Below are 53,533 nucleotides of genomic sequence, written 5' to 3'. Positions count from 1 at the left end.
GAGGAACGTCGACCTGTCCGTCGGCTCCACGCTCGGCATCACCGCCTTCGCCGCGGGCGTCTACCTCCACGGCGGCGGCAACCCGGTCGTCGCGATCGCGCTGGCGGTGCTGCTCGGCATCGGCGTCGGACTGCTCAACGGGCTGCTGGTGAGCCTCGGCCAGGTGCCGGCCCTGGTCGTCACCCTCGGCACGATGTACATCGTCCGCGGCGTCGACTCCATCTGGGTCGGCTCCCGCCAGATCACCGCGGCCGACCTGCCCGGCGGGTTCGTCGACTTCGGCTCCGGCGGCCTCTCCGCCGTGCCGTACCTGGCGCTGATCGCCCTCGCCGTGCTGGTCGCCACCGCCTACTACCTCAAGCACTTCGGCAGCGGACGCGAGCTGTACGCGCTCGGCTCCAACCCGGAGGCCGCCCGCTTGGCGGGCATCCCCGTCCGCAAGCGGATCCTCGTCGCCTACACCTTCTGCGGCGCCCTCGCCGGCCTCGCCGGAGCCATGTACCTGGCCCGCTTCGGCAACGTCGACTCCGGCACCGGCAACGGCTACGAACTCACCGTCGTCAGCGCGGTCGTCGTCGGCGGCGTGGTCTTCACCGGCGGCTCCGGCAGCGTCTACGGCGCCGCGCTCGGCGCGCTGCTGCTGACCTCCATCAACAGCGTGCTGCCCGCCCTCGGCGTCAGCTCCGTCTGGGTGCTCGCGATCAACGGCATCCTGCTCCTCCTCGCCATCGCCGTGGACCGCGTGGTCGCGCTGCGGGTGGCGTCGGCCCTGAAGAAGAGGAACGCCCGCCATGCCTGAGTCCGGATCCCTGGTGAGCCGCGCGATCCGCTGGGACACGGTCGTCGGCGCCCTCCTGATCGTGCTGCTGCTGTTCTCCTTCTCCTTCGTGGACGGCTTCGGCAACGCGCTGAACCTGTCCTTCCTCCTCGGCAACACCCTGCCGATCGCGCTGATCGCCCTGCCGATGACCCTGCTGGTGGTCGCCGGCGAGATCGACCTGTCGGTCGCCTCCACGGCCGGCCTGTCCGGCGCGGTGATGGGCGCCCTGTGGAACCAGGGCATGACCATCGAGACGATCATCCCGATCTGCCTGCTGCTCGGTGTCGTCTGCGGGCTGGTCAACGGCCTGCTCGTCACCCGGCTCGGCCTGCCGTCCCTCGCCGTCACCATCGGCACCCTCGCCGCCTACCGGGGCATCGCGCAGATCGTGCTCGGCTCCGACGCGGTGACCGACTTCCCCACGCAGTACCTGGACTTCGCGGCCGGACGGGTCGGGGACAGCTTCCTCCCGCAGGCCTTCCTGCCCTTCCTGGTGCTGCTCGCCATCGCCGTGGTCGCCCTGCACGCCACCCCGTTCGGACGGTCGCTCTTCGCGATCGGCGCCAGCGAGGAGGCCGCCCGCTTCGCCGGCATCCGCGTCAAGCGGCAGAAGCTGCTCCTGTTCACCCTGACCGGCCTGATGGCCTCCCTCACCGGCGTCTTCTGGGCCCTGCACTACGCCAGCGCCCGCTACGACAACGCCACCGGACTCGAACTCTCCGTCATCGCCGCGGTGCTGCTCGGCGGCATCGACTTCGACGGCGGCAAGGGCACGCTCGGCGGCGCCGTCGCGGGAGTGTTCCTGCTCGGCGCGCTGCAGAACGTGATGAGCCTCCAGGACGTCTCAGCCCAGTCGCAGATCGTCGTCACCGGCGTCCTGCTCGTCGTCTCCGTGCTCGGCCCCCGGGTCGCACGCCAGATCTCCGTCGCACGGGCGGGCCGCAGAGCCGCCGCCTCGACTCCGACGGCCTGAAACCCCGCTCACCTCCGTAAAGGACCCGCCATGCGCAAGTCATCCCTCCGCCGTGCCTGTGCGGCCCTCGCCGCCGTCACCTCCCTCGGCCTCGCCGCCACCGCCTGCGGCGGCACCACCAAGGAGGACGTGAAGAACGAGAGCACGGGCGCCGCCGCCTCCGGCGCCAAGGCCGACCCCGGCGCGGCCACCAAGAAGGGCCTCACCGTCGGCTTCCTGCCCAAGCAGGTCAACAACCCGTACTTCACCTCCGCCGACAAGGGCGGCGAGGCCGCGCTGAAGGAACTGGGCTCCAGCTACAAGGAGGTCGGCCCGTCCAGCGCCACCGACACCTCGGGCCAGGTGTCGTACGTCAACACCCTCACCCAGCAGCGGGTCGACGCCATGGCCGTGTCCGCGCAGGACCCGGGCGCCCTGTGCACCGCGCTCAAGCAGGCCATCAGCAACGACATCAAGGTCGTCACCTACGACTCCGACACCAACCCCGAGTGCCGCAACGCCTTCGTCTCGCAGGCCTCCGCCGAGGACCTGGGCCGCACCGAGGTGCAGCTGCTCGCCAAGCAGATCGGCTACAAGGGCGAGATCGCGATCCTGTCGGCCGCACAGACCGCGACCAACCAGAACACCTGGATCGAGTTCATGAAGGACGAACTCAAGGATCCGAAGTACAAGGACATGAAGCTGGTGAAGGTCGCGTACGGCAACGACGACGCCCAGCAGTCCTTCCAGCAGACCCAGGGCCTGCTCCAGGAGTACCCGAACCTGAAGGGGATCATCTCCCCGACCACCGTCGGCATCAAGGCGGCCGCGCAGTACCTGTCGGGCTCCAAGTACAAGGGCAAGGTCAAGCTGTCCGGCCTCGGCACCCCCAACGACATGCGCAAGTACATCAAGAACGGCACCGTCGACGCGTTCGAGCTGTGGGACCCGTCGAAGCTCGGCGCACTGGCCGCGCAGACGGCCGTGGCGCTGGTCTCCGGCCAGATCACCGGCAAGGAGGGCGAGACCTTCAAGGCCGGCGGCACCACCTACACCATCGGCAAGGACGGCGTCATCAGCCTCGGTAAGCCGACCGTGTTCGACGCCAAGAACATCGACCAGTTCAACTTCTGATCACCCGAGTCCCCTTACCTGGAGGGCCGTTGATGCAGCGCGTGTGCTTCCTGCTGAAGGTCAGGGCGGACCGCCTCGACGAGTACCGCGAGCGGCATGCCGCCGTCTGGCCGGAGATGCTCGACGCCCTGGAGGCGACCGGCTGGCACAACTACTCGCTCTTCCTGCGCGAGGACGGCCTGCTCGTCGGCTACCTGGAGACCGAGGACTTCGCCGCCGCCCAGGCCGGCATGGAGGCCACCGATGTCAACGCCCGGTGGCAGGCGGAGATGGCGCCGTTCTTCGAGTCGCTGGACGGCGCCCGGCCCGACGAGGCCATGAAACCGCTCACCGAAGTGTTCCACCTCGCCTGATCACCCGGAGCCGATCATGAGACGACGCACCGTGCCGGCCGGTGTCCTCACCGCCTCCGGGCCGGCCGCGGGAACGGCGCGGGCGGCCGGCCCGGGCTCCTCGGGCACCGGCAAGGGAGCCACCCGGCTCGACGCCCGGGCCGTCCGTTTCGTCTCCTACGACGGCCTGGTCACGAACAACTCCTGCCGGAGGAACACTCTGCTGACCCACCAGGGGCACCGGTACGGCGTCCGGCACACGGCGACCCGGAACGCGGTCGTCGCCCGCCGCGCCCTCGGTGCGCCCACCCGGTCGACGCTCACCCTGCCGCACCGGCTCAAGGCCGACGACTCCCACAACGTCATCTCCACGGGCGTCCCGAAGGCGGACGGCCGCCTGCATCTGCACACGGATTCCCACAACGACGGCTTCTTCCACGTCGAGTCGGGCGCCGGAACCCTTGCCCACCCCGACACCGCCTGGACCCCCGCCGTCCTACGGACCACCCTCGACGGACCCGCGCTCGCCTCGCGGTTCACGACCCCCTCGGCGCCGCGCGTCGGGGACTTCGCACTCCCTGCCTGACCGGTCTGTCCCGGGTGGCGGTGCCGGTAATGTGAAGGCCCGCCCGCCGCCCCTCGTCCCCCTGGAGGTCTGAAGCCCGATGGCCCAGTCGGTGGGTATCAAGGACGTCGCCCGCGCCGCCGGAGTGTCGGTGGGCACGGTGTCCAACGTCATCAACCGCCCGGACACCGTCGCGAGCGAGACCCGCGCGCGGGTGCTGTCCGCGATCGACCGGCTCGGCTACGTCCGCAGCGAGTCCGCACGTCAACTGCGCGCCGGCCGCAGCCGGATCATGGGCCTGCTCGTCCTGGACATGGGCAACCCGTTCTTCGTGGACGTGGCGCGCGGCGCCGAACGGGCGGCCCGGGACGCGGGGCTCGGCGTGATGGTCTGCAACAGCGCGCAGAACGCGGCCGAGGAGGCCGAGTACCTGTCCCTCTTCGCCGAACAGCGGGTGCGCGGTGTGCTGCTCACCCCCGCCGACGCCACCGGGCACAACATCGCGGCCTTCCGCCGGCACGGCATCCCGTTCGTGCTGGTCGACCGGGTCGCCGAGGGTGCCACCGAGTGCTCGGTGTCCGTGGACGACGTGGCGGGCGGTGCCCTCGCGGTCCGCCATCTGGTGGACGCCGGGCACCGCTCCCTGGCCTACGTCAGCGGCCCGCCCGGACTCAACCAGGTCCGTGACCGCCGTACCGGCGCGCTCAACGCACTCGCCGAAGCGGGGCTCGGCCCCGACGCGCTGCGCGAGTTGCCCACCGAGCGTCTCGACGTGGCCGCGGGCCGCGACGCGGGCGCCCGCCTGCTCGGCCTCGCCGACCGCCCCACCGCCGTGTTCTGCGCCAACGACCTGCTCGCCCTCGGCGTCCTGCAGGCCATGTACGCGGCCGGTGTCACGGTCCCGGACGACCTCGCGATCGTCGGCTACGACGACATCGAGTTCGCCGCCGCGGCCGCCGTACCCCTCACCTCGGTACGGCAGCCCGCCGTCACCATGGGCGCCCTCGCCGCCGAGCTGCTGCTGGAGGAGACCGAGCAGGACGACGGCAGGCGGACGCACGAGCACCGCCGGGTGGTGCTCCAGCCGGAGCTGGTGGTGCGCCGCTCCAGCCTCGCCGCCCGCTGACCGGGAGTTCAGTAACAATCGATGATCCCGGAGGCCGGCCCGCACCCGGTCATGTGCTGAACTGGGACGCGTCCATACCGTCCGTCCCGGGAGCCCCGTTGAGTCTCAGCTACCGCCAGCCCGGCGTCGTCCTCACCGACCGCCGCTTCACCGTGCCCCTCGACCACGCCGACCCGGGCGGCGAGACCATCGAGCTGTATGCCCGCGAGGCGGTCGCGAGCGACAAGGCCGGGCAGGACCTGCCCTGGCTGCTGTACCTGCAGGGCGGGCCCGGCTTCGGGGCGAATCGTTTCGTCGGACGTCAGGCCTGGCTCGACCGGGCCCTGAAGGACTACCGCGTCCTGCTGCTCGACCAGCGCGGCACCGGCAGCTCCACGCCCGCCACCCGGCAGACGCTCCCGCTGCGCGGCGGCCCCGCCGAGCAGGCCGACTACCTCACCCGCTTCCGCGCCGACTCCATCGTCCGCGACTGCGAGACCATCCGCCCCCAGGTCACCGGCGGCGCCCCGTGGACCGTGCTCGGCCAGAGCTTCGGCGGTTTCTGCACGGTGTCGTACCTCTCCGTCGCCCCCGAGGGCCTGGACACCGCCGTGATCACCGGCGGGCTGCCCTCCCTGCACGCCCACGCCGACGACGTCTACCGCGCCGCCTACCCGCGCGTCGAACGCAAGGTCACCGCGCACTACGCCCGCTATCCGCAGGACGTCGAACGGGCCCGCCGCATCGCCGACCACCTCCTCACCCACGACGTGGTCCTGCCGAACGGCTACCGCTTCACCGTGGAGGCCTTCCAGTCCCTGGGCCTCATGCTCGGCGCGGGCGACGGCAGTCACCGCCTGCACCACCTGCTGGAGGACGCCTTCGTGCGCACCCCCGGCGGCTTCGACCTCTCCGACGCCTTCCAGGAGCAGGCGCAGGCCCTGCTGTCGTACGCCGGCCACCCCCTCTACGCGCTCGTCCACGAGGCGATCTACGGCCAGGACGCCCGCCCCACCGCCTGGGCCGCCGAGCGCGTCCGCGCCGAGTTCCCGCAGTTCGACGCGGCGAAGGCGCTCGCGGGCGACGCCCCGGTCCTGTTCACCGGCGAGACGATCCACCCCTGGATGTTCGACAGCGACCCGGCCCTGCGCCCGCTGCGCGAGACGGCCGAACTGCTCGCCGCCCGCACCGACTGGCGCCCGCTGTACGACCCCGCCCGCCTCGCCGCCAACGAGGTCCCGGTCGCCGCCGCCGTCTACCACGACGACATGTACGTCGACACCGCCCACTCCCTGCAGACCGCCCGCGCGATCCGCGGTCTGCGCACCTGGGTCACCGACGAGTTCGAGCACGACGGCCTGCGCGCCGGCGCGCCCCGGGTACTGGACCGGCTGCTGGCGCTGGCCCGCGACGAGGTCTGACGTGACGCGCCACGCCCGACCCCGCGGACCACGCCTCAGGTGCCGGGTGCGCCGCAACGAGTCACGGACGGGGCAGGACGGCATAGGGTGCCGCCCATGACGGAGGCGAAGATCACCGAACTCGAGCCCCTGCCCGGCGACTGGCAGCGCGCCCTGGCCGTGGTGGCGCACCCCGACGACCTGGAGTACGGCTGCTCGGCGGCCGTCGCGGCCTGGACCGACGCCGGCCGCGAGGTCACCTATGTGCTGGCCACCCGCGGCGAGGCCGGCATCGACACCCTCGACCCCGCCACCTGCGGCCCGCTGCGCGAGCGCGAGCAGCGGGCCAGTGCGGCCGCCGTCGGCGTCAGCGCGGTGGAGTTCCTCGACCACCGCGACGGCGTGATCGAGTACGGCCCCGCGCTGCGCCGGGACATCGCCGCCGCGATCCGCCGCCACCGACCCGAACTCGTCGTCACCCTCAACCACCGCGACACCTGGGGCGGTGTCGCCTGGAACACCCCCGACCACGTCGCCGTCGGCCGGGCCACCCTGGACGCCGCCGCCGACGCCGGCAACCGCTGGATCTTCCCCGAACTCACCGAGCAGGGCCTGGAACCCTGGAACGGCGTCCGCTGGGTGGCCGTCGCCGCCTCCGCGCACCCCACCCACGCCGTCGACGCCACACCCGGCCTGGAGCGGGCGGTGCGCTCGCTGCTCGAACACCGCACGTACATCGAGGCGTTGACCGACGACGACCCGGACGCGTACGTCCGCGACTTCCTGACCGCGCAGACCACCACCGCCGCCGAACGCTTCGCCGGCCGGCCGGCGGTGACCTTCGAACTGTTCAGCCGCTAGGTCCTGTCGTCAGACTCCCGTCGTCCGCCCGGACGGCGGGCCGCGCGTCAGCAGCTCCTCTGCTCCCGCGAACTGCGCTTCCCGCTCGGCGGGATCGCCGTCGTCCTGCGGGACCCGCAGGACGACGCTCCGCACCGGCTGCGGGACCGATAGCGGCGGTTGCGCGAGGAGATCGCGCGGCTCGAACGGTTCGCGGAGGTGGCGAGCAGGCCATCGGACGACCTCGCCGACGTTGCCGTGCCGGTCGCCGCGGATCAGCCGTTGCGGGCCGCCCGCCTCGCCTCGCTCGGCGCCGCTCCCGCTGCGTGCCCTCATCGCCCAACGGCTCGCCACCGCACTCGACGTCGTGACGAGGCAGCAGTCGTACTCCCGGGCCGCGCGGCACCTGGGGCGGCGAGGACGGCTGGGGCCTGCTGCTCAAGGCGGTCGAAGGGGTGGCCCAGGGCAGCGGCGGACCGGGCGGTTTCCCAGGTCAGTAGGCTGGGCCCCATGCCGGACCAGATAGCTGACCCCTCCGACCTGCGCGGCGACTGCGCCCAGTGCTTCGGGCTGTGCTGTGTCGCCCTGCCCTTCGCCCGCTCCACCGACTTCGCGCTGGACAAGCCCGCGGGCAAGCCCTGCCCGAACCTGCGGGGCGACCACCGCTGCGGCATCCACGCCGACCTGCGGGAGAAGGGCTTCACCGGCTGCACGGTCTACGACTGCTTCGGCGCCGGTCAGAAGGTCTCGCAGGTCACCTTCGGCGGGCAGGACTGGCGTACGGGAACGAAGGAGCACGCGCGGCAGATGCTGGACGTGTTCCCGGTCGTACGCCAGCTGCACGAGCTGCTGTGGTACCTGAACGAAGCGCTCGGCCTGTCCGCCGCCCGGCCCGTCCACGCCGATCTGCGGCGTGCCCTGGAGCGGACCGAGCGGCTCACCCGGCAGACCCCCCAGGAGCTGGCCGCGCTGGACGTGGCCGCACACCGGCAGGAGGTCAATGTGCTCCTGCTGCGCACCAGCGAGCTGGCCCGGGCCGGCGTCGCCGGGAAGGGCGGCAAGGGCGGCAAGGGCGGCGGCAAGGACCGCCGGGGCGCGGATCTCATCGGGGCCCGCCTCAAGGGCGCCGACCTGCGCGGGGCGAGCCTGCGCGGTGCCTACTTGATCGGCGCCGATCTCACCGGGGCCGACCTGCGCGGCGCGGACCTGATCGGCGCCGATCTGCGGGGCGCCGACCTGACCGACGCGGACCTCACCGGTGCCTTCTTCCTCACCCAGCCGCAGCTCACCGCGGCCCGGGGCAGTGCCGGCACCAAGCTGCCCGAGTCAGTCACCCGACCGGTGCACTGGACAGCCGGCAGCTGATCCGGGGGCGCCGTCCGGGACCGTGACCGGTACGGCAGCTCCTCGGGCGGGGCGGCGACCGGCGGGCCGCGCGGCGCCGTCCTGCACCTGTCCGTCCGCCTCGTGCGCCGGGCAGCGACCGGCCGCGTCCGCGACGTCTTCCGGCACACGTCCCTGCGCCGGCCCCGCGACCGCTTCCGGCGCCGGTCCGGCCACCGGATGCGACCCGGTGGCCGGTGCCGGCCGCCGTTCCAGCCGCATGCGCAGTGCCTCAGGCATCAGCGTCAGCCGCTCGGTGACGGTCAGCCGGTAGGCGGGGTCGGTCCGCAGCTCGTAGCGGCGCAGCAGCAGGCCGAGGACCAGGGTCGCCTCGTGCAGCGCGAACTGGCGGCCGATGCAGGCCCGCACTCCGGTGCCGAACGGCTTGAAGGTGTGCGGCGGCCGGGCCCGGACCGCCCCCGCGTCGAACCGGTCCGGGTCGAACCGCTCGGCGTCCTCGCCCCACACCGCCGGGTCGCGGTGCAGCATCGGCGTCAGCACCAGCGCCCACGCGCCCCGGCGCATCGGATGGTCCCCGGCGAGCACGGTGTCGTGCCGGGCCTCCCGGGCGAAGGCCGGCGCGGTCGGCCACAGCCTCAGCGACTCGTCGAGCACCCGGCGGACGTACCGCAGCTTGGCGATCCGGTCGTAGCCGGGCCGTGGCGTGTCGCCCCAGACCCGGTCCACCTCGGCGCGGGCCCGGGCGGCGACCTCCGGGTGCCGGGCGAGGTGGTACAGGGCGAAGGAGAGCGCGCCAGAGGTGGTCTCGTGGCCTGCCACCAGGAACGTGATCACCTGCTTGCGGACGTTCTCCGCGGACAGCTTCTCGCCGGTCGCCGGGTGGACCGTCTCCAGCATGCGGTCCAGCAGGTCCCCGTCGCCGCCGCCGGACCGGCGCCGGGCCGCGACCAGGTCGTCGACCGTGCGGTCCAGGTACGCCATGTCGGCCGCGTTGCGCCGGGCGGCGGCGCGCAGCAGCAGCGGGGCCAGCGGCCCGGGCACGCTGTTCAGCCGCTGCGCGTAGGTGAGCGTGCCGACCATCGCCGTGACGAACGGGTGCGGCCGGTCCCGCTCGAAGGAGCCGAAGTCGTGCCCGAAACCGGTCCGCGCGATCGTCTCCAGGGTCAGCTTGGTCATGTCCCCGGGCACGTCCACCGCGCGTCCGGCCGCGGCCTGCCGGTCCCAGTGGTCGGTCAGCCGGCCGGCGACCGCCAGCATCATCCCGTGGTAGCCCTCCATGGCCTCCCGGCTGAACCCGGGCGCCAGCACGTCGTGCGCCAGCTGCCAGTTCGGCTCGTGGTTGTAGGCGGTGAACAGGCCGTCCCCGGCGACCGGCCGCAGATTGGCCACCCCCAGCCCGACGTGCTTGGCGAACCGGGACTCGTCCGCGAGGTCCGCGACGAGCGGCGCCCCCCACACGAACACGAACTCCTTGCCGAAGACCCGGCGCCGGAAGACCGGGCCCAGCTCGCGCGCGAAGCGCATGGAGTCCTGCAGCGGCCTGCGCCGGTCGACGCCGAGCACATCCCCGAGCAGCGGCAGTCGGCGCGGCGGGTGCGGGATGCGGTGCAGCTCGGGCCAGCCCTGCTCGGCGCTCCGGAAACCCTTCGGCAGTCCGGTCTCCGTCGTCTCCGCCATGACGCGATCTCCCTTGATCCAGCGGACCGTTGAACCTGCGACGCGCGCGTGTTGTACGTGAGTTCAATAACCGTTCTCAGTGTGGGACGCCTGTTGAACCGGCGTCAAGTAATGTGACGCCATGCCCGCGAACCAGGGGGAGCGCGCCCGGCGCAGACTCAGCACCGAGGAGCGGCGTGCACAGCTGCTGTCGGTCGGCGCGAAGCTGTTCTCGGAGAGCCCCTACGACGAGGTGTGGATCGAGCAGGTCGCCGAGATCGCCGGGGTCTCCCGCGGGCTGCTGTACCACTACTTCCCGACCAAGCGGGACTTCTTCGCCGCGGTCGTGGAGCGCGAGAGCGAGCGGATGCTCCGCATGACGGCGGCCGTGCCCGGGATCCGGGTCCGTGAGCAGCTCACCGCCGGCCTCGACACCTACCTCGGCTATGTCGAGGCCCACGCCCACGGCTTCCGCGCCTTCCACCGGGCCGACGCGGCCGGTGACCAGGCCGTACGCCGTGTCTACAGGAGGGCGCTGGCCTCCCAGGAGCGGCAGATCCTGGCCGCGCTCGCGGCCGACCCGGAGTTCGGACCCGCCTTCGGGGACGCCCCGCAGATCCGCCTGGCCGTGCGCGGCTGGCTCGCCTTCACCACGGCCGTGTGCCTGGAGTGGCTGCGCGGGGGCGAGTTGACCCGCGATCAGGTGCGGGACCTGTGCGCCCGCGCGCTGCTGGGTGTCATCGCCTGACCTTCGGCTCGCCGCGACCCTGCCTTCGGGTGGTGGGGGCCTGGTTGGCGCGCACACCGATCTCCGATAAGTTAGGCAAGGTTTACCTAAGGAGGTCTCGGGATGGGTGACACGCAGGACTGGACGGCCGCACCCGCCGCGGCGGAACGGGCACGGTCGGTGCTGGCCGCAGCGTGGTCGTGCGCGGTGACCGCGGACGGCGTACGCGAGGAGTACGTCGGCGCGCACACCGTCACCGACGACGGAGCGGTGCGGCTGACGGTGCCCGACGACAGCGCCCTGCTCACGGCGGCCGTCCGCGCGCCCCGCCAGGAGCCCTCGGCCGTGCTGGAGTTCGCCGACGTGGCTCCCGTCCCGGTGCGCGGCCGCATCCGTGCGCGGCTGTGTCTCGCCGGCTGGTTCGCCGCGACCGACGGCTCCCTGCTCTTCCGGCCCACCCGCGTCGTGCTGCGGCAGTCCGCCGGGGCCGTCGTCGTCGACCTCGACGAGTTCACCGCCGCCCGGCCGGACCCCCTCACCGGCGCCGAGTCCCAGTTGCTCACCCACCTCGCCGACGCCCACCCGGACGCCGTGGAGCGGCTCACCCGGCTGGTCCGGCCGGAGAGCCTGCACGCCGCGACCCGGGTGGCACCCCTCGCCGTCGACCGGCACGGGCTGACCCTGCGCATCGAACGCGCCCGCGCCCACGGCGACGTACGGCTGCCTTTCCACGCGCCCGCCGACGACGTCGCCCAGCTCGCCGAGCGCATGCACGTCCTGCTGACGCAGGCCGGCGCCGCCGCCTGCCCCCGTGCGCTACAGCGGCAGCGCGCAGACGGCGACGGGTGAGGCGAACGGCTCGCCGGCCGCGCGGAGTTCTCCGCTGTCCGTGTCCACGTGAAAGACGCTGACCGTCCCGGAGCGCTGGTTCGCCGCGAACAGCAGCCGGCCGTCGGGCGAGAACGCGATCTGCCGGGGGAAGTCCCCGCCCACCGGCACCGTGCCCAGCAGCCGCAACCGGGCCCCGCCGGCCTCGACGGCGTACCTGGCCAGGCTGTTGTGACCCCGGTTGGCCAGGAAGGCGTACGCGCCGTTCGCCGTCACCAGGATCTGTGCCGGATAGTTGGTGCCGCCGCCCGAACCCGTCTCCTGCGGCTCCCCGATCGTCAGACGGCCGGTCCTGGGCTCGTAGCCGCAGACGGCGACCGTGTCGTCGACCTCGTTGGCCAGATAGGCGTACCGGCCGCCCGGATGGAAGGTCAGATGGCGCGGTCCCGCGCCGGGCCGGGTGTGCGCCTGCGCCACCTCTGTGAGCGTGCCCCGGGACCGGTCGAGCCGGTAGGTGTAGACCGTGTCGGTGCCGAGGTCGACGGCGAGGACGTGACCGCCGTCCGGGCTGGTGAGGAACTGGTGGGCGTGCGGGCCCTGTTGACCCGGACCGGGTGCCGGGGAGGTGTGCGTGACCAGATCCGTGCGCTCACCCAGGGCGCCCGAGGCGTCGATCGGGTGCACGGCGACGCTGCCCGATCCGTAGTCGGCGCTGAGCAGCCAGCGCCCGGTGGGATGCACCGACAGGTGGCAGGGGCCCGCGCCGCCCGTGCTCCGGGTGCCGAGGACCCGCCGGTCCGCGAGGCGTACGGCCGTCACGCCGCCGTCCGGCCGCTCGTCCACCGCGTACAGCGTCCGGCCGTCCGGGTGCACGGCGAGGTAGGACGGGTCGGGGACCCCGATGAGCGTGCCCGAACCGGTGATCCGGCCCGTCGCCGGGTCGTACGCGGCCAGGCCGATGCCGGTGCCGCCGCCGTCGACGGAGGTGTAGGTGCCCACGTACAGCGGGCGGGGCCCGGACGGCTTCCGCGGCGGTACGGCGGCCCTCGGCTCGCGCTCCGCGGGCGGCATGTCCCCCGACGGGGCCGCCGGGTTCGGCACCACCACGACGGCCGCCGTGCCGGCCGCCGCTCCGAGGAGCCGGCGCCTGGTCCAGCCTGCTCCCGGCTCCCCGCTCCTCCCCGTGAGCAGGGCTGAGCTGGAGCGCGCCGCCCGTGCCTCCGTGTCCATGCCGCACCTCAGGTCGTCGGTTGCCCCGGTCGTGACAGCCACCTTGGCCTGTGCCCGCCGCCGAGGGCAAGCCGGACAACGCCCTGTGCCGCGTGCAACCAGTCGGGATGCGGCCGTGCGACCAGGCGGGTGCGGCCCGATGGGCCTACCAGTCTCCGTCCTCGACCGGTTCGCCCGGCGCGTCCTTCAGCGGGGTCACCTGGCCGGCGGACGGCGCCTGCCACGGGTCCGGATCGTCCCCGAGCCAGTCACCGACCGGCTTGACCGTCCGCAGGGCGTCGGTGGGGGCGAGGTCCTCGGCGTCCGCGTCGTAGTAGTCGTACCAGGGGAGTCCCGCCCGCGTGTACGCCGCCCGGTCCACCGGGGACGGCGGAGGCGCCTCGCCGGTGATGCGGCGCCACTCCGGGGGCGTGACCAGGTGCACGAACACCCGCCCGGCGGGCTCCTCGGACCAGTCCGTGAGCGGCCGGTCGTCCTGGTAGACCTCCTGCCGCATCGAGCCACCGACGCCCAGGCCCATGGCCGCGGCCTGCCGCCGGGGTGCCGCACCCGGCGCCCGCGGTGCCGCGCCGGGAGCCGAGGGCGGCGGCATCGCCGTGCCGGGGGCGGCCATCATCTGCGGGGCCGCGCCGTACCCGCCGTACCCGCTGGTCGCGTGGGTCCGGGCCTGCCGCTCCCGCTCCAGCCGCTCCTGCTCCTGGCGCCGCCACTCGGCCAGCGCGTCCGCCCGGAGCGGGAACGCCTGCAGCTGGACGCCGCCCCACACCTCCTCGCCGGTGACCTGCCCCTCCACGGTCGCGCCCAGGCCGAGCGGTACGGCGACGAACTGGCGGACGGTGCCCTTGCCGGAGTTGATGCCGTCCAGCCAGGGCTGGCGGGGCAGCACCACGTAGTTCTGCGGGCGCCGGGAGAGCCGGCCGCTCCACGGCTCGCCGGACACCGCGCACACCTTGCCCACCCCGACCTGGAGCGCGGCCGGCTCCGTCGTACCGGTGAAACTCAGCCACATCGCCTCGCGGAGATACACCGGCAGCATCACGCCACCGCGCGCCCGCCACTCCTCGGGGACCGTGTCGGCGTGGTCGGCGACCCGCCGGACGGGGAACTCGCCCAGCCCCGGCGGCAGCGGATGCGTGCCCGTCTCCGGCAGCCGCAGCGTGCGGACGAACCGCACCGCCGCACCGCCCGGCAGCCGCAGGGTGTTCCCGTCGATCCGTACCGCCGCGCCGGCCATGCGACCGCCCCCTCACGTCCCGTGCCGACCCGTTCCGGCACCTTCCTCACCGAGAACGCTCGCCGAACCCCGTACGGTTCCGCCACAGCTCCTCCTGGACGCCGAGGCGCTCACGCAACCGGGTCATCCGCGGCAGCTTCGTCCGCTGCTCCCGGGAGACCCGGTCCAGCTCCTCCAGCAGGCGGCGGGTGCGGTGCTCGGTGTTCAGCTCGTCGATGATCCGGTTCGCCTCGGTCAGCACCGCGCCCATCAGCTGCCAGTTCGCCCAGTCCTTGCTGATCTCCTCCTGGAGCTGCTCGGCCAGCCGGTCACGGGTGCCGGCCGCCGTGTGCAGCTCGGCCGTGAGCCGGGCCTCGGCCGACTCGGCGTTCTCGCTCAGATGGGTGGTCACGAGGACGGCGAAGCTGACCACCGCGTCGGCGATCTCCGAAAGCAGCTGCTCCACGGTCTCCCCGACCCGGTGCGGGAACAGCTCCTGGGAGCCGCGGGCCTTCGCCAGGTCCGTGAACGAACGGGCCAGCACCCGCAGGACCACCGTGCAGATCTCCAGGGTGTCCAGGCCCGTGCGCAGCACCACCCGGTGCAGCAGGCCCTCCTTCACCCGCGGATTGAGCCGCAGGCTGTCCTCGGCCTGGCGCAGCGCCGCGTCCACCCGGACGATGTCGTGGTCCAGCCGGCGTGCCTCGTGCAGCCGCTCGGCCGCCTGCTGCCAGGGGATCCGGCCCGCGGCCTCCTCGCCCATCCGCAGCATCAACTGCCGTACCCGCCGTGCCAGGTCCTCGATCGACCGGCCCGCCTCGTCCACCCACACCGGTGGCGGGAGCAGCAGGTTGCAGGCCGTCCCGACGACCGCTCCGATCAGCGTCTCCACGATCCGCGCCCACGCGGTGAACCCGACGGTGGTCACGCCGAGCACCAGCATGGCGCTGATCGCCACCTCGGCCACGTACTCGTCGACCCGCACCAGATGCCCCACGGCGAGCGCGGCCACGATCAGCAGTGCGAGGCTCCACCAGGTCAGTCCCACCAGCACGCTGAAGGCGATGGCGACCAGTACGCCGGCCACCACCGCGTTCACCCGGCGGATGCCGTTGGTGAGCGTGGCGAAGAAGGTCACCTGGACGACCAGCAGAGCGGTCAGAGGTGCGGTCAGGGGGGCCGGTTCCGGACTGAGGCGCAGGGCGATGACGTAGGCGACCGTCGCCGCCGCTGCCGACCGCAGCGTCTGGACGACCACCGGCTCCCGATGTCGCTCCACCAGGCGCAGCAGTCCTGAGCTCCACTTCTGTACGTCGTGCATCCCTTGGCCTGTTCCCGCTCATGGGGTGCATCGAACGTGGCCGATCGAGGCCTGTTTCTGTCCGTAAAGGATCGCGGGCGGTGTGCGAAGGGGGCGCCTTCATGGCCGGAAACGGTTCCCGGGCACCGAGGGGCCGTGCGTCACCGCCTCGCAGCGGCCCGGTTGCGTGACCGGTGGCCGGCGACCTGGGCGAGGTCGCCGCACCGCTCCGCCGGCACCAACGGCGGCGCCGCGCCCGGGAGTCGCCGAGGAACACCGGGGAGCAGTCCGGCTTCCCGCCTTCCTCGACCCGCTCCGGGAGCGAACCGCCGGCCGGCAGGCCGCCCGACCTGCGCGGACTCGCCGATCGGGCGGCCGGGGGCGGTTGCCGGGCGGCGGTCGGGCCGTGCTGCCCCTGGAGCGGGCGCGTGCCGCGCACGTGCGGCTGGAGAGACGGGACAACTGGGCAAGCGTGCCGGCCGTCGCCGGGTGGGACTCAGGCGTACAGCTTGTCGACGAACGCGGACAGGTTGCCCGTCGTACGGGCGATCTGCTCCTCCAGGGTCAGACTCTCCTCGAACCGGGCGCCGGACTCTGGCACCTTCTTGCCCCGGACGTAGAGCGAGCAGGCCAGATCGGTGCACATGTACAGACCGACGGAGTTGCCCTCGCGGCCCGCCGCCCCCGTCTTGCGCGCGGTCATCAGGGACACCCCGCCGCCCGGATGTGTGGTCAGGCACACCGAGCACATGCTGCGGTGCAGGAAACCCCGCTGGGAGGCCGGGAAACGCAGGGCGATGCCGACGAGCCCGCCGGCCCGCTCGGTGACCAGATAGCTGCGGTCGGGCGCTCCGGGGTCTCGCCAGCCCAGGAAGTCCAGGTCGTCCCACGGGCGTTCACCGAGGTCACGCGGGACCGCCAGCCGTTTGGCCTCCCCCTTGGAGCAATTGACGAAGGAGGTGCGGATGTCCTGCTCGGTGAGCGATCTCATGAGGGGAGCCCTTCCGGATGCGATGCCGTGAACCTAAGGGTTCTAGGTTCACGGCTAGCGTAGGTAGCAAACCGGAGAGCGGGCCAATGGATTTCCGGCACACCGGGAGAGCCGTACCTCTCGGCGGGGGGTGCGACGACGAGAACGGGGCCGCCTCCGTGCAGCACCGCATCGCCGTCGAGGCCGACGACGGTCGGGGAGCCGCCGACCGCCGGGGGGCCCGGGTGTACGTCTGCGGCGACGGCGACCGCATGGCACCCGCAGTCCGCGAGGCGTTCCGTACCCTGTACCGGGAACGCACCCCCGGCGCCGACGAGGCGGCGGCCCAGCGGTGGCTCGACACGCGGGCGGCGGACGGGCGTTGTGCGGAGGACGGGTGCGCGGCCGGCTGAGCCGCGGGGGAGGGGGCTCGGTGGGGGACTCGGAGGAGCGGGCCCGGCGGGTCCTGGCCGAGGCGGGCATACCGCCCGCCCGGCCGGCCACGCTGCGTCCCCTCGGCGGCGGTACGTACAACACCGTAGAGGAACTGCGGCTGACCGACGGCGGCCGCTACGTGCTGAAGACCGCGCCGACCGGACCCGGCCTGCGCTACGAGTCCCGGCTGCTGCGCTCCGAGGCGGAGTTCTGCCGCGCCGCCGCCGAGGCCCGTGTCCCCGCGCCCCGCACCGTGCACACGGACACCGGCCCGGCGGTGCGGCACACGCTGCAGACCCTGTGCCCGGGAACGCCCTGGGACGACACCCTGACCCAGGCGGAACAGGCGTCCCTACGGCGCGAGTCGGGTACGCAGGTGGCCCGGCTGCACCGGCTCGCCGGACCCGGCTTCGGCTACCCGTCGGGCGCGCTCGGCCCGCTCGCCCCCGACTGGCGTACGGCGTTCACCGCGATGGTCGACGCGGTCCTGGCCGACGCCCGCGAATACGCCGCCGAGCTGCCCCACCCCGTCGACGAGGTGGCCCGTACGCTGCGGTCCGGCTACGACGCGCTGGACGAGGTCACCGTGCCGCGCCCCGTCCACTTCGACCTGTGGCGGGGCAACATCCTCGTCGACCGCACCCCGGCCGGGCCCCGCATCGGCGGTCTCGTCGACGGCGAGCGCATGTTCTGGGGCGACCCGATCGCCGACTTCGTCTCCCTCGCCCTGCTGGACGACATCGAGAAGGACCCGGACTTCCTCGCCGGATACCGGAACGGCGGGTGCCACATCGTCTTCGGCCGCCCGCAGCGCCTCCGGCTGGCCCTGTACCGCGCCTATCTGTACGTGATCATGCTGGTCGAGACGGTTCCGCGGGACGTCGGGGCGGCCCAGGCCCGCTGGGTCCGGGAGGCGGTCGCGCCGGAACTCGTCGCCGCGCTGGACGAAATCAGGCGCCGCCCTCTTAGCTCATAGCATGAACTAAGGGTTGGAGAATGTCGCGCCCCGGCTGTCCGAAGGGGTATGTTGCAGGTCGGGCTGGGTTCGTGAAGGGAGCCACATGGCGGGGCGCAGCGGGCGCACGGTACGCGACCTGAGACGGGGCAACCGTACGGCGGTGCTGCAGCGGCTCTACTTCGACGGCCCGCTCAGCCGTTTCGAGCTGGGCCCGGCGACCGGGCTCAGCTCCGGTTCGGTCAGCAACGTGGTCGCGGACCTGGTCGCCGACGGCCTGGTGGAGGAGGCCGGCAGCGTCGACTCCGACGGCGGCCGGCCCCGCACCCTGCTGCGCGTCGCCCCGCACAGCGGCCAGATGATCGGCGTCGACGTCGGCGAGACCCGGGTCCGGGTGGAGCTGTTCGACCTGGCCCTCACCGAACTCGCCCGCGTCGAACGCCCGTTGACCCCGCAGGGCTACGACGTGGACGTCATCGCCGGTCACATCCGCGACGGCATCGCCGAGGTCCTCACCGCCGAGCAGGCCGTGCCCGAGCGGCTGCTCGGCGTCGGTGTCGGCGTCCCCGGCATCGTCGAACACACCCCGGACCGGGGCGCCGTCGTGCACGGGCAGACCATCGGCTGGGACGCCGTCCCGCTGGAGCGGCTGCTCCGTTCGACCTCCCAGCTCCCCGACGAGGTGCCGTACTTCATCGACAACGGCGCCAAGACGCTGGGGCAGGCCGAGATGTGGTTCGGCGCGGGTCGCGGCGCCCGCAACGCCGTCGTGGTGCTCTTCGGCTCCGGCGTCGGTGCCTGCCTCGTCACCCCCGAGGTGGAACACGGGCGAGCCGTCGAGTGGGGTCATCTGACGGTCCGGGTCCGCGGACGCCGCTGCCGCTGCGGGGCGCCCGGCTGCCTGGAGGCCTACGCGGGCGCCGAGTCGCTGCTCGCCCGCTGGCGCGAGGAGGGCGGACGGCCGCCCGAGGGCACCGACGAGGAGACCGCGCTCACCGCGATGCTCGCCGCCGCCTACCCGCCCGAGGGCACCGCGGCCGACCCGGTCGCGCTGGGCGTCCTGGAGGAGACCGCCGAATACCTCGGCGCCGGACTGTCCGACCTGATCAACCTCTTCCAGCCCGAGCGGATCCTCATCGGCGGCTGGGCGGGGCTCCAGCTCGGCTCCCGCTTCCTGCCCGCCGTCCGCCGGCACGCGACGACGTACGCCCTGCGCCACCCGGCCGACAAGGTCACCATCGAACTCGGCCGGCTGGGCCCCGACGCCGTCACCGTCGGCGCCGCGATCCTGCCGCTGGCCGACTTCTTCGCCAGCGGCGGCCGGCGCCCCGAACCGGTCGGCGAGGACCGCCTGCCGGCCTGGCGCGCCGCACTCGAGGAGCGCGCCCCCCGCTGACCGCGCGTCGGCGCCGGGACAGCGCGGTGACTTGGGGAACACAACGGAAGCCGGGCAGGCCAGGGAGCCGGCCCAGCGTCGGGGCGTGGGCTGTGCGGGGGTTCCGCCCCTCGACCGGGGTTCGCGACGAGCGGTGGCAGCAATGGCGGCGGCTTCCGGGGACGTAGGGGGCAAGGGCAAGCCCGGACGGCAGCCCATCGTCGAGGCGGGCCGCCGCAGGGGGTTCCTTCTCAAGCGGCGGGCCGCCTCGCGTGGTTCGTCTCGGGTGGTGCTTCAGGCCGTGGGCTCGTCCGGGGTCGGATGTTCCGGGTGCACCGTGCCGGAACGCGGCGCGCCCCGGGGCCCGCTGCCGGCCTCGTCGGTGTCCGGCGCGACGTCCTCGTCCGGCTCGTCGTCGATCGGACGGCCGGGGCCGACGTCCCACGGATCCTCGTCGGGCCGGGCCTGCTGATCGGGCATGTCCCTCGGCACCGGCCGCTCGTCCGCGCCGGTGTCCTGACCCGGCTCCCGCTGCCGCTCTCCGGCCATGGCGTTCTCCCTCGCCTCCTCGGTTCCCGGTGTTTCGCTCAACCGACCTTCCGCCCCCGCATCGGCTCGGTCTCCATGCCGCCGCCCTTCTGCAGGCCGTCCAGGAACTCCCGCAGCACCTCGGTCGCCGTCCGCGTCGGCTGCCAGCCCAGCTCCGCGTGCGCCCGGGCGCAGTCCATCAGCGGCAGCCGCAGCACCGCGTCGAACAGGTGCGGCGACGCGGGGAGCAGATGCAGCCCCCAGGCGGCGGCGATGGCGGACCGGGCCGCCGCGCGCGGCAGCCGCACCGGCCGGGTGCCGAGCAGCTCGGCGAGCACACCGGCGTCGAGCGGCGGATCCGCGGCCAGGTTGTAGGCGCCCCGGGCGGTGTCCGTGTGCACCGCGAGCCGGTAGGCCTCGGCGGCGTCGTCCGTGTGCAGCGCCTGAACCCGGAGGCCCGGGACGTCCGGCAGGAACGGCAGCAGCTCGGGCCGGGCCAGCGGCCCGGGCAGGAAGCGCCCGCCGAAGATCCGTCGCTGCTCGCTCGCCGACTCCCACTTGAACAGGAAGGCCGGGCGCATACGGACCACCCGCACCTCGGGATGGTCGCGCTCGAACACGTCCAGCGCGCGCTCCAGATACGCCTTCTCCCGGCAGTACGCGGCGTCCGGCCAGCCGTGCGTCGGCCATGACTCGTCCACCGCGTGGTCCTTCGGCCCCGGCGAGTAGGCGCCCACGGAGGAGGCGTGCACCAGTACCGGCACCCGGGCCGCGGCGACCGCCTCGAACACCCGGATGCCGCCGAGCACGTTGGTGCGCCAGGTGGTGGCCGGATCATGGGTCGGCTGGAAGGCCCAGGCCAGGTGGATCACGGCGTCGGCGCCCTCGAACCGCTCCGCGAGGTTCGCCTGGTCCGAGGCCAGGTCGACCGCGGACCACTCGGTCTTCGGCGGTGACCACGCGGGCGTCCGCCGGGCCAGCCCCCGCACGGATTTGGTCCGGGGATCCTCCGAGAGCAGGCGCACCACGCTCGTCCCGACATTGCCGGTGGCGCCGGTCACGACCACCCTGCTGCCCTCTGAGCTGCTCACCTTCGGCTCCTTCCGTCCTCGCGGCGGAGGCTGCGACGACCGCCCGGGTACCCGGGCGCCGCTCCCGCACACGCGGCATGACGCGCGAGGTAACCGACCGTGCGGGCCGGTGCGCGGAGACATCGAGGGCGTCGAACACGGCGGACGTCCCGTCCCGCCTCACCGAGCCGGAGTTCCTCGCCGCCGGACGGGCCCGGAGCGCCGTGCCGGCCGGGGTCGCCGGGGGCCGGTGAGCGGGGCCTCATGTGGAGAGGCCCCGGCCGTGACGGGGGAATCACGACCGGGGCGGTCAAGGGCGGGCACGGATGGCGGTCGCCTCTCGGCGAAAGGCTCCACAGGGCTTCAGCCGAACGATCGTCCCTGTGGGCAAAGGGTGAGGCCCGGGGACACTGTCCCATCCGTACCCACGGCTTGTTCAACGGGCAACCACCCCCTGGTGTTCCGCCCCGGTACGTGACCTGCCTCACCCTCGGCGAGGCTCAGCCCAGCGGGCTCCCGTCGAGCCGGGCGAGCAGATCGGCGGGGTCGGCGTACACCACCTCCGCCCCCGCCTCCTCCAGGTCGGCACGGGGGATCCCACCGCACAGCAGGCCCACACAGCGCACCCCGGCCTTGCTGCCTGCCTGCATGTCCCACACGGTGTCCCCGACGAACACCGCCCGCGACGCCGGGACCCCGGCCAGCTCCAGGGCGTGTTCCACCGGCTCCGGGGCCGGCTTGCCCTCCTCGACGTCGTCGGCGCTCGCCGTGTCCGCGATGGCGTCGTCCGCGTCGATCGCCCGGCGCAGCGCGCCCAGTTCGGCACCGCTCGCCGAGGTGGCGAGGACGACCGTCCAGCCGTCCCGGTGCAGCCGCCGCAGCAGCTCCCCGGCCTTCGGCAGGGCCGGGAGCCGGTCGAAGTACTGGCCGTACAGGGCCGTGTGCGCCGCGCTCAGCTCGGCGTCCTGCCCCTTGTCCCGGTCGTCGCCCAGCAGGTGCGCGACGAGATCGCCGGAGCCGAGGCCGACGGCCCGGTGGACGGCGTGCATGGGCACCTGGTGGCCCGCCTGCCGGAAGGCCTCCCACCAGGTCACGACATGCAGGTGATTGGTGTCGACGAGGGTTCCGTCGACGTCGAAGACGGCGGCACGGTCCATCCGGGGATCCTTTCTCTCACTCGCCGGACCGGGTACCACGCCCGGCATCCGCCACGCGTGCCGGCGTACGGCCTCCGCGCGTCCACGCGAGCAGCTCGGCCGCGGACCACGTCGTCACCACCCGCTCGGCCGGCACCCCGCACTCCTCCGCGCGGGCACAGCCGAGGATCTGCCAGTCCAGCTGGCCGGGCGCGTGCGCGTCGGTGTCGATCGAGAACAGCACCCCCGCCGTCACGGCCGTGCGGAGCAGCCGCCGGGGCGGGTCCAGCCGTTCCGGCCGGCTGTTGATCTCCACGGCCGTCCCGGACTCGGCGCACGCGGCGAACACCTCGTCCGCGTCGAACTCCGACTCCGGCCGGCCCCGGCCGGTCACCAGGCGGCCGGTGCAGTGCCCGAGGACGTCGGCGTGCGGATCGCGGACCGCGGCCACCATCCGGCGGGTCATGGACCGGGCGTCCATCCGCAGCTTGGAGTGCACGGACACCACGACCACGTCCAGCTGCTCCAGCAGCTCCGGCTCCTGGTCCAGCGAGCCGTCCTCGAGGATGTCGCACTCGATGCCGGTGAGCAGCCGGAACGGGGCCCACCGCGTGTTCAGCTCGGCCACCACCGCCAGCTGGTCGCGCAGCCGCTGCGGCGACAGACCGCGGGCCACGGTCAGCCGCGGGGAGTGATCGGTGAGGACGGTCCACTCATGGCCGAGGTCGGCCGCGGCCCGCCCCATCTCCTCGATCGGGCTGCCCCCGTCGGACCAGTCCGAGTGGGTGTGGCAGTCCCCGCGGATCAGCGCCCGCAGCCCGGCACCGGCACCCGAGACGGGTGCCGCCCCGGCCTCCTCCTCCAGCTTCCGCAGATAACCGGGCACCTCCCCGGCCAGCGCCTCCCGCACCACCTGGGCGGTCCTCGGCCCGACGCCCTGCAGCGACTCCAGCGTGTCGGTCGCCGCGCGCTCGGCGATCTCGCCCTCGGGCAGCGCGGCCAGCGTCCGGGAGGCGGTACGGAAGGCACGTACGCGATAGGTGGGCGCCAACGCCCGCTCCAGCAGGAAGGCGATCCGGTCAAGGGCGGCGACGGGGTCCATGCACACCAGGGTCCACCAGGCGCCCCGCCAAGGCGCGGGGAACCGCCCGCACACCCCCCACGGCCCGCGGTCGACGTCCGCCCTCCACCGCCCCCGTTTGTCCACCGCACGCCCGGGTACTGCGATGTCTCGTCCACGTGTCCCCCCACGAGGAGGTTTGCCATGTCCACTCCAGCCGCGCAGCGAACGGCGTTGATCACCGGCGGAGACAGTGGCATCGGCCGCGCCACCGCCGTACGTCTGGCCGAGGCGGGCCTGGACATCGGCATCACCTGGCACACCGACGAGAAGGGCGCCGAGCAGACGGCGCGGGAGGTCCGCGACAAGGGCCGCCGCGCCGCCGTCGCCCAGCTCGACCTCACCCGGCTGCCCGAGGCCGCCGACACCGTCGACGAGCTGTGCGACGCACTCGGCCGCATCGACGTCCTGGTCAACAACGCCGGTACGGGCACCATGACGCCCTACCTCGACCTGACCCTGGCGGACGTACGCCGGGTCCTCGACGTCGACCTCGTCGGCCCGTTCCTGTGCGGGCAGCGGGCGGCGCGGCGCATGATCCGGCAGGGCGACGGGGGCCGGATCGTCAACGTCACCTCCGTCCACGAGCACCAGCCCCGGGTCGGCGCGGCCCCGTACTGCGCGGCCAAGGGCGGGCTCGGCCTGCTCACCCAGGTGATGGCGCTGGAGCTGGCCGAGTACGGCATCACGGTGAACGCTGTGGCGCCGGGCGAGATCGCCACGCCGATGACCGGTCAGGAGGACACCGACGTGCACACGGAGTCCCGGCCCGGCGTCCCGCTCGGACGGCCCGGCGACGCCCGCGAGGTGGCCGCCGTGATCGCCTTCCTGGCGAGCCCGGACGCCTCCTACGTCACCGGCGCCTCCTGGAGCGTCGACGGCGGCATGCTCCGCATGGGCCCGCAGGCCGGATCGCACCTGACCAGCGACGACTGGCGCCGTCCCTGACCCATGAGGCTGCGTACCAGCTCCTGCGACGGCCCCGGCTACCGGCGGATCCGCTGCGGCCGGGGCTTCCGCTACGTCGACGACGCCGGCGAGCCCCTCACCGACCCCGGACAGCTCTCCCGCATCCGCTCCCTGACCATCCCGCCCGCCTGGCGCGACGTGTGGATCTGCCCTTGGCCCAACGGCCACCTCCAGGCGGTCGGCACGGACGACGCCGGACGCCGGCAGTACCTGTACCACGAGCAGTTCCGGGCGGAGCAGGACAAGGCCAAGCACGAGCACGTCCGGCAGGTCGCACGGGCCCTGCCCGAGCTGCGCGCCAAGGTGGCGGGCGATCTGGCGGGGCGCGGGCTGAACCGGGCCCGGGTCACCGCCTGCGCGGTCCGCCTGCTCGACCTCGGCTTCTTCCGTATCGGCAGCGACCGGCACACCCGCAACAGCGAGACCTACGGCCTGACGACCATGCTCCGCGAACACGTCACCTGCGGCCGCGACGGGATCACGTTCAGCTTCCCGGCCAAGGGCGGCGTCGAGATGGTCCGCGCCCTCGTCGACGACCAGGTGCGGACCGTCGCCCGCTCCTTGCTGCGCCGCCCGCGCGGCGGCGACCGCTTCCTCGCCTTCTACGAGCACCGCTCCTGGCACGACCTGCGCAGCGACGACCTCAACGAGGCGCTGCGCCGGCTGTCCGGCACCGATGTCACCGCCAAGGACTTCCGTACCTGGCACGCCACCGTCCTCGCCGCCGTGGCGGTCGCCGTGGCGGCCGGCACCGCCCGCGCCTCGAAGGCGGCCCGGCGCCGGCAGATCACCCGTGCCGTCCGCGAGGTCAGCCATTACCTGGGCAACACCCCGGCGGTGTGCCGGGCGTCCTACATCGATCCCGCGGTCTTCGAGCTGTTCGAACGGGGTGTGACGATCGCCCCCGCGCTCACCCGGCTGGGCGAGCACGGGGACTTCGGGCGTCCGGCCACGCAAGGGGCGGTCGAGGCCGCCGTCCTCGATCTGCTGGACGGCTCCCGTGGATGACCCGCCCACCCGCGTTGCGTTCTACGCTGAATTGCATGACCGAACAAGCAGCACCCCACATCTGCCATCCGCGGGTCCTGGTGCACGGCGTGTGCCCGGGCCGGCCCGGCGAGCCGCCCTTCCGGATCATGGAGATCGACGGTCAGGTGGTCGGTCGGGCCAGGACCGTGACCGACGTGCTGGAGGCGGCCGCTTCCCGCGGCATCCCGATCCACGACCTGGACGACCCGGACGTGGTCCGCTTCGTGGGCGGCGACAAGTACACCTGGAAGGTCCACTGAGCCGACGGCTCAGCCGACCGTCCACTTCTGGTTGGCGCCGCCGGTGCAGGTCCAGATCTGCAGCCGCGTCCCGTTGGCCGAGTTGTTCCCGGTGACATCGAGGCACTTGTTCGCCTGCGGGTTGACGATGTCGTGCGCCCCGGTGACGGTCCACTTCTGGTTGGGGCCGCCGGTGCAGTCCCACAGCTGGACGGTCGAGCCGTCCGCCGTGCCGTTGCTCGTGACGTCCAGGCACTTGCCGAGCGCCCGGAGCGTGCCGTCCGACCCGACCGTCCACGCCTGCGCGGCGGTGCCGTTGCAGTCGTAGAGCTGGACCGGGGTGCCGTTCGCCGGGTTCGCGCCGGCCACGTCCACGCACTTGCCGGCGAGACCGCGGATCGGGACCCCGGCCGCGCTGCCGCTCGTCGTCACGGACACCGAGTCGACCACCAGCTGCTGCGGGAACTGGGTGGAGCCGTCCGGGTCGCCCGGCCAGTAGCCGCCGACCGCGAGGTTCAGGATGAGGAAGAACGGCTTGTTGAACACCCACGTCTTCCCGCCCAGGTCGGCGGGCGTGCGCCGCTGGTAGACGTTCCCGTCCACCGACCAGGTGATCGAGTCGGGCGCCCAGTCGACGGCGAAGGTGTGGAAGGCGTCGGCGAAGGCCTGACCGTTCGGCAGGGAGTAGCCCGCGCCTATGCCGCCCGAGCCGGAGTAGCCGGGGCCGTGGATGGTGCCGTGCACGGTGGAGGGTTCGAAACCGACGTTCTCCATCACGTCGATCTCGCCCGAGTCCGGCCAGTTGACGGGCGTGCCGAGCATCCAGAACGCCGGCCACATGCCCTGTCCGCGCGGGATCTTCATCCGGGCCTCGACATGGCCGTACTGCGCGGTGAACTTGCCGGCGGTGTTCAGCCGGGCCGAGGTGTACTGGCAGCTGCCGTACCAGCACTGGTAGCCGGCCGGGTTCTCCTTGCGGGCCGTGATGACCAGGTGGCCCTGGCCGTCCAGGGCCGCGTTCTTGGTGCCCGAGGTGTAGTACTGCCGCTCGTGGTTGTTGACGTTGTCACCGGTCTCCAGCGTCCACTTCGAGCCGTCGACCGCGGCGCCCGCGGGCCCGTCGAAGGTGTCGGAGAAGGTGGTGGCGGCGGCTGCCGCCGGGGCGTCGGTCTGGGCCCGCGCCGGGCCGACGGCGGCGGAGCCGACCAGCGCGGCGGAGAGGACGGCGAGGAGACATCTGCGGAGCAGGCGTGGGGAGACCATGGCTCTCCGTTCGGCGTGGGGGGCATGATTCCTCTTGATTTAAGGAGTGAGATAAGAGAGCGTCAATACTCTGGTACGGACCGGTTGCTGACGATCATTCAGCCGCCGTTCCGCTCACCCGCCGGTGGATGCCTCGCCCGAGCCGCCGCCCCAGCAGCAGCCAACCCAGCAGCGCCCCCGCGGTGTTGAGGATGACGTCGTCGATGTCGAAGGCCCGCCCGGTGACCAGCGCGCCCTGGGCCAGCTCCACCATCAGCATCACGAGCGCTGTGAGCGCCAGCACCCGCAGCATCCCGCGGGCCCGCGGGGCGAGGACCGGTACCAGCACCCCGAAGGGCATGCCGAGGAGCACGTTCCCGCCGAGCTGTTTGACGGCGTCCCGGAACTGCGCCTGTTCCACGTAGGCCCGCAGGGAGCGGCCCGGGTGCAGATTGCTGTGCGTCAGCGGCACCGAGGCCGGGGACGGCTGGAGGGTGATCCGGGCCAGAACGACGGCGAAGGCCACCATGAACGCGAAGGCGACCAGCATCGCCAGCAGCCGGACGGGCAGCGGAAGCGCGTGCCGCCCGGCCGCGGGCCGTATCTCCTCGGCCCGCCCTCGCTTTCGGGGAGCGCGCAAGACCGCGGGCAGGCGCAGGGCGGTACGGGCCATCAGGTCCTCCAGTCCTCAACTTCGCGATGTCCCTAGGCCGGTTACCCGCCCCGCCGCCCCGGATGCCCCCGCCCGGCGCACACCACTGGTTTCCGTTCACGCTCCTGGGGCACTCCGGACGCGGACCAGCGTGCCGCCGCCCGCCACGGGCCCGGCGGTGCTTGGATGCCCCAAGCGGCGAAGGGGACGAAGCACCGCACATGCGCGCGGAGCGGACCGAGGAGGTGGCGGATGACCCGGCGTACGGCCCCGCGCACGATCCTCCTCGCCGCCGGCGAACTCCTCGCCTGGTGGGCCGGTCTGGCGCTGCTGTGGCTGGTACTCGTCACGACGGTCGACACCCTGGAGCGGATCGTCGGAGCGAGCTGTGCCGCCGTGGGCGCGGCTCTGGCCCGGGCGGGCCGGCGGGCGGTGAGCTGGCGGTGAACGGCTGGATCCTCGCCGCGACCGTCGAACTGGGCGGGGGAGGGGCGGCCGCCCTGTGGGGCGTGACCACCGGCCCCACGGCCCGCCGGGTGATCGCCCAGAACCTGACCACCTCGGCCGTGTGCCCCGCCCTGCTGCTCCTCTCCCAGGGCTACGGCCGCCCGTCCTACGTCGACCTCGCCCTGCTGCTCGCCCTGCTCGGCCCGGTCGGCACCCTCGTCTTCGCCCGGCTCCTCTCCGACGAGCTGGAGCGCGAGCGGTCCAGTGCCTGGGGGCTGACCTGGACCGCCGCCGGACTGGGCGCGGTCGTCGTGGTCGCGCTGTGCGTGGCCACGGGGCCGGGCCGGGCGATGGTGAAGTTGCTGGTGATCGGCGCCCTGCTGATCGGCGGCAACGTGATCGCCGCACGGGCGCTGTCGGGCGGCTTCCAGGGGGTGCGCGGTGGCTGACCCGGGGCCGGACGGGCGAGGGGGAGGTGCGGCATGGCCGATGCCGTGATCGTGGTCGCCCTGCTGCTGGTGGCGGTGTCCGCCACCGCCGCCGTGGCCCAGCGCGACCCCGCCCGCCAGGCACTCGTGCTGTCCGTGCTCGGGATCGTCCTGGCCGTGCTGTTCACCGTGCTCCAGGCGCCGGACGTCGGCCTGTCCCAGCTGGCCGTCGGATCCGCGCTGACCCCGCTGCTGATCATGCTCTCGGTCCGCAAGGTCAGACGGCGCGGCCGGACGAAGGACGGCGCGGAGTGAGGGCGAAGGGGACGGCGCCAAGTGACGGTGAAGGACGGCGTGGAGTGACGGTGGAGGACGGTGCGACGTGACGGTGAAGGACGGCGTGGAGTGACGGTGGAGGACGGTGCGACGTGACGGTGAAGGACGGTGCGCGGTGAAGCGGCTGCGGTGGTGGCTGCTGGCCGTCGGTGGCGCCGGCCTGGCCGCCCTGCTCGTCGCCGCCTGCCTCGACCTGCCCCACTTCGGCGGCCGGTCGCACCCGTACGGCCGACGGGCCGTCCACGCCTCCCTCGACCGGCACACCGCCAACACCATCGCCTCCGTCAACTTCGACCAGCGCGCCTACGACACCCTCGGCGAGATGAGCATCCTGTTCGCCGCCGTCCTCGGCTGCGTGGTGCTGCTGCGCCAGGCCCGCGACGAACACCGGGCCCCGCCCGAACCCGCCGGCGTGGCACGGCCGGTACGCCGCTACGCGCTGATCGCGCTGCCCGTCGCCCTGATCACCGGCCTGTACGTCATCGCCCACGGCCAGCTCAGCCCCGGCGGCGGCTTCCAGGGCGGGGTCGTCGCCGCGACCGCCCTGCACCTGCTCTACCTCGGCGCCGACTACCGGGCGCTGGAACGCGTGCGCCCGCTCGCCGTGTACGAGACCTCCGACGCGCTGGCCGTCTCCTGCTACCTCGTACTGGGCTTCGCCGGAGTCCTCGCCGGCACCGCGTTCCTGGCCAACACGCTGCTGCCGTACGGCACCTTCGACACGCTGTCCTCCGGCGGCACCGTCCCGCTGCTGAACGCGGCCATCGGCATGGAGGTGGCGAGCGCGGTCGTCGTCCTGCTCGCCCACTTCCTCGACCAGGCCGTCGAGATCGAGGAGGAGCACGGGAGATGAGAACGCCGTGATGCACGTCCTTCCCTACCTGATCGCCGCCTACATCTTCCTGACGGGCTGCTACGGCCTCGCCACCAGCCGCAACCTCATCCACGCCGTCGGCTGCCTCGCGGTCTGCCAGTGCGCCACCTACGTCCTGCTGCTGGCGCTCGGCTACCGCGACGGCGCCACCGCGCCCGTCTTCTCCGACCTCGAGCCCGGCTCCCGGCCGGTGGTCGACCCGGTGGTCCAGGCCCTCACCCTCACGGACATCGTCGTCGGCGCCACCGTCACCGCGCTGCTGCTCGCCCTGGTCCTGCAGATCGCCAAACGGCACGGCACGGTCGACCCCGACGAACTCCGGGAGCTGCGCGGCTGATGCACCATCTGCTCCCGCTGCTCGTCGCGATCCCGCTGCTCGGGGCCGCCCTGCTGGTGGCCACCGGCCGCCATCTGCCCCGCGCCGCCGTCGAGATCACCGGCTTCGTGATCTCCGGCGGTACGGCCGCCCTCGCCCTCGTGCTGCTCCTCGACTCCTCCCCACCGATGATCGAGTGGGTCGGCGGATGGCTGCCCGTCGGCGGGGAGAGCGTCGGCATCATGGTGGTCGGGGACGGTCCCGCGCTCGGCATGGCCGCACTGGTCTCGCTGCTTACCCTCGCCGCCCTCGCCTACTCCTGGCGCTACTTCGACGAGCCACCGCGCGGCCGCACCGGCGCGTTCACCGCGCTGATGCTGGTCTTCCAGGGTGCCATGTGCGGATTCGCCCTCGCCGGCGACCTGTTCAACGCGTTCGTGTTCTTCGAGCTGATGAGCGTGGTGGCCTACGCCCTGACCGGCTACCGCATCGACGAGGCCAAGGCCGTCCAGGGCGCCCTGACCTTCGGCGTCGTCAACTCCCTGGGCGCGTACGCCATGCTGATGGGCATCGCCCTGCTGTACGCCCGTACCGGCGAACTGGCCATGTCGAAGATCGGGCGCGGACTCGACGCGCACGGCGCCCCGGACGCCCTCGTCCTCGCCTCCTTCGTGCTGGTCCTGACCGGACTCCTGGTGAAGGCGGCCGCCGTGCCCTTCCACTTCTGGCTGCCGGACGCGCACGCCGTCGCCCCCACCCCTGTCTGCATGCTGCTCTCGGGCGTGATGGTCGAACTCGGCGCCTACGGTGTCTGGCGCGTGTACGGCACCGTCTTCGCCGGACCGGGCGGCATCCCCGCCGCCGACCTGACCCGGGCCCTGGTGGCGCTCGGCACCCTCACGGCCGCGACCGGCGCCGTCATGTGCTGGTACCAGCGGCACATCAAACGGCTGCTCGCCTACTCCACCGTCGCCCACACCGGCCTCTTCCTCGTCGGCCTCGGCGTCCTCACCCCCGAGGGCGACGACGGGGTCGCCCTGTACATCCTGGGGCACGCCGGGGTGAAGGCCGCGCTGTTCGCCTGCGCGGGCGTGCTGCTCGACCGGTACGGCAGCGTCGACGAGCACGCGCTGCACGGCCGCGCCCGCCCGCTCCGGGCCACCGCGGTGATGTTCGCCGTCGGCGCCCTCGGCCTCGCGGGCCTGCCGCCGTTCGGCACCGCGCTCGGCAAGGCGGTCACGGAGGAGGCGGTCGGCGGCCCGCTCACCGTGGTCTACGTGGCCGCCTCCGCGATCACCGCGGGCGCCGTCCTGCGGGTCACCGCCCGGGTGTTCCTCGGGCTCGGTCCGCGCCCGGAGGACGCCGAGTACGAGACCAGCGGTTCCGACGAGAAGCCCGAGACCGCAAGCCTGCTGCGCCGGATCCCGGACACCATGACGACGGTGCCCGCCGTGCTGCTCGCCGCCGGCCTCGCCGCGGGTGCGACCCCCGGCCTCGGTGACCTGGTGGCCCGCTCCGTCAACGAGGCCGGGTCGGGCGGCGCCCACGCCTCCGTGCACTGGACGTTGCACGGTGTCCTGCTGGGGGTGGCCTCCGCCGTGCTGGCCGCGGCCCTCGCCGGGCTCGCCGTGACCCGCCCGCGCTGGGTGGCCGCCCCCGACTGGGCCTCGCCCCTGCGCCGCCTGCAGTCAGGCCACGTCGGCGACTACGTGGCCTGGCTGCTGTTCGGCGCGACCGTGCTGGGGGCGCTGGTCCTGCCGGGGGTAGTGGGCGGCTGATCAGGAGCCGTAGCTGATGCGCACCTCCTCGAAGCCGAGCGAGCGCAGCAGGCCCTGGAGCATGCCGGTGGTGTTGGTCTCGGCCCGGGCGGTCAGTCCGCTGCTCCTGGCCGCGTCGCCGATGTGCCGCACGGCGAGCTTCTGCACGGCCTGCTCGCTGTTGGGGTTGTCCGAGAACAGGTCACCGAGCCGGTCCAGCAGCCCGCGCTGCTTGGACACGGCGTAGGAGTGGTCGGGGTCGAGGGCCGGCTTGCCGAGCCGGGCGTGCGGCAGCCGGAGCGTGGCGGACGTGCGGTCGCCGTTGACCCGCACGTCCTGCTCACCGACCCGGCCCAGATCGACATAGGCGTCCACGGTGCCCGCGCCGACGTACAGGGTGCGGGTGCCGCGGATGGTGTCGGGCAGGAACTTCGCGTCCTTGTCCAGGTCCACGACGACCTGGAAGTTGCCCGAGGCGGCGTTGTAACGGCTCATGTCCTGGATGGACTTCAGGAGTGCGGGTCCGGAACGGTCGTGCGTCTCGGTGCCGAACAGATCCTTGATGCCCGGCAGCACGGCCAGCCGGATTCCGGCGAACAGCACGGCGAGCACCAGGACGAGCGCGGCCACGGCCTTGGCCCAGCCGGGCAGGCGCCTGACGGAAGTCGTCATCGCGACGGTCCTCCTTCCTGCTCTCCGGATGCCCGCCGACCGCCGTACCAGACCGGTGAGTTGACCGATCGGCACCCAAGACGCCGACCGGGGTCACAGCGAGCCGGACGCGGCCTCGGCCTCGGCCAGGGCCGCGTCCGGCGTCGGATGCGGCGGCAGCAGCCGGGTCAGGCCGGTCACCCGGAAGACGCGCAGCGTCAGCGGGTGGGTGCACACCAGATGCAGCCGGCCGCCGCGCTCCAGGACCCGCGCGCGAGCCCGGTACAGCAGCCGCAGTCCCGAGCAGTCGAAGAACTCCACCGGCCGCAGATCGATCACGACCCGGGCGCCGCTGCGCTGGGTGACGCGGTCCAGGAAGGGACCTATCTCCGCCGCCGCGGCGATGTCGATCTCGCCCCGGAACTCCAGCACCGTGTAGCCGCGGTGTTCGTGCACCCGTAGATGCCGGGTGCGCGCAGCGGGCTCGTCTCGCACGACGACATCACCTCCCACCCGCGCCCGGACATCGGTTTCCCGATCGTCAAGTTACCCTCGATGGAAGGAATTTGAGCATGTTCGATTGACATATGTCTTCGGGTTTGCGGCGTCTCATGGCGCGGGCCGGGTGCCATGGGACGCGCCCACCGCCCGGCACCGGGTCCGCCCCGGGTCAGCCGGCCAGCAGCACCAGCTTGCCCGTCGTGCGTCCGGTGTCGCCCAGCTCGTGCGCCTTCGCCGCGTCGGCCAGCGGGAACGTCCCGGCGATCGTCGCCCTCAGCTTCCCGGACTCCGCCAGTTCGGCGACCGCCCGCATCCCGGCGCGGTCGGCGTCCACCAGCATGCGCACCGCCCTTACGCCGAGCCGCTCGGCCTCCTCGTAGAACTCCTGGGAGCCCAGCGGCACGATCGACACCACGACACCGCCGGGCCGCAGCACCCGCAGGGACTTCACGGACGTCTCCCCGCCGAGCGTGTCCAGGACGATGTCCACGTCCCGCACCGCCTCCGTGACGTCGGTGGAGCGGTAGTCGACGGGCTCGTCCACGCCGATCTCCCGCAGGAAGTCGTGCTTGCCCGCGCTGGCCGTGCCGATCACGTACGCGCCGCGCGCCTTGGCGATCTGCACGGCCACGTGCCCGACCCCGCCCGCCGCCGCGTGGATCAGCACCCGCTGCCCGGGCCGCACGTCCGCGTGCTCGGTCAGCGCCTGCCAGGCGGTCAGGGACACCAGCGGCAGCGCGCCCGCCTGCGTGTGGTCGATCGACGCCGGCTTGTGCGTCAGGGCGCGGGCCGGGGCGATCACGTACTCGGCGTGCGAGCCGTGGCCGAACGGGTAGGGCAGCATGCCGAAGACCTCGTCGCCGGGCTGGAAGGCGACGACGCCGATCCCGGTCGCCGCGACCTCGCCGGACACGTCCCAGCCGAGGACGAACGGCGGCTCGCCCAGGAACCCGCCGGTCGCCCGGTGCTTCCAGTCGGTGGGGTTGACCCCGGCGGCCCGCACCCGGACCAGCACCTCGTTCGGGCGCGGCTTCGGCCGCTCCACCTGCACTTCCTTCAGGACCTCGGGACCGCCGAGGACGTCCTGGCTGATGGCTCGCATCGTGTTCACATCGCTCATGGTCACCCAGCCTGCCGGGCTCCGCCCGCCCAGGAAATGGCATGATGGCCAACGTCCGATAGGATCGTGCCATGCTCGACCTGCAGCTGCGCACCCGGCGGCCGGAGCGCGTGGTGGTCCTCGCACTCGACGGCGTCTACCCCTTCGAGCTGGGCATCCCCAGCCGCATCCTCGGCGCGGCCGACGGCCACTACGAGGTACTGACCTGCACCGTCGACGGCCGGCCGGTGCGCACCAACGCCGACTTCACCGTCGGTGTCGAGCACGGGCCCGAGCTCCTCGAGACCGCCGACACGGTCGTCGTCGCCTCCATGGCGACCGACCACATCCCCACCGGGCTGCCGCACGACGTCGCCGCAGCGCTCGCCCGCATCCGCCCGCACGCACGGATCGTCTCCATCTGCACGGCCGCCTTCGTCCTGGCCGCGGCCGGCCTGCTGGACGGCCGCAGGGCGACCACGCACTGGCAGGTCGCCGACCTGTTCCGCCGCCGGTTCCCGCAGGTCGACCTCGACCCGGACGTCCTGTTCGTCGACGACGGCCGCATACTCACCTCGGCCGGCGCCGCCTCCGGCGTCGACGTCTGCCTGCACATCGTGCGCACCGACCACGGCAGCGAGCTGGCCAACGCCGTCGCCCGCCGTTGTGTCGTCCCCCCGTTCCGGGACGGCGGCCAGGCCCAGTACATCGAGCAGCCGATCCCGGTCAGCGGCGCCGCGAGCACGGCGGACACCCGCGCCTGGGCGCTGGAGCGGCTGGACGAGCCGCTCACCCTGGCCGATCTCGCCGGGCACGCCCGGATGAGCCTGCGCACCTTCGCCCGTCGCTTCAACGACGAGGTCGGCCTCAGCCCCGGCCGCTGGCTGATCCAGCAGCGCGTGGCCCGCGCCCGGCACCTGCTGGAGTCCAGCGACCTGTCCGTGGACCGGATCGCCGGAGAGGTCGGCTTCGCCACCGGCGCCTCGCTGCGCCAGCACCTGCACGCGGCGATCGGCGTGTCCCCGCAGACGTACCGCAGGACGTTCCAGCGGGCCCGCTGAACGTTCCGGTCCGCTCCCGCGTCGAAGGACGGCACACCGCAGGGGAGAACAGGGGGCGGGACATGCGCAGAGGGTTCGTGGCGGCGGCACTGACGGCACTGACGGCGGTGACGGTGGCGGGGTGCGACGACGGCCCCGGACCGGACCTGGTGGTGACGGGGACCCCACCCGCGACCCCCTACGGCGGCCCGCTCCACGTGCCCACCGAGGACGTCGACGACAGCGGTCCCCGGGCGCTGCGCCTGGCCTCCGGGGCCGCCGGCCGGGCGCTGGAGTGCGACGGGGAGATCTTCGACGGCGCCGGACCCGACGGGTGGGCCGCGTCCGAGGGCGGTGACACACCGGAGGAGGGGCTGGCCCTCTACTTCGACATGGTCAAGCCCGAGGAGCCCGACCACGGCTACCGCGTGGAGCGCGAGGAGGCGGACCGGGTGCTGTACTCCTTCGACGTCGGCGGCCGCACCAAGGTGGCCGTCGTGGTGGCCGAGGACCGGAAGGACCGGCCCGGTTGGGGCCCGGAGACCCACGCCTCCTGCGATCCCGCCGAGCTCCCCGCGAGCTTCACGGACACCACGGGGTGGGAGATCTGGACGGACCGCGAGGGCCGGAGGCTACCGGTGACCCGGCTCAGCAGCTCGCCGGGACCGGAGCACTGCGGCTGGCAGTCCGCCCACTTCCTCGATCTGGACGACCGGACGTACGCCCGCGACCCCGAGGGTGTGCTGGGCCGGTACGGCCTGCTCCGGGCGCCGTACCGCGGGAAGACCCGCATGCCTGCCGGCGCCCATGACACCGGGTACCACCACCGCGGCCGTCGGCTGTGGCTGACGGACGACAAGGCGACGGCCTACGTCCGCACAGCCGAGGGCGTGGAGGCCTGGCCGCAGCTCAAGAAGCCGGTGGCCTGCGCCTGACCGCCTCCCGAGCCCCGCATCCGGTGGTACGGCAACTCCCCAGGGGCGCGGGGGGACTGCACGGCCGGGCCCCGCGCACGCCCTCCGGGGCGACCCGGAGGCGGCACGGACCGGTCACACGCGGACACGCCTCGACGAGATCCGGGCCGGCACCGATCAGTGACCGTCACACTGGACGGCGTCCGCGCGTCATACCCGTGGCACGACGACCAGGAGGCCGTACGACATGACCCCAGAGCCCGCCCGCTCCGCCGCACAGCGCAAGAAGGACACCCTGCACCGGCTGGAGCACGACGTCGACACCTGGGTCGCCACCGCCGGCCCCGACGGCGGCACCCCCTATCTCGTACCGCTGTCCTTCGTGTGGGACGGCTCCACCCTGCTGATCGCCACCCCCGCAGAGAGCCCCACCGGCCGCAACCTCGTGGCCACCGGCGTCGCCCGCCTCGGCATCGGCCCGACCCGGGACGTCGTCATCGTCGAGGGAACCGCCCGGGCGGTGACCCCCGAGGACCTGCCCGAGGAGGACGCCGAGGTGTTCGCCGGGAAGACCGGCTTCGACCCCCGCCGACTCGCCACCCCGTACCTGTACTTCAGTATCACTCCGCAGCGCGTCCAGGCCTGGCGCGAGGCGAACGAGCTGCGGGGCCGGGAGCTGATGCGCGACGGGGAGTGGCTGCCCGCCGACTGAATCCGGTGGCCCGGGATATCCGCAGGGGAGAGGAGAATCCCGGGAGGAAGCATGCCACTGGTCAAAGCGGGCATCGTGGTGCTGGACTGCGCCGAGCCCGAAAAACTCGCCCAGTTCTACAAGGAGTTGCTGGAAGGCGAACAGACGGAGGCGTCCGCCAACCTCGTGGAGATCCGGGGCGCGGACGGTGCCCGGCTGGCCTTCCGCCGCGACGTCAACGCCACCCCGCCCAGCTGGCCGCGCCCGGAGAACTCCCTCCAGGTCCATCTCGACTTCCTGGTCGAGGACCTGGACGAGGCCGAGCGCCGGGTGGTGGGGCTCGGCGGCCGGCCGATCGAGACGAGGGACGCGGCGGGGCCGTACGAGGAACGCGGCTACGCCGACCCCGCCGGACACTCCTTCACCCTGCGCCTGAGCCCGACGAGGGCCCCCAAACAGGGCTAGGGGAGTGTCTTCTAGGGGAGTGTCTTCCGGACCACGCCGCAGGACACTCCCCAGGGCTCAGTCCCGGCCGCCCTTGTCGGTGACCGGCCACACACCCGTCGACCGGGCGATGGCCTTGGCACCGGTGCGGTCCACGGCGCTGCGCACCACCGCGAAGATCGCGCCCTGGACCGCCGCGGCCAGCAGGATCTCACCCCAGCCGCGGTCCGGGTCCAGGGCGTCGGGCGCGTCGTCCTCGTGCCGGATCGCCATCCACGCCTTGCGGAAGGCCATACCGGCCAACGCACCGCCCGCCCAGCTGAGCACGAATCCGACCGGCTTGTAGGCGAGTGGGAGCTTGTTCTTCTTGTTCTTGGCCATGTGTGACTCCTTCCTCGTCACGCGGTCCTCATGCGGGGCGTCCCTGCGGGGCCACTCGTTCGCCCTCAGGCACCGGTCCCGGAGGTGTACCGTCGCCGAAGGGCCGGCCGCCCAGCTCCGCGCGGTGATGCGGACTCAGCCAGCCGGCGAGATCCGGGCCGAGGGGCACGATGCCGGTGGGGTTGATGCCGCTGTGCACCTGGTAGTAGTGCCGCTTGATGTGGTCGAAGTCGACGGTGTCGCCGAACCCGGGTGTCTGGAACAGGTCCCTGGCGTACGCCCACAGCACCGGGTTCTCGGCCAGCTTCCAGCGGTTGCACTTGAAGTGACCGTGGTAGACGGCGTCGAACCGGACCAGCGTGGTGAACAGCCGGATGTCCGCCTCGGTGAGGGTGTCGCCGACCAGATACCGCTGCCCGGCCAGCCGCTCGGCGAGCAGTTCCAGCCGCCGGAACACCGCCCGGCACGCCTCCTCGTACTGCTTCTGCCGCGTGGCGAACCCGGCCCGGTACACGCCGTTGTTCACGTCCTCGTAGACCTCCGCCATCACCTGGTCGATCTCCTCGCGCCGGCCGGCCGGGTACAGGTCGGGCGCGCTGGCGCGGTGCAGAGCCGTCCACTCGGTGGCCAGGTCCAGCGTCAGCCGCTGGTAGTCGTTGGTGACCAACCGCCCGCTGGGGACGTCCACGAGCGCGGGCACACTCACCCCGCCCGGGTAGTCCGTCTCCCGTCGGTCGTAGGCCTCGCTCAGGAACCGGATGCCGAGCACCGGGTCCCGCCCGTCCGGGTCGAGGGTGAACCGCCAGCTGCGGTCGTCCTGGATCGGGTCGGCGACCCCCATCGGCAGGGCGTCCTCCAGACCCAGCAGCCGGCGCGAGATCACCGCCCGGCTCGCCCACGGGCAGGCACGGGAGACCACCAGCCGGTAGCGGCCCGGCGCCACCGGCCAGCCGTCCCGGCCGTCGGCGGTGACGCGGTCCTGGAAGTGGCTCCTGGAGCGGGTGAACGTCGTGTGGCCGTAGGCGCTGTTGCCGTCGCCGCTCATCTGTCTCCTCCTCGCCGGCCGGGGACCCCGGTGCAACGCGTTCCCCGTTTTCCGCCGCCCGCACGGTGTGATCCGCACGGCCCGGGGCAGTCGCCGATAGATGAGCGGGACATCCTCGGAACGGGAGACGGCCGCACGGACGGCCGGGGACAGCGGCGCGACCCACACCCGCGCCCCAGTGGCGGACGCGGGGACGCCGGACCGGGCGGCGGCACCGCCCTCCGGCACGGAGGTCGCGGAGACGAGCCGGCCGGCCCGGTCGACGACCGACCGGCACACCAAGGTCACCATCCTCGTGGCGCTGGCCGCCAATCTGGTGATCGCCGTCGCGAAGGCCGTCGGCGGCATCCTCGCGGGCTCGCCCGCGTTGCTGTCGGAGGCCGCGCACTCCGTCGCCGACAGCCTCAACGAGGTGTTCCTGCTGGCCGCTCTGCGCCGCAGCCGCCGCCCCGCCGACGCACGGCACCCCTTCGGCTACGGCAAGGAGCGGTTCTTCTGGTCCCTCCTCGCGGCCGTCGGCATCTTCGTCATGGGCGGCTGCTTCTCCTTCTTCCAGGGCTTCGAGGCACTGCGCGGGGGCGCCGAGGAGAAGTTCAGCGGCTATGTGGCGGGCTTGATCGTGCTCGGCGTGGCGCTCATCGCCGAGGGCGCCTCGCTGCTGCGGGCCCTGCACCAGGTGCGCCGGCAGGGCGGCGGCCTCGGCGGGCTGCGTGACCCGGCGCTGCGGACCGTGGTCGCCGAGGACGGCACGGCGGTGCTGGGCGTGACCCTCGCCCTGATCGGCATGGCCCTGCACATGGTCACCGGACAGGTGGTGTGGGAGGCGTCCGCGTCGCTGGCCATCGGCGTGCTGCTGGTGTACGTCGCCTACCGGCTCGGGCGCGACGCCCGTGACCAGCTCATCGGCGAGGCCGCCGCCCCGGAACTGAGCGGCAGGATCCGGTCGCTGCTCGAGGCGCAGCCGGAGATCGACAGCGTGGAGGCGCTGTTCACGATGCAGATGGGCCTCGACTCCACCCTGGTGGCCGCGCGCATCGACCTGGTACCGGGCCTGGACAGCGAGCGGGTCGAGGAGGTCGCCGTGCGCATCAAGCGCTCCCTGGCCCGGACGTTCCCCGACGCGGACCAGATCTTCCTCGATGTGACCGACCGGCCGGCCGGCGAGGCACAAGAGTGCCCCGCCGCGACGGGGGAACGCGGCGGGGCCTGACGCACGAGTGCCCGCCCGGAGCCGACCTCACACCTCTGCGGAACAGATTTTTCCAGAACGGACCGGATCCGGGCCGGACCTCAGCTCTCGTCGAGGGGTTCCAGCACGAACACGGGGATCTCCCGCGAGGTCTTCTTCTGGTAGTCGGCGTACGGCGGATACGCGGCCACCGCCCGCTCCCACCACTCGGCCTTCTCCGCGCCGGTGACCTCGCGGGCCCGCATGTCCCGCTTGACCGGACCGTCCTGCAACTCGACATGCGGGTCGCTCTGGACGTTGAAGTACCAGACCGGATGCTTGGGCGCCCCGCCCTGCGAGGCGACCACCGCGTACGACCCCTCGTGCTCCACCCGCATCAGCGGTGTCTTGCGGATCTTCCCGCTCTTCGCGCCCCGCGTGGTCAGGACGATCACCGGCAGTCCGGTGTCGAGCAGTGTCGTGCCCTTCGTCCCGCCGGAGCTCTCGTACAGCTCGACCTGCTCGCGCACCCACTGGGTCGGGCTCGGCTCGTACTCGCCCTCAAGAGGCATGGGATCCGTCTCCTTCATCGGTCGGCAACTGTCTGCCACCGGGCCTCAACACCGGCGACCGCACGAATCATCCGTACCGCGGAGAGCTTCGCCCGACCGGGTGATCACCACACCGCTCGATGAAGACCGGGGGACTGCGGCCGGCGACAGGGACGTCTGTATCGGCGCCGGCCAGTGCGCGCTCGCCGCCCCACGCGTCTTCACCCAGGACGACGACGGCTACAGCACCCTGCTCCCGGGCCGCGAGGACGGCACGGACGACCCCATGGTCCGGGTGGCGGCCCAGGCCTGCCCGGTGAGCGCCATCAGCGTGACGGAGTCCGGCGGCTGACGTACCGGTCGCCCGGATACCGGTCCGAGAGGCGTCGATAGGGTTCCCGGATGACCGAACACGTGGCGAAGCCGTTCCTGTACGTCGTCGTCTGCGCGGCCGGAATCGCCGCCGACGTGCCCCGGCTGATCACGGCCGCCCAGGACCGGGGCTGGGAGGCCGGAGTCATCGCCACACCGGTCGCGATGGGCGGGTTCTTCGACGCCGAGGCCGTCGCGGCGCAGACGGGCCGGCCCGTCCGGTCGGCGTGGCGTTCCCCGGCCGCCCCCCGCCCGTTCCCGCCGCCGGACGCCGTCGTGGTGGCACCCGCCACCTTCAACACCCTCAACAAATGGGCGGCGGGCCTCGCCGACACGCTCGCCGTCAGTACCCTGTGCGAGGCCGCCGGGCTGGGCGTGCCCATCGCCGTCCTGCCCTGCGTGGCCGACGCGCTGGCCGCTCACCCCGCCTACCAGGACAGCCTGGTACGGCTGCGCGGCATGGGCGTCCGCTTCGGCTCCCCGTACACCGGCGAACCCCGACCGGACGGAAGCCGGCCGGGGTTCGCCTGGGAGCGCGCGCTGGACCTGCTGGAGCGGTCCTAGCCGGCCTGGCCGTCCTGGCGGCAGGTCAGCGTCGGACCCGCCAGCATGCCGCCGGTGTACACGTCCTGGCCCTTGGGCAGCCAGTAGCCGAGCTTGGAGACCACGGTGGAGCAGGTCGCGCCGACGGTGACGCGGACCTTCACCTTCTCCGGGTGACCGGGCTGCAGTGCGGTCAGCGCGCAGTCCAGGGAGTGCGGCAGGCGGGTCTTCGCCGGGTACCTGCCGACGAGCGGGTTGCCGCAGCGGGCGTCGGCCGTGGCGATCCGTACGCCCGTGCCGTCCTCGCCGACGAGCCCGAACCGCGCGTTGCCGTCGCCGTCGTCACTGTCGCGGCGGATGGTGTAGGTCAGCGTGGTGGTGGCGTTCCGGCGCAGCGTCGTGCGGTCGACCGTGATGGCGTGCGTGGCCTTCGCCCGGGGTGCGGTCAGCGACAGCGTGGCCTGCACCGTGCCCGTCAGGTCGACCCCGGCGGGCACCGACCGCACCCGCACGGTGGCGGTGATGTCGTACGTCCCGGGGCCCGGGTACTCGCGCGAGCCGGACAGTGTCCCGGTGGCCAGCGTCTTGCCGGCCCGCCGGGCCGTCCACGTGCCGTCGGTGCGACAGGTGTACCGGACCCGGACGCCGGCCCGCCGGCAGGTCGCCGCGGCCGAGACGGTCAGTTGCGGGCTGCCGCCCGCCGCGCACAGGCTGACCACGGCATGCTGGCCGTGCTCGCCGCGCAGCGTGCCGGCGACCGAGCACAGCGTCGCCGGGCCCTCGGGTTCCGCCGCGGACCCTCCCCAGGCGGGGGTGACAAGGGCCAGGGACAGCAGCGCCGCCCCGGCCAGGGCTCTGAGAGTGGTGGGACGTGTCGGCACCGCGTTTCCTCCCGGGCGGCCGCGACCGGCCGGACGCCGGTCGTCTGCGCCGAGGATGAGCCGACTGTGGAACCGTCCGTCGGCTCCCACGCCGCACGGTCACCTGGGGGCAGCAACCCGTACGTCCTCGCGCACCTCGCGGACGTAGCCCGCGCTGCCCGGTGTGGAGACGGCCCGGTCGCGGCGGACGATGCTCAGCCGCTCGCCCCAGTGGGCGAGGGCCGAGCGCAGCCCGCCGTCGGTGTACTCGATGTCCACCACGCGGTCGTCGAACGCCTGCGCGTACACCCCGCACTCGTGGTACTGCCCGCACTCCTCCGCCACCGCGAAGTCCAGCCCGGTCCGCCGTCTCCGGCCGGCCAGTTCGGCGGTGTTCTTCTGCCCGATGGCCAGGTGCCGGGCGTGCGCGTGCCGGGAGAGCAGGACCATGAACGAGGTCGCGTCCGCGGCGGTGAGCAGATGGCGGGAACGGGTGTAGCTGTCGTAGTTGTCCGGCTCGACGGCGTCGAAGCCCTTCTTCGCGCAGCCGTCGATCCACCGGTTCACCCGCCGCGCCACCCGCTCCCGCTTGGCCGGGGTGCGCAGGTCGAGCAGCGGCTCGTTCCAGTCCTCGTCGACGACGACCTCGCCGTGTGCGTCGCGCAGCAGCAGGTCGGGCGGCCAGGAGGAGCGCTCGGCGGGCTGGGCCTGGAAGGCGTTGACGTAGCAGATGTTGTAGAGGCCCGGTGCGGGGGAGTCGGAGCGGTCGCGGCTGACGATCCGCACGCCCTTCGGCGGGGGGTAGGCGCCGCCGATCTGATAGTCGAACCCGGCGTTCAGCGGCGGCAGCCGCACCGTGGCGGGCTTCGGTGAACCGCCCTGCCCCTCGCTCCCGGAGCCGCAGCCGGCCAGTGCCGACACGGCCACGATCAGAGCCGCCGACAAGGCGCCTGGGGCCCTCCGGCGGCCCGCGGCGCGCAAGACACCCTTCAGGGGCACGTCCGCTCCATCCTGCCCACGCCGGGCGGCGCGGCGCCTGCCAGGATCGAATCGCCCGCACGCTCACACCGTCAAGTCGGCGCCGGGCCACGTCGTAGGCTCGGCGGTGACCACCCTCCCGAAGGCAGGAGCAGCAACGATGCAGTACGTGAAGCTCGGTTCTACGGGCCTGGACGTCTCGCGGATCTGTCTGGGCTGCATGACCTACGGGCTGCCGGACCGCGGCACGCACGCATGGACCCTCGACGAGGACGCCTCCCGCCCGCTGATCCGGCAGGCGCTGGAGGCAGGCATCAACTTCTTCGACACCGCCAACGTCTACTCCGACGGCACCAGCGAGGAGATAGTCGGCAAGGCCCTGCGCGACTTCGCGAACCGCGACGAGATCGTGCTGGCCACCAAGGTGCACGGGCGGATGCGGCCGGGCCCCAACGGCGGCGGACTGTCCCGCAAGGCCGTCATGAGCGAGATCGACCACAGCCTGCGCCGGCTCGGCACGGATTACGTCGACCTCTACCAGATCCACCGCTACGACCACGCGACTCCGGTCGAGGAGACGATGGAGGCGCTGCACGATCTGGTCAAGGCGGGCAAGGTCCGCTACATCGGGGCGAGTTCGATGTACGCGTGGGAGTTCTCCAAGGCGCAGTACACCGCCGAGCGGCACGGCTGGACGAAGTTCGTGTCCATGCAGAACCACTACAACCTGCTCTACCGCGAGGAGGAGCGGGAGATGCTGCCGCTCTGCGCCGACCAGGGCGTGGGCGTGCTGCCCTGGAGCCCGCTCGCCCGCGGCCGGCTGACCCGCGACTGGGGCACGGTCACCGAGCGCAGCTCCGCCGACGACTTCGGCAGCCGCCTGTACCTGGACAGCGACCGCGCGATCGTCGAGGCCGTCACCCGGATCGCGAACGACCGCGGTGTGCCCCGCGCACAGGTGGCCCTCGCCTGGCTGTTGCACCAGGACACGGTGGCGGCACCCATCGTCGGCGCCGCCAAGCCGCAGCACCTCAAGGACGCGGTGGCCGCCGTCGAACTCCAGCTGAGCGACAAGGAGATCGAGGAACTGGAACAGCCCTACACCCCGCGGGGCGTCAGCGGCCACTGACCGGTCCATGGGGTCCGTGCGGCGCGCACTGCGCGCCGCACGGAACCGGACCCCCTCGCTCTCCGGCATCACGACCGTGACCGGGCGTCCAGCGGGAACTCCCCTGCCACGCCGCTGAATTCGCGCGGTCGCGTCACCCGCGGATACCGGCGCAGCGGGTCGCGATCGGCAAAGGGATTCCATTGACGTTGCGTCAATAGGGAAATCCGCTTCCCGCCCCCTGTCGATAATCGAGAGATCTCTTGTTACCGCGTGCGGGACTGTGTAAAAGTGTGCGCTGTCGGCGCACCGTCGCAAAACAAATTCCCGCGGTAAGCGCCAGGCTGCTCCCCGTACACCCCCCACGCTTCACAAGAGCCGCCTCAGGTGGACGTTCGAGCTGCCCAACGACCTCCCCTACCCATTGGTACGGACTTATTCCGTATCACGTCTGGAGGAATGCAGCCGTGCATGAGGCAGGCCCGTCGGACGAGCAGCTGAGTGCCGAACTGAAGAAGTGGAACGGCACGACACCCGCGCTCCACCCCGTCGGCGAACTCCTCGACCGGCACTGGGAGGCGGCCTTCGCCTACGCCCGGCTCTGCACCGACGGCCCGCGCGCCGCCGGCATGCTCACCACGGCCGCCTTCACCCGGCTCTTCGGCGAATCGCTCCGGCAGAGCGGTCCTGGCGCCGCCTGGCGTCCCCACGTCCTTGTCGCCGTCCGCCGGATCGCGGCCGAGTGGGACACCGACGGCCGCCAGGAACTCCTCCACCCGGCGCTGCGATCGGGCGGCGGCACCGGCGAGCGCGCCACCGCCCGGCTGCTGCCGCCCCCCGGCCGGCGGCTGCTGTCCCGCGCGTTCCAGCGGGTGCCTCAGATCTCCCGCGCGGTCCTGTGGCACACACAGGTCGAGGCCGAACCCCTCTCGGTGCCCGCCGCTCTCCTCGACCTGGAGGAGGAGGACGTTCGCGTCGAACTGCGCCGGGGCCGCGAACGGCTGCGCGAGGAATGCCTCCAGGTGCACCGCGAACTCGCCCCCGAGGCCGAGTGCCGGAGCTATCTGCGCATGCTCGACGTGACCTTCCGGCGCGGCGGCCTCGACATCGACCCGGACCTGCGCGGTCACCTGGCCCGCTGCCCGCACTGCAGCCGGACCGCCGACCAACTCGCCCAGTTCGACGCGGGCCTCGGGCTCGCGCTCGCCGAGGCGGTGCTCGGCTGGGGGGCCCGCGCCTATGCGGAGTCCCGGGCGAGCCGCGCCGAGACGCCCGCCGAACCGGCCCCGGCCCCCGCCGCCGTCGCACCCCCGGCCGGCGAGGCCTTCACCGAAGCCCAAGCCCCGGACGGCCCCACTGACCCGACCCACCCCACCGGCCCGGTCGGCCCCGCCGCCTCCGGCCGCTCCGCGCGCCACGCAGAACCCCCCGTCTCGCGTGGTTCCGCGCGCCGTGCCGAGGCGGCCGGCCCCGGCCGTTCCGGGCGCCGTGCCGATTCCGCCGCCCCCAGTCGTTCCGGGCGCCGTGCCGCGCGGCGTGCCCGGCGTCGCCATCTCGCGCTGGCCGTCGTCACCGTCAGCGGTCTGGTCGTGCTGCCCCTGGTGCTGTGGTCGGTGCTCGGCTCCGGCGGGACCCCGGCCTCCGGCCCCGGTGGCACCTCCTCCCGGGCGCCGGGCAAGGACTCCGCCTCCCCGGGCGCGTCCTGGGCCGGTGCGAGCGGTGCCGGCCAGGGCGCCCTGCACGGCCGGCTGCGCAACCTCGCCTCGGGCCTGTGCGTCGGTGTCGTCGGCGAGGAGGCCGTCGAGGGGGCCGAGACCGAACTCACCGGATGCTCCGCGGCCCCGAGCCGGCAGTGGACGTACGAGACCGACGGACTCCTGCGCAACAACGCCGCCCCCGGTCTGTGCCTGGACTCCCACCTCGGCTACTCGGTCCGCCTCACCCCCTGTTCGGCCACCGGCAGGGCCGCCAGGAACATCCGCTACGACTTCACGCTCCAGGGCGCCCTCGTACCCCGCTGGAACCAGGAGCTGGCCCTCACTCCCGCCGCCACCGACGGCTCCGGCGCACTGGTCCTCAAGACCCGTGCCGCCGGCGCCGCCCAGCGCTGGTCCGTCGACACCGCCCAACCCGACCTGGAGATGCAGAACGTCAACTGGGGCAGCGACAGCGCCCCTTCGCCGGCGGCCACCGCACGATCCACGGCCCCCCGCAAGACGCCCACCCCCACGGCCTCCAGGACGACCCCTCCGCCGGCTCCCACCCCCGCGGCGACCAGGTCGGGCCCGTCAGCCACACCGTCCGCCCCCGTCGATTTCTGCTCCGCGTACCCGTACTACTGCGGCGGCTACGGAGGCGGCGGGCGCCACCACCGATGACTCAGCGAGGGTGTAGCGGCGCGGGCGGGATCGTCCCCAGCCCCGGGGCCGGTTCCGGCCACACCAGCAGCACCGGGCAGGGCGCGTGGTCGACGGCGAACCGCACGGCCGGGCCGAGGCTGTGCGGCCCGAGCCGCGACCGGTCCCCGTCCCGGGCCAGCACCAGCAGATCGGCCCCCTCGGCGGCGGCCACCACCTCCCGCTCGACCCGGCCCGACCGCTCCTCGCGCGCACAGGGCCGGCCGAGCCGCCGCACCGCCGCGTCGAGCAGTTCGGCCGCCGAACTCCCGCCGAGCGCCTCGAGACGGTCGCCCGGGTCACGCTCCGGGTGCCCCCGCCCGAGCAGCCCTGCGAACGCGCCGTGCGCGACACCGGGCACGTCGGGACTGCTGACGTGCAGCAGCACCACCGTGGCGGACTCCGGCGCATGCCTGCGCACGGCGTCCACGCACGCGGGCCAGGTGCCCTCGACGAGCCAGGCGATCACACGCATCCGGACGGCCTCCCTCGGTCGGTGAAAGGGCCCTCGCGGAGCCCTCAGAGAACCTGCAGCGATCCCCACAGTGCCACCACCGCGACGGCGAGGGAGGACGGCACGGCGATCAGACCGAGCCGGGTGAACTCCCGGAGGTCCACCTCGTGCTCGTGCTGGTGCACGATCCGCCGCCACAGCAGCGTGGCCAGCGACCCGGCGTAGGTCAGATTGGGGCCGATGTTCACACCGAGCAGCACCGCCAGGACCGCGCCCGGCCCGGTCGGCGCGGTCAGCGGCAGCAGCACCAGCACCGCGGGCAGGTTGTTGATGAGGTTCGCCAGGACTGCGGCCAGCGCGGCGATCCCGAGCAGCGCGGGCAGCCCGGTGCCGTCCGGCAGGACGTGGGAGAGCGCGTCGGCGAGCCCGTTGTCGACGACCGCCCGCACCACGATGCCGAGCGCCAGGACGAACGCGAGAAAGGCCGGGGCGGCCGCCCGTACGACGGTCAGCGGGGTCGCCTTCCGCCGCAGCAGCGCCCGCCCGGCGAGCACCAGCGCGCCCGCCGCGGCCACCCAGGCGGGCTCCACGCCGAACGCCGACGCCACCACGAACCCGGCCAGCGTGCAGGCGACGGTCACCAGAGCGAACAGGGGCAGGCGCAAAGTCTCGCCGGGGTCCCTGCCCGCCGGGGCCGCCGCCGCGAGGTCACGGGCGAAGAACCGCCGGAACACCACGTACTCGGCGCCGATCGCCACCAGCCACGGCAGTGCCATCAGCGCCGCGAACCGGGTGAAGCTCAGCCCACTCGCCGCGAACGCGAGCAGGTTCGTCAGATTGGACACCGGCAGCAGCAGCGACGCGGTGTTCGACAGATGCGTGCACGCGTACACGTGCGGCTTGGGCCGTACGCCCGTCCGCGCGGCCGTGGCGAACACCACCGGGGTGAGCAGCACGATCGTGGCGTCCAGGCTGAGCACGGCGGTGATGGCCGACGCCAGCGCGAAGACCGCCGTCAGCAGCCGCACCGGGCGCCCCGCCGCCCAGCGGGCCGTCCACGCCCCGCAGGCCTGGAACAGCCCTTCCACGTCACAGAAGTGGGCGAGCACCAGCACGGCCGCCAGGAACCCGACGACCGGCCCGAGCCGCTCCGCCTCGGCACGGGCGTGGTCGAGCGAGATCGCGCCGGTCGCGACCGCGATCCCGGCGGCGGGGACGGCCATCACCGCCTCCGGCCATCCGAAGGGCCGCACCACGGCCCAGGCGAGCACGGCGACGAGCAGGACGGCGGACAGGGCCTCGGCGAGCGGGGTGTTCAGGGCGGGTCCTTCCGGGATGGATCACGGCGGTGCGCGACCATGAAAACAGACGATGGCCAGGGCCTTACGAAGACCGGGCCCCCGCCGCGCCCAGGAACTCGTCCCAGCCGCCCACCGGGGACTGCCCGGGCGTGAGCGTGCGCAGCTTGCGCAGCACCGCCGGGTCCTGCGCCTCCAGCCAGGCCACGAGTTGCTTGAAGGACACGAACCGTACGTCGTCGTGACGGGCCATCTTTCCGATCGCCTCCTCGACGGCGTCCATGTAGATGCCGCCGTTCCAGCGCTCGAAGTGGTTGCCGACGAAGAAGGGAGCGCGGTTGCTCTCATAGGCGCGGCGGAACCCGGCCAGATAGGTGTCCCGGGCCTGCGCGCGCCAGGCGTCGTACTGCGCACGGTCGCCGAGCGGGTTCCCGCCCGACTGGTTGAACATCAGGTTGTAGTCCATCGACAGCACCTGGAAGGAGTGGCCGGAAAGCGGTATGGACTGCAGCGGGAAGTCCCAGATCCGGCCGCCCTGCACCTTGCCCGGCCAGATCTGCAGGCCGCCGGGGGAACTGGCGTCGTACTTCCAGCCGAGCGCGGCGGCGGTGGGCAGCAGGCCTGCCTGGCCCTCCAGGCACGGGGTGCGGCCGCCGATCAGCTCCTTGCGGTAGTCGAAGGGGAGCGGTTCGAGGTCGGTGAAGCCGGTGTTGGTCTTCCACCGGGTGACGAAGTCCACCGCCTGCTCGATCTCGCTGCGCCACTCGGCCGGGGACCAGTTGCGCACGCCGGTCGCGCCGCAGAAGTGCCCGTTGAAGTGGGTGCCGATCTCATGGCCCTCGAGCCAGGCCCCGCGCACCTGCTGGAGCGTGGCGTGGATGTGCCGGTCGGCGAGGTAGCCGATCGCGGACGCGCCGACCGGGTGCTGCGGCGGGCGGTACAGGTGCTTCTTGGACTCGGGCAGTGTGTAGATGCCGCTGAGGAAGAAGGTCATCTTGGCGCCGTGGTCGGCGGCCACCTTGCGGAACCGGGAGAAGAGCCGGTTGCTCAACTCGCCCGCGCCGTCCCACGAGAACACCACGAACTGCGGGGGCTTCTGCCCCGGCCGCAGCCGGGTCGGCTCCGGCTGGTGCGGCTGGGCGCCGGTGTCGGCGGTGGAGCCGTCGCCGATCGGCTTCACCGGCCGGGCCTGCGCGGTGCCCTCGCCGTGCGCCGGGTCCGGTCCGCCGACCTCGAGGCCGGTGCCGGAGGAGCAGGCGGACAGTGCGCCCAGGGCGCCCGCCGCCGCGCCCGCCGTCAGTATCCGCCTGCGTGAGATCCCGCTCATCGTCTCCCCGATTTCCTCGTCACGGCCCCCGTGCGGGGCCTGTTCGCCGTGCGGTCGACGGGTTCGATGACGGGGGTCGGAGGAAAGATCGCGGCCGGCGGCGCCTGTTGCCCTCCTGTGACAGTTGTGGCGCGATCACGACGAACCCCGCTGCCGGAGCGGGACAGCGGGGTTCTCGGGGGTCCGGAGGTGTGTCAGGTCGGTGGTTGTCCGCTGGGTCAGGGACCGGTGCCCGGGCTGAGCACCGTCAGGGAGACGGACGAGGAGTTCCCGGAGACGGGCACCGCTCCGCCCGCCCACGCCACCGTCAGGTGGTCACGCTCGTCCGGCGGGGTGACCAGCAGCGCGGCCGGTGCGGCCGTCTCGGCGCCGCTGATCTGCGGGTTGGAGAAGGTCAGACCGGCCCAGGCGCTCTGCCCGGGCTTGAGGGTGACCGTCGCCGGTGAGCCCGGCTCACGCTTGGGATCGGGGCCCAGCTGGGTGCCGGAGCCGTTCACGAAGGCCGCGCCCGGATAGCCGCGCAGGGTGCAGGTCCGGGCGGAGCCGTTGGTGAGGACGACGGGGAAGTTCTCCTGGCCGGCGCCCGGGTCGTTGCGGCCCACCGAGGCGCGCAGCTCGGAGGTGTGGCACCGGGAACCGGCGGCCGGGGTCGTCCCGCCGCCCGAGGACGCCGTCGCCCGCGGGGCGGTGGAGGAGGCGGCGCCGGTGCCGGCGGAGGCCTCGGTGGACGGGGCGGACGTGGGGTTCTTCGCGGTGTCCGTCGCGGGCGCGGCCGTACCGGACACCGTCGTCGGTGGGTTGCTGTGGACGTCCTGGCCGTTGCCGCAGGCGGTCAGAAGGCCCAGCACGGCGACCGTGCCCGCGAGCAGGGCCCCGTGCCGCGCGGACCGGGGGGTGTACACCATGTCGCTCAACACTCCTGGATCTTCGGGGCACGCGACCCACCGCGTGCCTGCGGCGCCGGGTGCGCCGTCATGACACTCCGATGCGCCGGACGCCGGAAAAGTTCGGGACACTCAGGGTTCTTTTCCCCACTTTGACCCGCCGCCCGCACTGCTCACGACACCCGCAGCGAACGGAGGATGCGGTCGGTGGCGTCACCGGCACCACGCTGGCGCACCTGCACGTACACCTGCGGCTGGGCGGCGCCGCCCGCCGGGGCCAGCGCGGTCTCCGTGACCGAGCCGCCGTCCGGGCAGCCGCTCCAGGCCCGGACGAGCCCGTGCCAGTCGGCGTCGGCGAAGCTGCGGCTGCCGGAGTGGCGGCAGCCGGAGTGCGTGAGGGCCTCGACCCGCGCGGTGACGTCGCCGTGCTCGCTGACCCCGACGAACACACCGTCCACGCCCGCCTTCAGATCGGGCCAGCGCGCCAGGTCGTCGGCCACCACCAGGCCCGGCTCGTGCCCCGTCCTCAGCCCGAGAGCATGCGGGTCCCAGCCGGAGCCGCGCAGCTCACGGCCCCAGCCGGCGGGCACCTGGAGGACCACCCGGCCGGTGGTGTCGGTGATCCGCGTCTCGTCCGGTGTGCCGCCGTCGCGGTGGATCACCACGGTCACCGTCACCGCGGCGGCCGTGGCCGCGAGGACCGCGGCGAGCGCCAGTGTCACGGTGTCGAGCCGGCCGCGCACCCTGTCCAGCCGCCGCGCGGACCGCACGGCCGGCGGACCGGCGGCCAGCCGGTCCAGCTCGTGCGCGAACGCCTGCGCGCCGGGCCAGCGCCGCGCCCGGTCCGGCTCCAGCGCACGCAGCAGCGCCCGCTCCACGTCCTCGCCGAGATCCGGCCGCAGCCGCCCCGGCGGTACGACCCTGCCCGGCGGGCCCGGGACGCTCCCGGTGACCAGCTCGTAGCCGACCGCGCCCAGGCTGTAGACGTCGGCCCGCTCGTCGATTCCCTCACCGGGTTCGGCCTGCTCCGGCGGCTGGTAGCCCGCCGAGCCCGCCGCCAGGGTCAGCACGGAGGCCTGCGCGAGGCTCTTCGCCAGGCCCAGGTCGGCCAGCAGCACCCGCCGGGTGCCGTCCGGGGCGGTGTGCAGCAGCACGTTGGTCGGCTTGATGTCGCGGTGCACGATGCCCGCCTCGTGCAGCGCGGCGGCGCCGCGCGCGGCCTCGGCCGAAAGCGCCAGCGCCTCCCGCACCGGCAGCGGCCCGTCGGCCAGCAGATCGGCGAGAGTGCCGCCGTCCGCGTACTGCATCACGAAGTACGGCCTGCCGTCGGGGAGTTCACCGATGTCGTAGACCTGCACCACCCGGCCCGAACCGGCCCGGCGCAGCAGCCGCGCCTCGGACAGGAAGCGCTCCCTGATGTCGAGCCGGTGCGCCCAGTTCTCGGCGAGGACCTTCACCGCGACGGGGGCCTGAAGCTCGGGATCGTGGGCGAGCCACACCGTGGCGAAGGCGCCGGTGCCCAGCGGCCGTTCGAGGCGGTAGCGGCCGATCCGCTCCAGGGAGTGCATACGACTATCATGCCTGGCCTGAGATCGACTGAGAGGTGGGCCCTTCCGTGCAGGACCAGGCGCCGATGGACGACCTCGCCCGGCGTGCCGCCGCCGGCGACAGCATGGCCCTGGACCGGCTCCTGACCGAGATCCGGCCCGAGGTCGTGCGCCGCTGCGCCCGCTTCCTGCCCTGCCGGGAGGACGCCGAGGAGGCCGCCCAGGACGTGCTGCTCCAGGTGGCCCGGCACATCTCCGCCTTCGAGGGCCGCAGCCGCTTCGGCACCTGGCTGTACACGGTGGTCGCCAACTGCTGCCGGCAGAAGTACCGGGAGCTGAAACGGCGGGCCGCCGAACAGCCCGCCGCCATCGAGCCCTCCCACGCCGTCGACCCGCGCACCACCAGTGTCATCGCCGGCTCCCGGGTGGACCTCCTGGAGGCGCTGGACCGGCTGGAGCGGGAGCATCCGCACCTGGTCGCGCCGCTGGTCTACCGGGACATCTGCCAGCTGGAGTACGCCGAGGTCGCCGAGCGCGTCGGCATCCCGCTCGGCACCCTCAAGTCCCGCCTGCACGAGGCCCGCAAGCAGGTACGGCCCTGGCTGACCGCCTCCTGAGGCCCGCGGGTCCTCCCCGCAGGCCCGCAGATCCCCTTCGCGAGGCCTACAGGCCCTCCTCGTACAGGGGCAGCTCCGCCCAGATCGTCTTGCCCTCCGGGGTGTGCCGGCTGCCCCACCGCTGGGTGAGCTGGGCGACCAGCAGCAGACCCCGGCCGCCCTCGTCGAAGGTCTTGGCCCGGCGCAGGTGCGGGGCGGTGTGGCTGGTGTCGGAGACCTCGCAGATCAGCGTGGTCGCGTCATGGATCAGCCGCAGCCGGATCGGGCGGGAGCCGTACCGGATGGCGTTGGTGACCAGCTCGCTGACCACCAGTTCCGCCGTGAACGCGGCCCCGCTCAGCTCCCAGGCGCCCAGCTGCTCCACGACCTGCTTGCGGATCGGCGCGACCAGCGCCGGGTCGGCGGGGATGTCCCAGGTCGACACCTGCGAGGCGGGCAGGCCCTGAGTGCGGGCGAGCAGCAGCGCCACGTCGTCGGCGGCGCCGCCGTGGGGCAGCAGGGCGTGCAGGACGTGATCGCAGGTCTCGTCCAGGGAGCCCGCGTACTCCCCGAGCGCCTGGTACAGCAGCTCACGGCCGGCGTCCCCGTCCCGGTCCCGGGACACCACCAGGCCGTCCGTGTACAAGGCGACGACGGTGCCCTCGGGCAGGTCCACCTCGGCGGACTCGAACGGCAGCCCGCCGAGGCCCAGCGGGGGTCCGGCGGGCAGGTCCAGCAGGTGCGGCCGGCCGCCCGGCCGCATCAGCACGGGCGGCGGATGCCCGGCGCGGGCCAGCGTGCAGCGCCGTGACACCGGGTCGTAGACGGCGTACAGGCAGGTCGCGCCGACCTCGCCGGGGCTGCCGTCGCCGCCGGACTCGTCCGACAGCCGCAGCACCAGGTCGTCCAGGTGGGTGAGCAGTTCGTCCGGGGCCAGGTCGATGTCGGCGAGGGTGCGTACGGCGGTGCGCAGCCGGCCCATGGTGGCCGATGCCTGGATGCCGTGCCCGACGACGTCCCCGACGACCATCGCGACCCGCATCCCGGACAGCGGGATCACGTCGAACCAGTCCCCGCCCACCCCGGCCCGCGCGGCGGGCAGATACCGGGAGGACGCCTGCAGCGCGGCCGTGCGCGGGAGGTTGCGGGGCAGCAGGCTGCGCTGGAGGGCGAGGGCGGTCTCGCGCTCGCGCGAGTAGCGGCGGGCGTTGTCGATGCAGACGGCGGCGCGTGTGGTGATCTCCTCGGCCAGCAGTCTGTCGTCCGCGGTGAACCCGTCCGGGCGCCGGTGCCGGGTGAAGACCGCCACGCCCAGGGTGAGCCCGCGGGCCCGGATGGGCACCGACATCGAGGAGTGGATG

The 53,533-nt window shown here is 73.3% G+C and carries 59 protein-coding genes (2 of these 59 cut by a window edge); 33 read left to right on the top strand and 26 right to left on the bottom strand.

Going from position 1 to position 53,533, the window contains the following annotated elements:
• The 8 genes from ACGFRF_RS26325 to ACGFRF_RS26290 form a co-directional block, all read left to right on the top strand.
• On the top strand, positions 1 to 799 hold the 3' portion of the coding sequence (locus ACGFRF_RS26325; protein ID WP_393743922.1) for an ABC transporter permease. It extends 242 nt beyond the left edge of the window; 799 of the gene's 1,041 nt are visible here — the last part of the coding sequence; its start codon lies beyond the left edge, outside the window; its stop codon occupies positions 797 to 799.
• A complete protein-coding gene (locus ACGFRF_RS26320) occupies positions 792 to 1,793 on the top strand; it encodes an ABC transporter permease (RefSeq protein WP_393743920.1) in 1,002 nt (333 codons plus the stop codon). The genes ACGFRF_RS26325 and ACGFRF_RS26320 overlap by 8 nt, the downstream gene beginning before the upstream one ends.
• Before the next feature lie 30 nt (positions 1,794 to 1,823).
• Positions 1,824 to 2,906 carry a rhamnose ABC transporter substrate-binding protein gene (rhaS, locus tag ACGFRF_RS26315; protein WP_393743918.1) on the top strand — a complete coding sequence of 361 codons (1,083 nt, stop codon included), beginning with the start codon at positions 1,824 to 1,826 and terminating at the stop codon, positions 2,904 to 2,906.
• Positions 2,907 to 2,938: 32 nt separating this feature from the next.
• On the top strand, positions 2,939 to 3,259 hold the full coding sequence (locus ACGFRF_RS26310) for an L-rhamnose mutarotase (RefSeq protein ID WP_393743916.1): 321 nt from the start codon (positions 2,939 to 2,941) through the stop codon (positions 3,257 to 3,259).
• Positions 3,260 to 3,275: 16 nt separating this feature from the next.
• Complete coding sequence (locus ACGFRF_RS26305) at positions 3,276 to 3,824, top strand: BNR-4 repeat-containing protein (protein WP_393743914.1); 549 nt, start codon at positions 3,276 to 3,278, stop codon at positions 3,822 to 3,824.
• Positions 3,825 to 3,903: 79 nt separating this feature from the next.
• Positions 3,904 to 4,929 (top strand): LacI family DNA-binding transcriptional regulator, encoded by a 1,026-nt coding sequence (locus ACGFRF_RS26300; protein ID WP_393743912.1) that lies wholly within the window; start codon positions 3,904 to 3,906, stop codon positions 4,927 to 4,929.
• A gap of 98 nt (positions 4,930 to 5,027) precedes the next feature.
• Complete coding sequence (locus ACGFRF_RS26295; protein ID WP_393743910.1) at positions 5,028 to 6,329, top strand: alpha/beta fold hydrolase; 1,302 nt, start codon at positions 5,028 to 5,030, stop codon at positions 6,327 to 6,329.
• A 96-nt stretch (positions 6,330 to 6,425) separates the two neighbouring features.
• On the top strand, positions 6,426 to 7,169 hold the full coding sequence (locus ACGFRF_RS26290) for a PIG-L deacetylase family protein (protein WP_393743908.1): 744 nt from the start codon (positions 6,426 to 6,428) through the stop codon (positions 7,167 to 7,169).
• A 9-nt stretch (positions 7,170 to 7,178) separates the two neighbouring features.
• Here ACGFRF_RS26290 and ACGFRF_RS26285 read toward each other — a convergent pair whose 3' ends face one another.
• Positions 7,179 to 7,484, bottom strand: coding sequence for a hypothetical protein (locus ACGFRF_RS26285; protein ID WP_393743906.1), 306 nt, complete (start codon positions 7,482 to 7,484; stop codon positions 7,179 to 7,181).
• 174 nt (positions 7,485 to 7,658) lie between these two features.
• On the opposite strand from ACGFRF_RS26285, the gene ACGFRF_RS26280 reads away from it, so the two are divergent.
• Positions 7,659 to 8,513 carry a pentapeptide repeat-containing protein gene (locus ACGFRF_RS26280; RefSeq protein ID WP_393743904.1) on the top strand — a complete coding sequence of 285 codons (855 nt, stop codon included), beginning with the start codon at positions 7,659 to 7,661 and terminating at the stop codon, positions 8,511 to 8,513.
• On the opposite strand, the gene ACGFRF_RS26275 is transcribed toward ACGFRF_RS26280, so the two are convergent.
• Positions 8,475 to 10,169, bottom strand: coding sequence for a cytochrome P450 (locus ACGFRF_RS26275; protein ID WP_393743902.1), 1,695 nt, complete (start codon positions 10,167 to 10,169; stop codon positions 8,475 to 8,477). The two genes, ACGFRF_RS26280 and ACGFRF_RS26275, sit on opposite strands and share 39 nt — an antisense overlap.
• Before the next feature lie 121 nt (positions 10,170 to 10,290).
• On the opposite strand from ACGFRF_RS26275, the gene ACGFRF_RS26270 reads away from it, so the two are divergent.
• The gene (locus ACGFRF_RS26270; protein WP_393743900.1) at positions 10,291 to 10,896 is read left to right on the top strand and encodes a TetR/AcrR family transcriptional regulator; all 606 of its coding nucleotides are present in this window, start codon (positions 10,291 to 10,293) and stop codon (positions 10,894 to 10,896) included.
• A gap of 102 nt (positions 10,897 to 10,998) precedes the next feature.
• Positions 10,999 to 11,724: a DUF2470 domain-containing protein gene (locus tag ACGFRF_RS26265; protein ID WP_393743899.1), complete on the top strand. Its 726-nt coding sequence runs from the start codon at positions 10,999 to 11,001 to the stop codon at positions 11,722 to 11,724.
• Here the strand turns inward: ACGFRF_RS26265 and ACGFRF_RS26260 are convergent.
• The 4 genes from ACGFRF_RS26260 to ACGFRF_RS26245 form a co-directional block, all read right to left on the bottom strand.
• Positions 11,692 to 12,933: a lactonase family protein gene (locus ACGFRF_RS26260; RefSeq protein ID WP_393743897.1), complete on the bottom strand. Its 1,242-nt coding sequence runs from the start codon at positions 12,931 to 12,933 to the stop codon at positions 11,692 to 11,694. The two genes, ACGFRF_RS26265 and ACGFRF_RS26260, sit on opposite strands and share 33 nt — an antisense overlap.
• A gap of 145 nt (positions 12,934 to 13,078) precedes the next feature.
• Positions 13,079 to 14,167, bottom strand: coding sequence for a hypothetical protein (locus tag ACGFRF_RS26255; protein WP_393743895.1), 1,089 nt, complete (start codon positions 14,165 to 14,167; stop codon positions 13,079 to 13,081).
• 46 nt (positions 14,168 to 14,213) lie between these two features.
• On the bottom strand, positions 14,214 to 15,467 hold the full coding sequence (locus ACGFRF_RS26250; RefSeq protein WP_393743893.1) for an aromatic acid exporter family protein: 1,254 nt from the start codon (positions 15,465 to 15,467) through the stop codon (positions 14,214 to 14,216).
• Positions 15,468 to 15,942: 475 nt separating this feature from the next.
• On the bottom strand, positions 15,943 to 16,437 hold the full coding sequence (locus ACGFRF_RS26245; protein WP_393743891.1) for an FBP domain-containing protein: 495 nt from the start codon (positions 16,435 to 16,437) through the stop codon (positions 15,943 to 15,945).
• Positions 16,438 to 16,595: 158 nt separating this feature from the next.
• On the opposite strand from ACGFRF_RS26245, the gene ACGFRF_RS26240 reads away from it, so the two are divergent.
• The 3 genes from ACGFRF_RS26240 to ACGFRF_RS26230 all read left to right on the top strand — a co-directional run bounded on the left by ACGFRF_RS26240 (position 16,596) and on the right by ACGFRF_RS26230 (position 19,202).
• Positions 16,596 to 16,829: a hypothetical protein gene (locus tag ACGFRF_RS26240; protein WP_393743889.1), complete on the top strand. Its 234-nt coding sequence runs from the start codon at positions 16,596 to 16,598 to the stop codon at positions 16,827 to 16,829.
• Positions 16,830 to 16,849: 20 nt separating this feature from the next.
• Positions 16,850 to 17,827 carry a phosphotransferase family protein gene (locus tag ACGFRF_RS26235; RefSeq protein ID WP_393743887.1) on the top strand — a complete coding sequence of 326 codons (978 nt, stop codon included), beginning with the start codon at positions 16,850 to 16,852 and terminating at the stop codon, positions 17,825 to 17,827.
• 85 nt (positions 17,828 to 17,912) lie between these two features.
• Positions 17,913 to 19,202: an ROK family protein gene (locus ACGFRF_RS26230; RefSeq protein ID WP_393743885.1), complete on the top strand. Its 1,290-nt coding sequence runs from the start codon at positions 17,913 to 17,915 to the stop codon at positions 19,200 to 19,202.
• Positions 19,203 to 19,475: 273 nt separating this feature from the next.
• On the opposite strand, the gene ACGFRF_RS26225 is transcribed toward ACGFRF_RS26230, so the two are convergent.
• The 4 genes from ACGFRF_RS26225 to ACGFRF_RS26210 form a co-directional block, all read right to left on the bottom strand.
• Complete coding sequence (locus ACGFRF_RS26225; protein ID WP_393743883.1) at positions 19,476 to 19,730, bottom strand: hypothetical protein; 255 nt, start codon at positions 19,728 to 19,730, stop codon at positions 19,476 to 19,478.
• A gap of 38 nt (positions 19,731 to 19,768) precedes the next feature.
• Positions 19,769 to 20,800 (bottom strand): SDR family oxidoreductase, encoded by a 1,032-nt coding sequence (locus tag ACGFRF_RS26220; RefSeq protein WP_393743881.1) that lies wholly within the window; start codon positions 20,798 to 20,800, stop codon positions 19,769 to 19,771.
• A gap of 479 nt (positions 20,801 to 21,279) precedes the next feature.
• Positions 21,280 to 21,936, bottom strand: coding sequence for an HAD family hydrolase (locus ACGFRF_RS26215; protein WP_393743879.1), 657 nt, complete (start codon positions 21,934 to 21,936; stop codon positions 21,280 to 21,282).
• A gap of 16 nt (positions 21,937 to 21,952) precedes the next feature.
• Entirely contained in the window at positions 21,953 to 23,017 is a 1,065-nt protein-coding gene (locus tag ACGFRF_RS26210; protein WP_393743877.1) for a PHP domain-containing protein, read from the bottom strand.
• A gap of 162 nt (positions 23,018 to 23,179) precedes the next feature.
• Between ACGFRF_RS26210 and ACGFRF_RS26205 the strand changes: the two genes are divergently transcribed.
• From ACGFRF_RS26205 to ACGFRF_RS26195, 3 genes are read left to right on the top strand one after another with little or no spacing between them, the layout of a single operon-like run.
• Entirely contained in the window at positions 23,180 to 23,983 is an 804-nt protein-coding gene (locus ACGFRF_RS26205; protein WP_393743875.1) for an SDR family oxidoreductase, read from the top strand.
• Positions 23,984 to 23,986: 3 nt separating this feature from the next.
• The gene (locus ACGFRF_RS26200; RefSeq protein WP_393743873.1) at positions 23,987 to 25,012 is read left to right on the top strand and encodes a DNA topoisomerase IB; all 1,026 of its coding nucleotides are present in this window, start codon (positions 23,987 to 23,989) and stop codon (positions 25,010 to 25,012) included.
• A 35-nt stretch (positions 25,013 to 25,047) separates the two neighbouring features.
• Positions 25,048 to 25,293 carry a hypothetical protein gene (locus tag ACGFRF_RS26195; RefSeq protein WP_393743871.1) on the top strand — a complete coding sequence of 82 codons (246 nt, stop codon included), beginning with the start codon at positions 25,048 to 25,050 and terminating at the stop codon, positions 25,291 to 25,293.
• A 9-nt stretch (positions 25,294 to 25,302) separates the two neighbouring features.
• On the opposite strand, the gene ACGFRF_RS26190 is transcribed toward ACGFRF_RS26195, so the two are convergent.
• Together ACGFRF_RS26190 and ACGFRF_RS26185 are read right to left on the bottom strand one after the other, a co-directional pair.
• Positions 25,303 to 26,535, bottom strand: coding sequence for a lectin (locus ACGFRF_RS26190; RefSeq protein ID WP_393743869.1), 1,233 nt, complete (start codon positions 26,533 to 26,535; stop codon positions 25,303 to 25,305).
• A 94-nt stretch (positions 26,536 to 26,629) separates the two neighbouring features.
• On the bottom strand, positions 26,630 to 27,187 hold the full coding sequence (locus ACGFRF_RS26185) for a VanZ family protein (RefSeq protein WP_393743867.1): 558 nt from the start codon (positions 27,185 to 27,187) through the stop codon (positions 26,630 to 26,632).
• Between the two features lie 231 nt (positions 27,188 to 27,418).
• On the opposite strand from ACGFRF_RS26185, the gene ACGFRF_RS26180 reads away from it, so the two are divergent.
• From ACGFRF_RS26180 to ACGFRF_RS26155, 6 genes are all read left to right on the top strand, one after another.
• The gene (locus tag ACGFRF_RS26180; RefSeq protein ID WP_393743865.1) at positions 27,419 to 27,613 is read left to right on the top strand and encodes a hypothetical protein; all 195 of its coding nucleotides are present in this window, start codon (positions 27,419 to 27,421) and stop codon (positions 27,611 to 27,613) included.
• On the top strand, positions 27,610 to 28,062 hold the full coding sequence (locus tag ACGFRF_RS26175; protein WP_393743863.1) for a monovalent cation/H+ antiporter complex subunit F: 453 nt from the start codon (positions 27,610 to 27,612) through the stop codon (positions 28,060 to 28,062). Before ACGFRF_RS26180 ends, ACGFRF_RS26175 begins: the two co-directional genes overlap by 4 nt.
• A 33-nt stretch (positions 28,063 to 28,095) precedes the next feature.
• Positions 28,096 to 28,356: a Na(+)/H(+) antiporter subunit B gene (locus tag ACGFRF_RS26170; protein ID WP_393743861.1), complete on the top strand. Its 261-nt coding sequence runs from the start codon at positions 28,096 to 28,098 to the stop codon at positions 28,354 to 28,356.
• A 136-nt stretch (positions 28,357 to 28,492) separates the two neighbouring features.
• Positions 28,493 to 29,230 (top strand): MnhB domain-containing protein, encoded by a 738-nt coding sequence (locus tag ACGFRF_RS26165; RefSeq protein ID WP_393743859.1) that lies wholly within the window; start codon positions 28,493 to 28,495, stop codon positions 29,228 to 29,230.
• 10 nt (positions 29,231 to 29,240) lie between these two features.
• The gene (locus ACGFRF_RS26160) at positions 29,241 to 29,588 is read left to right on the top strand and encodes a sodium:proton antiporter (RefSeq protein ID WP_393743857.1); all 348 of its coding nucleotides are present in this window, start codon (positions 29,241 to 29,243) and stop codon (positions 29,586 to 29,588) included.
• Positions 29,588 to 31,345, top strand: a complete 1,758-nt coding sequence (locus ACGFRF_RS26155) for a complex I subunit 5 family protein (protein ID WP_393743855.1) — start codon at positions 29,588 to 29,590, stop codon at positions 31,343 to 31,345. The genes ACGFRF_RS26160 and ACGFRF_RS26155 overlap by 1 nt, the downstream gene beginning before the upstream one ends.
• Here the strand turns inward: ACGFRF_RS26155 and ACGFRF_RS26150 are convergent, their stop codons facing one another.
• The 3 genes from ACGFRF_RS26150 to ACGFRF_RS26140 all read right to left on the bottom strand — a co-directional run bounded on the left by ACGFRF_RS26150 (position 31,346) and on the right by ACGFRF_RS26140 (position 33,596).
• On the bottom strand, positions 31,346 to 31,996 hold the full coding sequence (locus tag ACGFRF_RS26150; protein WP_393743853.1) for a DUF4230 domain-containing protein: 651 nt from the start codon (positions 31,994 to 31,996) through the stop codon (positions 31,346 to 31,348).
• Positions 31,997 to 32,089: 93 nt separating this feature from the next.
• The gene (locus ACGFRF_RS26145) at positions 32,090 to 32,470 is read right to left on the bottom strand and encodes an anti-sigma factor antagonist (RefSeq protein WP_393743851.1); all 381 of its coding nucleotides are present in this window, start codon (positions 32,468 to 32,470) and stop codon (positions 32,090 to 32,092) included.
• 175 nt (positions 32,471 to 32,645) lie between these two features.
• Positions 32,646 to 33,596, bottom strand: a complete 951-nt coding sequence (locus ACGFRF_RS26140; RefSeq protein ID WP_393743849.1) for an NADP-dependent oxidoreductase — start codon at positions 33,594 to 33,596, stop codon at positions 32,646 to 32,648.
• Positions 33,597 to 33,667: 71 nt separating this feature from the next.
• Between ACGFRF_RS26140 and ACGFRF_RS26135 the strand changes: the two genes are divergently transcribed.
• From ACGFRF_RS26135 to ACGFRF_RS26120, 4 genes are all read left to right on the top strand, one after another.
• Entirely contained in the window at positions 33,668 to 34,636 is a 969-nt protein-coding gene (locus ACGFRF_RS26135) for a GlxA family transcriptional regulator (protein WP_393743847.1), read from the top strand.
• Positions 34,637 to 34,698: 62 nt separating this feature from the next.
• On the top strand, positions 34,699 to 35,550 hold the full coding sequence (locus ACGFRF_RS26130; RefSeq protein WP_393743845.1) for a hypothetical protein: 852 nt from the start codon (positions 34,699 to 34,701) through the stop codon (positions 35,548 to 35,550).
• A gap of 226 nt (positions 35,551 to 35,776) precedes the next feature.
• The gene (locus ACGFRF_RS26125; RefSeq protein WP_393743843.1) at positions 35,777 to 36,241 is read left to right on the top strand and encodes a pyridoxamine 5'-phosphate oxidase family protein; all 465 of its coding nucleotides are present in this window, start codon (positions 35,777 to 35,779) and stop codon (positions 36,239 to 36,241) included.
• Between the two features lie 51 nt (positions 36,242 to 36,292).
• Positions 36,293 to 36,685, top strand: coding sequence for a VOC family protein (locus tag ACGFRF_RS26120; protein ID WP_393743841.1), 393 nt, complete (start codon positions 36,293 to 36,295; stop codon positions 36,683 to 36,685).
• Positions 36,686 to 36,742: 57 nt separating this feature from the next.
• On the opposite strand, the gene ACGFRF_RS26115 is transcribed toward ACGFRF_RS26120, so the two are convergent.
• Entirely contained in the window at positions 36,743 to 37,045 is a 303-nt protein-coding gene (locus ACGFRF_RS26115; RefSeq protein ID WP_393743839.1) for a DUF4235 domain-containing protein, read from the bottom strand.
• Between the two features lie 28 nt (positions 37,046 to 37,073).
• Positions 37,074 to 38,090 carry a glutathione S-transferase family protein gene (locus tag ACGFRF_RS26110; protein WP_393743837.1) on the bottom strand — a complete coding sequence of 339 codons (1,017 nt, stop codon included), beginning with the start codon at positions 38,088 to 38,090 and terminating at the stop codon, positions 37,074 to 37,076.
• A gap of 178 nt (positions 38,091 to 38,268) precedes the next feature.
• On the opposite strand from ACGFRF_RS26110, the gene ACGFRF_RS26105 reads away from it, so the two are divergent.
• Complete coding sequence (locus tag ACGFRF_RS26105) at positions 38,269 to 39,300, top strand: cation diffusion facilitator family transporter (RefSeq protein ID WP_393744272.1); 1,032 nt, start codon at positions 38,269 to 38,271, stop codon at positions 39,298 to 39,300.
• A gap of 80 nt (positions 39,301 to 39,380) precedes the next feature.
• Here the strand turns inward: ACGFRF_RS26105 and ACGFRF_RS26100 are convergent, their stop codons facing one another.
• A complete protein-coding gene (locus tag ACGFRF_RS26100; protein ID WP_393743835.1) occupies positions 39,381 to 39,830 on the bottom strand; it encodes a nitroreductase family deazaflavin-dependent oxidoreductase in 450 nt (149 codons plus the stop codon).
• 100 nt (positions 39,831 to 39,930) lie between these two features.
• Between ACGFRF_RS26100 and ACGFRF_RS26095 the strand changes: the two genes are divergently transcribed.
• Positions 39,931 to 40,161, top strand: a complete 231-nt coding sequence (locus tag ACGFRF_RS26095) for a ferredoxin (RefSeq protein ID WP_393743833.1) — start codon at positions 39,931 to 39,933, stop codon at positions 40,159 to 40,161.
• Between the two features lie 50 nt (positions 40,162 to 40,211).
• On the top strand, positions 40,212 to 40,745 hold the full coding sequence (locus ACGFRF_RS26090; RefSeq protein WP_393743831.1) for a flavoprotein: 534 nt from the start codon (positions 40,212 to 40,214) through the stop codon (positions 40,743 to 40,745).
• Here ACGFRF_RS26090 and ACGFRF_RS26085 read toward each other — a convergent pair.
• Positions 40,742 to 41,605 (bottom strand): hypothetical protein, encoded by an 864-nt coding sequence (locus ACGFRF_RS26085; RefSeq protein WP_393743829.1) that lies wholly within the window; start codon positions 41,603 to 41,605, stop codon positions 40,742 to 40,744. The two genes, ACGFRF_RS26090 and ACGFRF_RS26085, sit on opposite strands and share 4 nt — an antisense overlap.
• 99 nt (positions 41,606 to 41,704) lie before the next feature.
• On the bottom strand, positions 41,705 to 42,583 hold the full coding sequence (locus ACGFRF_RS26080; RefSeq protein ID WP_393743827.1) for an endo alpha-1,4 polygalactosaminidase: 879 nt from the start codon (positions 42,581 to 42,583) through the stop codon (positions 41,705 to 41,707).
• Positions 42,584 to 42,722: 139 nt separating this feature from the next.
• On the opposite strand from ACGFRF_RS26080, the gene ACGFRF_RS26075 reads away from it, so the two are divergent.
• Together ACGFRF_RS26075 and ACGFRF_RS26070 are read left to right on the top strand one after the other, a co-directional pair.
• Positions 42,723 to 43,691, top strand: coding sequence for an aldo/keto reductase (locus ACGFRF_RS26075; protein WP_393743825.1), 969 nt, complete (start codon positions 42,723 to 42,725; stop codon positions 43,689 to 43,691).
• Positions 43,692 to 44,137: 446 nt separating this feature from the next.
• Entirely contained in the window at positions 44,138 to 46,048 is a 1,911-nt protein-coding gene (locus ACGFRF_RS26070) for a ricin-type beta-trefoil lectin domain protein (RefSeq protein ID WP_393743823.1), read from the top strand.
• Between the two features lies 1 nt (position 46,049).
• On the opposite strand, the gene ACGFRF_RS26065 is transcribed toward ACGFRF_RS26070, so the two are convergent.
• The 5 genes from ACGFRF_RS26065 to ACGFRF_RS26045 form a co-directional block, all read right to left on the bottom strand.
• On the bottom strand, positions 46,050 to 46,541 hold the full coding sequence (locus ACGFRF_RS26065; protein WP_393743821.1) for a universal stress protein: 492 nt from the start codon (positions 46,539 to 46,541) through the stop codon (positions 46,050 to 46,052).
• Positions 46,542 to 46,585: 44 nt separating this feature from the next.
• Entirely contained in the window at positions 46,586 to 47,839 is a 1,254-nt protein-coding gene (locus ACGFRF_RS26060) for an arsenic transporter (protein ID WP_393744270.1), read from the bottom strand.
• A gap of 64 nt (positions 47,840 to 47,903) precedes the next feature.
• On the bottom strand, positions 47,904 to 49,145 hold the full coding sequence (locus ACGFRF_RS26055) for a hypothetical protein (RefSeq protein WP_393743819.1): 1,242 nt from the start codon (positions 49,143 to 49,145) through the stop codon (positions 47,904 to 47,906).
• 218 nt (positions 49,146 to 49,363) lie between these two features.
• On the bottom strand, positions 49,364 to 50,050 hold the full coding sequence (locus ACGFRF_RS26050) for a DUF4232 domain-containing protein (RefSeq protein ID WP_393743817.1): 687 nt from the start codon (positions 50,048 to 50,050) through the stop codon (positions 49,364 to 49,366).
• Positions 50,051 to 50,202: 152 nt separating this feature from the next.
• Positions 50,203 to 51,597 carry a serine/threonine-protein kinase gene (locus ACGFRF_RS26045; RefSeq protein WP_393743815.1) on the bottom strand — a complete coding sequence of 465 codons (1,395 nt, stop codon included), beginning with the start codon at positions 51,595 to 51,597 and terminating at the stop codon, positions 50,203 to 50,205.
• 65 nt (positions 51,598 to 51,662) lie between these two features.
• Between ACGFRF_RS26045 and ACGFRF_RS26040 the strand changes: the two genes are divergently transcribed.
• The gene (locus ACGFRF_RS26040; RefSeq protein ID WP_393744269.1) at positions 51,663 to 52,193 is read left to right on the top strand and encodes an RNA polymerase sigma factor; all 531 of its coding nucleotides are present in this window, start codon (positions 51,663 to 51,665) and stop codon (positions 52,191 to 52,193) included.
• Between the two features lie 46 nt (positions 52,194 to 52,239).
• Here the strand turns inward: ACGFRF_RS26040 and ACGFRF_RS26035 are convergent, their stop codons facing one another.
• Positions 52,240 to 53,533: the 3' portion of a SpoIIE family protein phosphatase gene (locus ACGFRF_RS26035; RefSeq protein WP_393743813.1), read on the bottom strand. Its footprint extends 1,088 nt past the window's final position; only the last 1,294 of its 2,382 coding nucleotides appear in the window; the start codon falls outside the window, past its right edge; the stop codon is at positions 52,240 to 52,242.

Source organism: Streptomyces sp. NPDC048521, assembly GCF_043199855.1.
Taxonomy (GTDB): Bacteria; Actinomycetota; Actinomycetes; order Streptomycetales; family Streptomycetaceae; genus Streptomyces.
Note: the sequence above shows the minus strand (reverse complement) of the source record. Positions and strands in the feature narration are given on the sequence as shown.

Bases quoted from the DNA above. Each gene is read 5' to 3' on its own strand.
- ACGFRF_RS26305 (WP_393743914.1), top strand. From the start codon at position 3,276: ATGAGACGACGCACCGTGCCGGCCGGTGTCCTCACCGCCTCCGGGCCG.
- ACGFRF_RS26185 (WP_393743867.1), bottom strand. From the start codon at position 27,187: ATGGCCCGTACCGCCCTGCGCCTGCCCGCGGTCTTGCGCGCTCCCCGA.
- ACGFRF_RS26265 (WP_393743899.1), top strand. From the start codon at position 10,999: ATGGGTGACACGCAGGACTGGACGGCCGCACCCGCCGCGGCGGAACGG.
- ACGFRF_RS26040 (WP_393744269.1), top strand. From the start codon at position 51,663: ATGGACGACCTCGCCCGGCGTGCCGCCGCCGGCGACAGCATGGCCCTG.
- ACGFRF_RS26130 (WP_393743845.1), top strand. From the start codon at position 34,699: ATGCGCAGAGGGTTCGTGGCGGCGGCACTGACGGCACTGACGGCGGTG.
- ACGFRF_RS26075 (WP_393743825.1), top strand. From the start codon at position 42,723: ATGCAGTACGTGAAGCTCGGTTCTACGGGCCTGGACGTCTCGCGGATC.
- ACGFRF_RS26270 (WP_393743900.1), top strand. From the start codon at position 10,291: ATGCCCGCGAACCAGGGGGAGCGCGCCCGGCGCAGACTCAGCACCGAG.
- ACGFRF_RS26215 (WP_393743879.1), bottom strand. From the start codon at position 21,936: ATGGACCGTGCCGCCGTCTTCGACGTCGACGGAACCCTCGTCGACACC.
- ACGFRF_RS26180 (WP_393743865.1), top strand. From the start codon at position 27,419: ATGACCCGGCGTACGGCCCCGCGCACGATCCTCCTCGCCGCCGGCGAA.
- ACGFRF_RS26140 (WP_393743849.1), bottom strand. From the start codon at position 33,596: ATGAGCGATGTGAACACGATGCGAGCCATCAGCCAGGACGTCCTCGGC.
- ACGFRF_RS26300 (WP_393743912.1), top strand. From the start codon at position 3,904: ATGGCCCAGTCGGTGGGTATCAAGGACGTCGCCCGCGCCGCCGGAGTG.
- ACGFRF_RS26285 (WP_393743906.1), bottom strand. From the start codon at position 7,484: ATGAGGGCACGCAGCGGGAGCGGCGCCGAGCGAGGCGAGGCGGGCGGC.
- ACGFRF_RS26110 (WP_393743837.1), bottom strand. From the start codon at position 38,090: ATGAGCGGCGACGGCAACAGCGCCTACGGCCACACGACGTTCACCCGC.
- ACGFRF_RS26255 (WP_393743895.1), bottom strand. From the start codon at position 14,167: ATGGCCGGCGCGGCGGTACGGATCGACGGGAACACCCTGCGGCTGCCG.
- ACGFRF_RS26230 (WP_393743885.1), top strand. From the start codon at position 17,913: ATGGCGGGGCGCAGCGGGCGCACGGTACGCGACCTGAGACGGGGCAAC.
- ACGFRF_RS26155 (WP_393743855.1), top strand. From the start codon at position 29,588: ATGCACCATCTGCTCCCGCTGCTCGTCGCGATCCCGCTGCTCGGGGCC.
- rhaS (WP_393743918.1), top strand. From the start codon at position 1,824: ATGCGCAAGTCATCCCTCCGCCGTGCCTGTGCGGCCCTCGCCGCCGTC.
- ACGFRF_RS26205 (WP_393743875.1), top strand. From the start codon at position 23,180: ATGTCCACTCCAGCCGCGCAGCGAACGGCGTTGATCACCGGCGGAGAC.
- ACGFRF_RS26210 (WP_393743877.1), bottom strand. From the start codon at position 23,017: ATGGACCCCGTCGCCGCCCTTGACCGGATCGCCTTCCTGCTGGAGCGG.
- ACGFRF_RS26320 (WP_393743920.1), top strand. From the start codon at position 792: ATGCCTGAGTCCGGATCCCTGGTGAGCCGCGCGATCCGCTGGGACACG.
- ACGFRF_RS26090 (WP_393743831.1), top strand. From the start codon at position 40,212: ATGACCGAACACGTGGCGAAGCCGTTCCTGTACGTCGTCGTCTGCGCG.
- ACGFRF_RS26280 (WP_393743904.1), top strand. From the start codon at position 7,659: ATGCCGGACCAGATAGCTGACCCCTCCGACCTGCGCGGCGACTGCGCC.
- ACGFRF_RS26290 (WP_393743908.1), top strand. From the start codon at position 6,426: ATGACGGAGGCGAAGATCACCGAACTCGAGCCCCTGCCCGGCGACTGG.
- ACGFRF_RS26225 (WP_393743883.1), bottom strand. From the start codon at position 19,730: ATGGCCGGAGAGCGGCAGCGGGAGCCGGGTCAGGACACCGGCGCGGAC.
- ACGFRF_RS26100 (WP_393743835.1), bottom strand. From the start codon at position 39,830: ATGCCTCTTGAGGGCGAGTACGAGCCGAGCCCGACCCAGTGGGTGCGC.
- ACGFRF_RS26245 (WP_393743891.1), bottom strand. From the start codon at position 16,437: ATGAGATCGCTCACCGAGCAGGACATCCGCACCTCCTTCGTCAATTGC.
- ACGFRF_RS26200 (WP_393743873.1), top strand. From the start codon at position 23,987: ATGAGGCTGCGTACCAGCTCCTGCGACGGCCCCGGCTACCGGCGGATC.
- ACGFRF_RS26120 (WP_393743841.1), top strand. From the start codon at position 36,293: ATGCCACTGGTCAAAGCGGGCATCGTGGTGCTGGACTGCGCCGAGCCC.
- ACGFRF_RS26170 (WP_393743861.1), top strand. From the start codon at position 28,096: ATGGCCGATGCCGTGATCGTGGTCGCCCTGCTGCTGGTGGCGGTGTCC.
- ACGFRF_RS26190 (WP_393743869.1), bottom strand. From the start codon at position 26,535: ATGGTCTCCCCACGCCTGCTCCGCAGATGTCTCCTCGCCGTCCTCTCC.
- ACGFRF_RS26275 (WP_393743902.1), bottom strand. From the start codon at position 10,169: ATGGCGGAGACGACGGAGACCGGACTGCCGAAGGGTTTCCGGAGCGCC.
- ACGFRF_RS26160 (WP_393743857.1), top strand. From the start codon at position 29,241: ATGCACGTCCTTCCCTACCTGATCGCCGCCTACATCTTCCTGACGGGC.
- ACGFRF_RS26260 (WP_393743897.1), bottom strand. From the start codon at position 12,933: ATGGACACGGAGGCACGGGCGGCGCGCTCCAGCTCAGCCCTGCTCACG.
- ACGFRF_RS26195 (WP_393743871.1), top strand. From the start codon at position 25,048: ATGACCGAACAAGCAGCACCCCACATCTGCCATCCGCGGGTCCTGGTG.
- ACGFRF_RS26250 (WP_393743893.1), bottom strand. From the start codon at position 15,467: ATGCACGACGTACAGAAGTGGAGCTCAGGACTGCTGCGCCTGGTGGAG.
- ACGFRF_RS26050 (WP_393743817.1), bottom strand. From the start codon at position 50,050: ATGGTGTACACCCCCCGGTCCGCGCGGCACGGGGCCCTGCTCGCGGGC.
- ACGFRF_RS26055 (WP_393743819.1), bottom strand. From the start codon at position 49,145: ATGAGCGGGATCTCACGCAGGCGGATACTGACGGCGGGCGCGGCGGCG.
- ACGFRF_RS26065 (WP_393743821.1), bottom strand. From the start codon at position 46,541: ATGCGTGTGATCGCCTGGCTCGTCGAGGGCACCTGGCCCGCGTGCGTG.
- ACGFRF_RS26115 (WP_393743839.1), bottom strand. From the start codon at position 37,045: ATGGCCAAGAACAAGAAGAACAAGCTCCCACTCGCCTACAAGCCGGTC.
- ACGFRF_RS26310 (WP_393743916.1), top strand. From the start codon at position 2,939: ATGCAGCGCGTGTGCTTCCTGCTGAAGGTCAGGGCGGACCGCCTCGAC.
- ACGFRF_RS26125 (WP_393743843.1), top strand. From the start codon at position 35,777: ATGACCCCAGAGCCCGCCCGCTCCGCCGCACAGCGCAAGAAGGACACC.
- ACGFRF_RS26045 (WP_393743815.1), bottom strand. From the start codon at position 51,597: ATGCACTCCCTGGAGCGGATCGGCCGCTACCGCCTCGAACGGCCGCTG.
- ACGFRF_RS26135 (WP_393743847.1), top strand. From the start codon at position 33,668: ATGCTCGACCTGCAGCTGCGCACCCGGCGGCCGGAGCGCGTGGTGGTC.
- ACGFRF_RS26150 (WP_393743853.1), bottom strand. From the start codon at position 31,996: ATGACGACTTCCGTCAGGCGCCTGCCCGGCTGGGCCAAGGCCGTGGCC.